Source organism: Blautia massiliensis (ex Durand et al. 2017) (assembly GCF_001487165.1).
Classification (GTDB): domain Bacteria; phylum Bacillota; class Clostridia; order Lachnospirales; family Lachnospiraceae; genus Blautia_A; species Blautia_A fusiformis.
This window is the reverse complement of sequence record NZ_LN913006.1, coordinates 2,334,125-2,385,595: the sequence shown is the minus strand read 5'-3', so window position 1 is coordinate 2,385,595 and position 51,471 is coordinate 2,334,125. Positions and strand designations below refer to the sequence as shown.

The following is a 51,471-nucleotide window of genomic DNA, read 5'->3' as shown; positions in this document are numbered from 1 at the left end:
ACATAAAAAATTGCACAAATCAAGTGATCATAAAAGCCTGAAAGCCGGCATTTATCTGGAAGAGAGGCAAGTATTAAATATGAATATTCTATTTTTATTTGATTCAGATATGCGAGGAGACGGGAAATATCCATATTGCTGATATATTGGAGAGAGCTGTTGTGATCAATGTAATAAAAATTGGAAGATATGATGCAGGACAGAGATGACGGCGAAAGAAGGTGGCAACATAACGCGATGGGTATTTTACTCTGGAGAAAGAATTTAACGGAATTGCATATAATTTCTGAAACAATTTAACATACAATTCACAAATCTTTATCTCAATCACGATATCTGAACAGCCGGAAAAATCCTATACTACAAACTATGTGAGCGAGAGAAGAGAAAGGAGATAAGTAATGTCAGAAATTGCACTTAGAAATGTATGTAAGCAATTTGATTCGGAGCATTACGGTGTGAAGGATTTTAATCTTGATATACATGATAAAGAGTTTGTGATCTTTGTAGGTCCGTCCGGATGTGGAAAATCCACCACTTTGCGTATCATCGCAGGCTTGGAGGAGATTACAGACGGCGAGCTGTGGATCGACGGTGAGCTTTCCAATTATCTGGAACCGAAGGAGAGGGGAATGTCCATGGTGTTCCAGAACTATGCCTTATATCCGAACATGACAGTTTATGGAAATATGGCATACGCCCTGAAGATCCGTAAGCTTCCGAAGGATGAGATCGACAGAAAGGTCCATGAGGTGGCAAAGATCCTGGAGATCGACCAGCTTCTTGACCGGAGGCCGGCGGCTCTTTCCGGCGGTCAGAAACAGCGAGTTGCCATTGGAAGTGCAATTATCCGGAAGCCGAAAGCCTTTCTCATGGATGAGCCCCTTTCCAATCTGGATGCAAAGCTTCGTGCTCAGATGCGTGTGGAGCTTGTGAAATTACATAAACAGCTGGACACCACCATTATTTATGTAACGCACGACCAAACAGAGGCCATGACTCTTGGGACTAAGATCGTGGTCATGAAGGATGGCTTGATCCAGCAGGTGGGAGCGCCGCAGAGTATTTATGACAATCCGGTAAATCTTTTCGTAGCAGGCTTCCTTGGTTCTCCGTCCATGAACTTTTTCCGGTGTACAGTAAAAGCAGAAGAAAATAATCGCACGGCCCTTCTTCTGGATGATGCCAAAACTGTGAAAAAGGTTTATCTGGATGGAACCAGAGGAAAACAGATCGCAGACAGATATAACGGCAGACACGTGATCCTTGGAATCCGTCCGGAGGATATCTACGAGCTGGACGAGGCGAAAAAGCTTGGTATTGAAAATGAAAGCGTAGATGTAGATGAGCCTGTAGTAAACCGGGAGATGCTGGGAGCGGAAGTGATCCTCTATTTTGATGAGCAGGGCAAAACCCTGGCAGTCCGCTTAAGTCCGGAAAATCAGACACAGGTAGGGGAGAAGGTTTCTCTGTATTTTGATATGGAGAAGGCCCATGTGTTTGATCCGGAGACAGAAGAAAATATTTTTGTGTCATGAATTTATGTCACGAAAAAGCTTGAGTGCAGGCAGATCAGCCTGTAGATAGAATCTGATTATGCAAGGAGGAGAAATAGTTATGGAAAATAACAGCAAAAGCAAGATCACACCGTACTTATATCTGGTGCCTTGTATGCTTATTTTTGGAATTTTTCTGTTTTATCCGTTTGTGAAAACAATTTATTTAAGTCTTTACAAGACCAACAAGATGGGACAGGCAAAGCTGTACGTTGGTCTGGGCAATTATAAAGAGCTGCTTCAGTCAGCATCCTTTATCAACAGTCTGAAGGTGACGCTGATCTTTGTGCTGATCGTTGTGGTCGGCGGCATGCTTCTTGGTCTGATCGCAGCAGTGCTTTGTAACAAGGCGTTTCCGGGAATCCGGGTGTTCAGCACATCCTATGCTCTGCCAATGGCTATTGCATCCAGTTCTGCGGCGATGATCTTCCAGATCATGCTCCACCCGGCAGTAGGTATTGTGAATAAGCTTACCGGCCTGGATATCAACTGGCTGAACGATCCGAACACGGCTCTGATCTGCGTAGCCATTCTTACTGCGTGGCTGAACAGCGGGATCAATTTTCTGTATTTTTCCGCAGGACTCGGAAATATTGATGAGACCATTTATGAGAGAGCTTCTGTGGATGGAGCCAGCAGTGTGCAGCAGTTTTTCAGCCTGACGCTTCCGGGACTTTCCCCGATCATGTTTTATACACTGGTGGTAAATATCATACAGGCATTTCAGTCCTTTGGACAGATTAAGATCCTGACAGAGGGCGGTCCTAATGAGTCTACCAATGTTATTGTTTATTCCATTTACAGGGATGCGTTTTTTAACTACCGCTTCGGAAGTGCGGCAGCCCAGTCTGTTATCCTGTTTGTGATCATCATGATCATCACACTGATCATGTTCCGTATTGAGAAGAAGGGAGTGAATTACTGATGAGCCAGATGGAAAATATGGCAGTCCCGGCAGTGGGAAATATGTCAAAAGAGGAGCTTCTGGAGCTGAAAAAAGCTATGAATGCAAAAGCTCTTGCAAAGAGAAGGACAAGAACAGCACTCCGTGTTACGGCAAATGTGGTGTTTGCAGTTCTGATCCTGCTTCCATTGCTTTATGCCATCAGTATTGCACTGATGCCTTCCAGTGAACTGTTTACTACAGAGTTGAATCTCTTTCCCAAGAATCCGACCTTTTCCAACTTTATCAATGCATTCCGCACCGTTCCACTTCTCCGATTCATATTGAATTCCTTTATCATGGCGGGATGCATTACCATCGGACAGATCATTACCTGTTCTCTTGCTGCTTTTGCGTTTTCTTTCCTGGAATTCAAAGGAAAAGGTATTCTCTTCATGGTTGTGATGGCAACCATGATGGTTCCAGGAGAGGCAACGATCATTTCCAACTACCTGACGGTATCAAGCTGGGGAATGCTGGATACTTATCAGGTACTGATCGTGCCTTACCTTACATCCGCAATGGGAATTTTCCTGTTCCGTCAGTTTTACATGACTTTCCCGATCTCACTGTATGAATCGGCAAAGCTTGACGGCTGCAGCAATCTGAAATTTATCGTAAGGATCCTGCTTCCGCTGACAAAATCCGCTATTGGCGCTATGGCAGTGTATACCTTTATCAACGCATGGAATATGTACATGTGGCCGCTGCTTGTAACGGGCTCCAACAATATGCGAACCGTTCAGATCGGTATCAGTATGCTGGATAGTGTGGATTCACAGTCCATCACCCTGATGATCGCAGGCGTTGTTATGATCATTATTCCGTCCATTTCCATTTTTATCGTTGGACAGAAGCAGCTGATCAGAGGAATGTTCTCGGGTGCAGTCAAGGGCTGATATCGGAGCAGGCAGCAACCCTGCAGCATCCTGCTGTAAGGGGAAAATATTGCAAAAAGATACTGCAAAGTCGTAAGACGGGCAGTTCATCTTATATAAAAAATGAAAAAAGAGAAAATTTTTCAAGAGGAGAAAAAAGTTATGAAGAAAAAAATCATCGCAGCTTTCCTTACCACAGCAATGACTATCGGTTCTCTTTCCGGAGTAACTGTATTCGCCGCAGATGCCGGCACAGATGAAAAAGTGGAAATGGCAGATGCTTCCGATGTAGACGGAACTACCATTACCTTCTGGCATTCCATGGGTGGTGTCAATGGTGAGGCGATCGATACACTGGTAAAAAAATTTAACGATGAGAATGAATACGGAATTACGGTAGATGCTCAGTATCAGGGGGAATATGATGATTCCCTGAACAAGCTGAAAAGTGCACAGATCGGAAACATGGGTGCGGATCTTGTACAGGTATATGAGATCGGAACAAGATTCATGATCGATTCCGGATGGATCGTGCCTATGCAGCAGATGATCGACGCAGACAGCTACGATGTATCTGAGATCGAGCCGAACCTGGCTGCATACTACACCATCGACAATGAGCTGTACTCCATGCCGTTCAACTCTTCCACACCGATCATGTATTACAACAAGGACATGTTTGATAAAGCAGGCATCACAGAAATTCCGGACAGCCTGGAGGGCATCGGTGAGATCGGACAGGATCTTCTGGACAAAGGCGGCGCAGGCGAGGTAATGTCTCTTGGAATCTACGGATGGTTCTTCGAGCAGTTTATCGGAAAGCAGGGCCTTGAGTATGCAAACAACGGAAACGGACGTAAAGAGGCTGCTACAGCTGTTGCTTTTGACGAGAATGATGCTGCAAAGAATATCCTTACAGCATGGAAGGATCTTAACGACAAGGGCTTCGCACCGGTCGTAGGAAAAGGCGGCGATGCTGGTCTGGCAGATTTCTCAGCAGGAAAATCTGCGATCACTCTTGGCTCCACAGCTTCCCTGAAACAGATCCTTCAGGATGTAAACGGAAAATTTGAGGTTGGTACTGCATACTTCCCGAAGATCAAATCCAGTGACGAGGGCGGTGTTTCCATCGGTGGTGCATCTCTTTGGGCACTGAACAACAATGATCCGAAAAAGCTTCGTGCAACATGGGAGTTCGTAAAATTCCTGATCTCTCCGGAGTCTCAGGCTTACTGGAACGCACAGACCGGATATTTCCCTGTAACTGTAAAGTCTCAGGAAGAGCAGGTATTTAAGGATAATGTTGCAAAATATCCGCAGTTCCAGACAGCGATCGACCAGCTTCATGATTCTTCCGCCGACTATGTAGGCGCTCTGTTAAGTGTATTCCCGGAGGCAAGAGCTACCGTGGAATCCGAGATTGAGAGCATGCTCAACGGAAAAGAGGATGTGGATACGGCTGTGAAAAACATGGCAGATTCCATCAACAAATCCATCGAAGAGTATAACCTGGTGAATGAATAATTCGAAAAGGCGTGGAAACTGAAAAAGAAAAATAAATATATACAGCCAAAAATCCCCGGGTAAGCTCCTGGGGATTTTTGCTATAGTCACGGAAAAAAACATCCTGACAGGAAAATATCAGGAGAAAAATCAGAGGAATCTCTGGACGTAAGAGTATATATTGGCTATAATGATGAAGTTAATATCTACTCCTCAGGAAGGAAGAAAAATCTGTGAATAGAAGTAAAAGAGAAGATTATAAGAGATTTGTGGTATTTTGTCTGGCAAGTCTGATCGTAATCGCACAGGCAGCGATCTTTGCTTATGTATGGTATGATTTTTACAGTGACCTGATCCTGAAGCCATTCTGGAGAAAAGGTAACTGGGTAATGATCCTGATCTATGCGCTGATCTATCTGATGTTTGCCAAGCTTTACGGAGGTCTGAAGGTAGGCTATCTGAAGCGTATCGATGTATTTTATTCATTGACGCTGGCAACGATCTGTACCAATGTTGTGACGTATTTTCAGATCACACTGATCAACAGATGGTTTATGTCGGCCAGACCGGTGATCGAAATGACCGGAGTCCAGCTTGTTGTGACGGTACTGTGGATCTGGGGCTCCAGGTATATTTACTCCAGACTGTACGGAGCCAGAAGGCTGCTGGTGATCTACGGAGACCGTGATCCCGGTGATGTGATCCACAAGATGAACACCCGAAAGGATAAATACGATATCAGCGGTAAGGTTCATATCCGTGAGGGCGAAGAGAAGATCCATGCCATGATGGAAGATTATGAAGGCGTGATCATCTGGGATCTTCCGTCCCAGATCCGAAACAGGTATCTGAAATACTGTTTTTCTCATTCCATCCGTTGCTATATGAGCCCGAAGATTTCCGATATCATCCTGCTTGGAACAGACAGGATCCATCTGTTTGATACGCCGCTTCTGATGTGCAGGAATCAGGGACTTTCCATGGAGCAGCGTGCAGCCAAGAGAGTTCTGGATATCATTGTTTCCGGACTTGGGATCATCGTATCCTCACCCATCATGCTGATCATTGCCATTGCGGTGAAGGCTTATGACGGCGGTCCGGTATTTTATCTCCAGGATCGTCTTACCTATCAGGGAAAGGAATTCCGCATCCGGAAATTCCGAAGCATGTGTGTGGATTCCGAGAAGAACGGGGCGCGTCTTGCATCCAAGCACGATTCCCGTATCACACCGGTAGGACATGTTCTGCGTAACCTGCATCTGGATGAGCTTCCCCAGCTGTTTAACGTGTTTATGGGTGATATGTCTCTGGTAGGTCCACGTCCGGAACGAGATGTGATCATGCAGGAATATGAGCAGGAAATCCCGGAATTCCACTATCGTCTTAAGGTAAAAGCCGGACTGACCGGTTATGCTCAGGTATATGGCAAATATAACACCACACCGTATGATAAGCTGAAGCTGGATCTGTTTTATATTGAAAATTATTCATTCCTTCTGGATATCAAGCTTCTGTTTATGACTGTAAAGATCTTTTTCCAGAAAGAAGTTTCCGAGGGCGTGGATGATAATCAGAAGAACGCTCTTAAGGATTCCGAAGACAAAAAATAAGTAACGAAACGAAATGCGTGTCAGGCTGCGGCAGATCATCCTGACGCGCATTTTGTGGATAGAGAGGACGGAGGTTGTTTTTATGGAAAAGCCGTTGGTTTCCGTAGTGATGCCCGTATATAACGGGGAAAGATATATTGGAAAAGCGATCGAATCAGCACTGGGACAGGAGGTTCCGGTAGAAGTGCTGGTCATTGATGACTGTTCTGCAGACGGCACAGAACTTGCTGTAATGAAATATATGGACAGCGGAAAGATCCGTTATATCCAAAATGAACAGAATATGGGGGCTGCCCGTTCCAGAAACCGGGGCGTAAAGGAAGCCCGGGGAAAATATATCGCATTTCTGGATGCGGATGACTGGTGGGAAAAGGGCAAGCTGAAAGCCCAGACAGAGGTTATGGAACAGACCGGCTGTGCGATCTGCTCCACCGGAAGAGAGCTGATGACGCCGGATGGGCGCACTACCGGCAAATATATTCCGGTAAAGGAACGGATCACATACAGGGAGCTTCTGAAGCATAACAGCATCAACTGTTCTTCCGTATTGCTGCGCAGAGAAGATGCACTTGCGTTTCCAATGGAGCATGATGACAGCCATGAAGATTACATTACCTGGCTCCGGATCCTGAGAAAGGGAGGATTTGCAGCAGGGATCAACAGACCTTACCTGAAATACCGGCTCAGTGAAGGGGGAAAATCCAGAAATAAGCTGAAGTCTGCGGCAATGACTTATCAGGTGTATCGGTATGTGGGATATGGTCCGCTGAAGAGTCTGTTTTTCTTTGTTTCCTATGCGCTCCACGGGATATGGAAATACCGTTGAAAAATTCTGGAAGAGGTGAATAATTCTGACATATATTAATTCTTTATTTCCAAATTCATAAATATATGTTATTATTTATTCATACTTTTATCAAATATTACAAGGTGGAAACAAATGAAACAGAGAACGGATAGCCAGGGAGTTCCGTATTCTTACCTGGTCGATAACATTAAAGTAGTACTGATCTTTCTTGTCGTATTTAATCATCTGATCGCATTTCAGCTGGTCAAGGTGGACATGGTGGTGCGTTATGTATGGTATGGGATCACCATTTTTCACATGCCTGCTTTTATTTTTATATCTGGATATCTTTCCAAGAAGCCACAGGATGTACTGAAGAATGTGAAGAATCTGCTGATCCCTTATATTCTTGGATACAGTCTGACCTGGTATGCTTATATCTGGACCGGCAGAAGCATGGATTATGAGCTGCTCCGTCCGTCCGGAACAGTTATGTGGTATGTGCTGGCATTGTTTATCTACAGGCTGACTATCGAAGCACTTGGCAAGATACGTTTTATCGTGCCTCTGAGCATTATTTTTGCATTGTGGGCAGGAACAAGACCGGAATTTACAACCTATCTTTCAAGCTCCAGGATTGTTGTATTTTTTCCGTTTTTTGTGGCAGGCTATCTGTGGAAGAGTGATTACACAGACGTGGTCCGTAAATTCAAGGGTAAATGGATCCTGCTCCTGGTTTCAGCCCTGCTTTTGTATGCAGTTCCGAATTTTATGATCGCCAATGAGATCCCGGTAGATATTTTCCGTGGGAATCATACGTATCAGTTATCGGGAATGGATGATATCACAGGAATGCTGATCCGCCTTCTGATGTATCTGGTATCTTTTGTGCTGGTGCTGACGTTTCTGGCATTGATCCCGGATGTGAAGCTGCCGGTTACCTTTGTTGGAAGAAATACCATGGGGATTTATTTTTTCCATTATCCGATCATGATCGTACTCAACGGCCTGCTTCTTCTCAGCATCCCGCAGATGCTGAATGTCTGGGTGCTTTTCGGAGTATCCTGGGTGCTTGTGCTGATCCTTGGAAGCAAGCCGGTATCTTTCCTCTACGGAGGGGTACTGAACCTGCTTACATTTATTCTGTTCAAACGTGAGAGGCAGGTGCAGGATGAAGGACTTGAGGATGAATATGATGAAGATGACCGTTATGAGATCATACTGAAAAGAAAGAAAGCCATTGAGGAGCTTGCGGCAACTCTGGACGAGGAGGATGCACGTAAGGTGAAGGACGATGTGGCGGCTGTACTGGAACATGAGACAGAAGAGACGGAAGAAATCCGTGGCGAGGATTTCTTTGTAGATGAGGATCTTGAGATGGAGGAAGGCATGGATGATGCCGGAGCTCCACAGGAATTTGAGCAGCTCCAGGACCTGGATGATATATTAGAGATCACAGAACCGCAGGGGGAAATGGAAGTGCTTTTGAAAAATAAAGAAGAGAAAGCGCAGGATTAAATTAATAATGAAAAAAGTCATTACTTACGGTACCTTTGATCTGTTCCACCAGGGACATTACAATATTCTGAAAAGAGCCAGGGAGCTGGGGGATTATCTTGTTGTGGGTGTCACCAGTGAAAGCTATGATATCGAACGCGGCAAGCTGAATGTACAGGACAGCCTTCTGAAGCGTATCGAAAATGTCCGCAAGACTGGTTTTGCGGATGAGATCATTGTAGAGGAATATCAGGGGCAGAAGCTAAATGACATTACAAAATACAATATCGACCTTCTGGTAGTCGGTTCGGACTGGCGTGGCAAATTTGATTATCTGAAGAATTACTGTGAGGTCGTTTATCTGGAACGTACCAAAAATATTTCCAGTACCAAGCTCAGAAGTGAGGGTATGATCTACAGCATGGGCATTGTTACGGATGATACAGAGGACAACGAAATGGTGATGGAGTCCAAGTATGTCAGCGGACTGCATGTAGAAAGTGTGTATTCCGAGGACGTTTTTGTTGCGAGAGAATTCTGTGACAGATACGAACTTGACTCTTATGGTACAGATTACGGGCAGTTTCTGGAAGGATTGGATATCATTTATATCCGATCCGGTCTGAAAAACAGGGCAGATTATATCCGAAAGGCACTGGAATGTGATAAATATGTGATCAGTGATACGCCTATGGCTCTGGAGCCGGAAGAGATAAGAGAGCTGTTTGCACTGGCAAAGGCACATCAGGTTGTTCTGGTAGAGAGGCTTACCATGGTCTATCTGCGCGCGTTTACGCAGCTCGTCTGGCTGACACATGGAGCACTTGTGGGAGATGTGGTAGCTGTAAAATGCGCGATTTCACAGGATGATTTTGAGGGCGGAAAAAATTTCAGTGAAACAGTCAGCCAGGCGCTGTGTGCATGCATCAAGCTTCTCGGTAAGGATTACCTGGAGGTGAAGACCAATGCGGTGAAAAGCAGTGACGGCTGCTTTATTTATGATATGATCACGATGAAGTATCTCCGGGCACTGGCGACCATTGAGATCGGAACAACGGTGGATGTGGAAAACGAGCTTGCGATCATCGGAACCAGGGGGCGTATCACCGTACCCGGTGACTGGTGGAATACCGGATATTTTGAAGCCAAAATAGAAGGTCAGGAATTCCTGAAACGCTACAGCTTTAATTTTGAGGGAAATGGTCTTCGCTATCTGCTTCAGGAGCTGGTCATCATGATCCGTGACAGACGGACAGAATGTACGAGATTTTTTTATGAAGAATCAGAAACTCTGGCTGAGCTTTTGAAAATAATTAATCAAAGAGGTTGACAGATGACAGAAAAACAGAAGCTTCTTTTGCAGCTCTTCCGGGAGGTTGACGCGATCTGCAAAAAGCATGATCTTAGATATGTAATGGCCGGAGGTACTCTGATCGGTGTTCTTCGAAATGAAGGCTTTATCCCATGGGACGATGATGTGGACATTTACATGCCCAAAAGTGACTGGGATAAATTTGTAGAAATATGTCAGAACGAGATGCCGCCGAACCGGGCGGTTTATTGTGCAGAAGTGGACCGTAATTATACCAACGGTTTTCCACGCTACGGAAGTACGGATACCTGTGCGATCCACAAGCATCAGATCATAGGAGACGACAAGGCTGGTGAGATCATTGACGTACTGACTCTGGATCCCATTCCGGATGATGACCGTGAGTATGAGAAATACCGGGAACATATGATGATCTATACGGAACTTCTGAATATCAGCATGGTCGTGGGAGTCAGATGGGAAATTTCTCCCTGGCGGTATCTGTACTGGCTTTTCCGCTATACCTTCTGCGGAAAGGACAGAACCTTAAAGAAATTGGAGAAGATCATGTTTTCTTATAAAGAAGAGGAGTGCAGCCGCTATGCCATGCGATGGGGAGGCTGCCCGTTTCTTTTTGACAAGGATATGATGTTCCCTGTAAAATATATGGACTTCGAGGGCGAAAAGGTTATGATCCCTCACAGGACCAGCGATTATCTGATCTGGCATTACGGGGACGAATGGTCCTATATACCGCCTCATGGGGAAAGAGAATCTCATGAGTCTGTTGATGTTCCGGGCGCCAGCTATCAGGAGGTGCGGGATGAATATATGCCAAGGATCGACAAAAAACGTATCCGCAGACAGATGCTTTTCCGCAAATTCTACTGCCTTCTTATGGCAAAGGGAGACCATAAACAGGATGACAGACGAAGAAGGATCAAAGCCGGTGTTGTAGCCCGGGATGTGTCTGCCCGACTGATGAGATCCGAAAAAACAGCGGAGACCCTGCTGAAAGAGAGAAGATATGATGTGCTTGGTGAGATCTTTGAGGAGTATTACCGTGTACAGCTCAGCATGGAGTTTATCGGGCGTGAGGATTTTAAGGGGATCCGTCCGTTCTATCATCCGGTCCTGATCCCGCTGGAGGATGAGGCTTTTCAGGCGGCCATGCTGACACTGATTTATCAGGAGCGTGTTTCCAAGGCATACCGTATGTACGAGGTACGTAAGAAAATGGATCATCTTACTCCGGAAATGGAGCAGACAGTGGAGGATATCCGACGTTTCCGAAAAGCAGCCAGCCACTATGAATTTAAAGAAATGCAGGAAGCAGAGGCGATTGTGGATGATCTTCTCAGAAAATATCCGGATGCTCCGGGATTCCTGAAATTTAAATGCCGGTTTGTGATGGAGCGCCTGGAAGGACCGCAGAATGCGTCAGAAGCGGAGAAATTTCTGTCTTACTGCCTGAGAGTATTTCCCCAGGATGGATATTTTATGAAATATAAGGGGGATCTTCTCTGGAAAAAGGGCCTCCGGAACGAAGCAATGGCAGAGTATCTGAAAGCCAGAGAATGCACCAATAATGGCATTGTGCAGCTGGAACTGGATAAATTCCTGAAAAAACAGAAGTCCCAGGCGATCCGGGACTGTCGGGATCTGCTTGTAAGCCAGAGAAGATCAGAAGCACTCTCTCTGATGGAATTTTGGAGCAGACTGATGCCGGAGGATGAGGAGATCAGAGGCGCTCTTTATCTTGCGAAGGTATATTCCGTCCGTACAAAAGGGGAGCTGGAAGAGCTGGTGAGAGAGCTTTGCAAAGAACTGGGGATCACCGGTAATTCTCCAAGGGAGGGAACCCTTGAGGAGCCGGTGTACAAAGAGGCACTTACCTGTGCATGGCAGAGATTCGGCTATCCCAAAGCACTGGCAGAGGGCCGTACCAGGATCCTGTGCAGTGAGGAAGAGGGCGAGATGGAATATCTGGCAGAGGAGATCCGCAGCTTTCTGGTCCATAAGGAATGGCAGGGAGAGGTATACAAGCTTCTGGGAGATATCCGGAAGAAACAGGGGCGTACCCGGGAAGCCTTCGAAAATTATTTCCTGGCATTGGATCATGAGCCGCATCCCTATATAAAAAATGAGCTTTCCAGGATCTTCCTGGAGGATCTTTACGATGGAAGCCGGCGTACCGGATTTTTCGCAAAGAAGGCAGACGTGACAGAATTTCTGAACAGCTGGCTGGATAAGTATAAAAGTCAGGAGGAGCTTCAGGAGCTTCTGAAGCGGATCCTGTAATGACAGATCAACAGAAACGAGGCAGAGTGTATTGAACAGAGAACAGCAGAAAGTACTGGAACTTCTAAAAGAAATAGATACCATATGCAGAAAAAATAAGATCACATATTATCTTTCTCCGTATCTTACCCTCTGTGCGGTAACGGAGCGCCCTTTTCCCATGAATCCGGCAAGCAATGATATTTATATGAAGACCGGTGATATGGCCCGGTTTAAAAATATCTTTGATGAAGAACCGGAGCTGCGCAGAACTCTGGAATCTATGGAGAATAACAGCCGTTTCCCCGGATTTTTTCTGCGTTATACAGATAAAGATACATTGTTTTATAAGCTGGACGAGTACGGAAAATACAAACATCCCGGACTGGGGATCAATATCCTTCCGCTGCAGTGTGAATATGGCCCAAAGGGAAAATATCTCTGGAACCGTATGCGCGAAGAGGGATGGAAAAGGATCTACGGAAAAAAAGGCAAGTGGCGAAACCGGCGTGAGCTGGGATGTATCTGGATGGTGCGAGTCCTTTCCCTTTGCGGACGAGGCTGGCTGGCAAAGAGCATATTCCGGGATCTGCTCCGGCAGCCGCAGGATGGCGCAAAAACATATGTACTCCGATATTTTGACCAGAATCTTTATTTTCCTGCGCATATTTTTGAAAATCCCGGGGAGGCAATGCTTGGAGGAGAATCCTTTATGGTCCCGGGAAACACAGACAGCTATCTCACCCGGGCCTACGGCAAAAATTATCGAAATAAGTCAATGGAAAACTATGTTCCCGGCTCGCTGGTGGTGTGCAGCACACTGATCCCATGCGAGGAATTTCTGCAGCAGTCAAAGGAACTGAAGAAATTTGCTTCTGTCAGGAAGAAAAGGGAAAAGCGCAGGCAGTTTGGAATGAATTACCGGGAATATCTTGCACAGTGCTGGGATTATGCAAAATTCTGCGGGGAAAAATATACCTGTGCACTGGCTTATCGCAAAAAGCTCAGCTATATCCGGAATCTCTTCAAAAATGAAGATTATGTGGAACTGGAAAAAGCATTTGCAGGATATACCAGGATGAATGATCGCTGCCTGAAATATGAAGAAGCATTTGAAACAGATCCGGAGGTTTTTGACCTGTATCTTAAGTATCTGGAAAAAACAGGAAGGATCTCGTATATGGAGAAGGTAAAAAAATATGTCTAAGGTCAAGCTTACAGATTATGTTGTGGAATTTTTGCAGAAAAAAGGGATCCATGATTTCTTTGGATACCAGGGAACCATGATCGCACATCTGGTAGATTCCATTGAGAAGAATCCCCATGCAAGAAGTCATTCCAGCTATCATGAGCAGGGAGCTGCTTTTGCCGCCTGTGGTTATGCTCAGGCAAAGAATGCCTGCGGCTGTGCCTATGCCACCAGTGGTCCGGGAGCTGCCAATCTGCTTTCCGGTGTGGCAGATGCGTATTTCGATTCTCTTCCGGTGATCTTTATCACCGGACAGCTGAATACCTATGAATATTCCGGTATTACAGGCCTTCGTCAGCAAGGCTTTCAGGAGATCGATATGGTTTCCATGGCAAAGCCGGTAACCAAGTATGCGGTGCAGGTCCGTGATCCGAAAAATATCGTTCGTGAACTGAATCTTGCATGGCAGATCGCCAATACAGGACGGAAGGGGCCGGTTCTTATCGATCTTCCCATGAACGTGCAGAGAGGCGAGGTGGAAGATCCGGCTTATGATATGGAATTTTCCGAGGAAGAGATCGAGACAGCTGTATATGGAAAAAATGATCCGGAAAACGGGGCAGCCTTTTATAGGGATGCAGTTGCAAAGGCGGATTCTTCTGATGGAGCAGAGGCGGCAGAATATATTCTGAATAAGATCAGGACTGCAAAACGGCCGGTATTTATGATCGGTCACGGAGCTTCCGGAGAAGCAGAAAAAATGCTCACAGATCTGGCGCGTGCCCATCACATTCCGGTGATCACAAGTGTACTTGCACGTTCCGCACTGAGCTTTGATGATCCTCTGAACTTCGGGTGCATCGGAGGTGCCTACGGACACCGGTATGCAAATATGATCGCCAATGCAAAAAGCGACCTTCTGCTCTGCTTTGGAATTTCCCTGTGTACCCGTCAGATTGGTACTAAGGTTCATGAGTTTGCGAAGAATGCCGAAATCATCCGTGTGGATATTGATCCTTATAATCTTCAAAGAGAGATCCATGCGGGAAGAGAAGGTGAGAAATGCTTTTGCGTCAGCGCAGAGACTGTGGTGCGTAAGCTGACAGAGCAGCAGGCACAGATCGGTTCCTATGAGGAATGGCTTGCTGTCTGCCAGAAGATCCGTAAGGAACTCTGGAAAGTGGACGATGAGACACCGCAGCGTTATCCGAACCGCATGATCGCATACTTGAGTGATCAGCTTTCCGATACCGGAGCGGTTGCTGTGGATGTGGGACAGCATATGGTATGGAGCTATCAGTCCTTCCACAATCAGCAGGGGCAGAAGACACTTTTTTCCGGCGGACATGGTGCTATGGGATATGCACTTCCGGCGGCTATCGGAGCTTATTATGCTACCGGCAAGCCGGTGGCATGTATCTGTGGAGACGGAGCCTTCCAGATGAATATCCAGGAGCTGCAGTGGGTGAAGCGCGAGAATATCCCGGTGAAGATGATCGTAATGAATAATGAGGCGCTGGGAATGATCCGTCATCTTCAGAGAGATTATTTTGACTGTGTATATGCGGATACCTCCGATGGCAGCGGATTCTCATCCTGCGATTTTACAGATGTGGCGCAGGCCTACGGAATTCCTGCAAAGCGCATCCAGGGAGAAGACGTAGAAAAATATGCCGGTGGATTCCTGGAGCAGAACGGGCCGGAGCTTCTGGAGATCATGCTGGAGCATGGAACCTACGCATACCCGAAGACCTGTCTGGGTGAGCCGATCCACAATCAGCAGCCTTATATACCGAAACCGATATTTGATGAACTGATGGAGCTGTAAAATGGGAAAAATAACTGTGATCACAGGCGGTACCTCCGGAATCGGAAGAGGAATCGCCGAAAAGATCCTGGCAGAGTCGGCAAAAACTGACAGGATCTTCGTAACATATGGACATGATGAGAAGAAGGCACTGTCGTTTCAGGAGAGCCTTCCTGAGGAAAAAAGATCTCAGGTGACTTTGATAAAGGCAGATATGTCTTCCTATGAAGAGATGATGGTTTTTGTGGAGAAGCTGAAAAAGCAGACAGACCATATTGACTGGCTTGTAAGCAATGCCGGCATCAGTACCTACGCAAAATATGAAGACTACAGCTTTGAGGAGTGGACACGGATCGTAAACACCAATCTTTCCGTACCTGTATTTATGGTCAAAGAGCTGAGATCCATGATGGTAGAGGGCGGCAGTGTGCTCTTTACCGGTTCCTATGCAGGACAGCAGGCGTATTCTTCCTCCCTTGTATATGGAGTCACCAAGGCAGCCATCCATTTCCTGACAAGATCCCTGGTAAAGGAATTTGAGCCAAAGGGCATCACAGTCAACGCTATTGCACCTGGCTTCATCGAAACTCCGTGGCACAGCGCCCGCACCCAGGAGAGCTATGACCGTATCAACCGGAAGATCGCACTCCACAGGTTTGGAACTGTGGAGGAAGTGGCGGATATGGCTTATGCAGTACTGTCTAACGGATATATGAACGGCAGTGTGGTGGATATTCACGGTGGTTATGACTACTTTTAACCGCTTGCCTATCAGTTGAAAGTGCGCAGGAAGACAGAAGAAGACATGTTGTGCCTGCACATAAGGGTCTTCTTCTGTCTTCCTGTACAGGGGCGACGTCCCGAAAACGAAATGCAGCGAAGCAGAATCGGGTTTGCGCACTTGAGACGTCCGTACGGAATCTGTGAAATTCTTTATATTTAAGCGAAAAAGGCTTGACTTGCACACCTGCTCTGTGATAAAATTGACGAGCGACATGGAAGTTAGGTCTTTTTTTTATGCCCGAAAATGACGACGGATATACGTTCCGGGCGGCATAGAAGACCATGCAAATGAAAACACTGGAGGTGGAAGTTGTGCGCGTTAAGATTACATTAGCATGCACCGAGTGCAAGCAGCGTAACTACAATATGACGAAGGAGAAAAAGAACCATCCTGAGAGAATGGAGACCAAGAAATATTGTAAGTTCTGTCATACACACACTCTGCACAAGGAAACAAAGTAATCACAGAGATTTGTGAGGTTATGCTATGGAAAAACAGAAATCTGAGGATAAGCCGCAGAAGAAAAGTTGGTTTCAGGGACTTCAGTCAGAATTTGAGAAGATTGTCTGGACAGACCGTCCCACACTGGCAAAGCAGACTGTTGTGGTCGTGATCATCACGATCATCCTGGCAGTGGTTATCAGTGTAATGGATTCCGGAATTCTGGAATGCATTAATTTCTTAATGAAGTAAGGACAAGGTGATTATATGTCAGAAGCAGCAAAATGGTACGTTGTCCATACCTATTCCGGGTATGAGAACAAGGTAAAAGCCAACATTGAAAAGACGATCGAGAACAGACACCTGGAAGACCAGATCCTGGAGGTACGTGTTCCGCTGCAGGATGTAGTGGAGATGAAGAACGGAACCTCAAGACAGGTTCAGAAAAAGATGTTTCCAGGCTATGTGCTTCTCAATATGGTGATGAATGACGATACCTGGTACGTTGTCCGTAATACCCGCGGTGTTACAGGATTCGTAGGACCGGGATCAAAGCCTGTGCCTCTTACAGAAGAGGAAATGATGCCGCTTGGTATCCAGAAACCGGATATCGAAGTGGACTTCGCAGAGGGCGACATGGTAGTCGTTACCGGTGGTGCATGGAAAGATACCGCAGGTGTGATCACAGGTATCAACATGCAGAAACAGACGGTAACGATCAATGTTGAGCTTTTCGGTCGTGAAACACCGGTAGAAATAAGTTTCACAGAAATCAAAAAAGCTGAGTAATTCAAAAACAAGGTAACAGCAAGTGGGAGGGACACACCCCCGCCAATACCACATAGGAGGTGCCGAAAATGGCAAAGAAAGTAACAGGATATATCAAATTACAGATTCCGGCTGGTAAAGCAACTCCAGCACCACCTGTAGGTCCGGCTCTTGGACAGCATGGTGTAAACATCGTACAGTTTACTAAGGAGTTCAACGCAAGAACAGCTGATCAGGGAGATCTTATCATCCCGGTTGTCATCACTGTTTACGCTGACAGAAGTTTCAGCTTCATAACCAAGACTCCGCCGGCAGCAGTTCTTCTTAAGAAAGCTGCAAACATCAAATCTGGTTCCGGTACACCGAACAAGACCAAAGTAGCTAAAGTTACTAAGGCACAGGTTCAGGAGATCGCTGAGCTGAAGATGAAAGACCTCAACGCAGCATCCATCGAGGCTGCTATGAGCATGATCGCCGGTACAGCAAGAAGTATGGGAATCGAAGTCGTAGACTAATAAATACCGAAGCTTAAGTTCGGGGTTCCCGTAGAAAAAGTGAAATTTTCAAGTGGGAGGGCTTTTCCCCGCAAATACCACAGGAGGTTATAGAAATGAAACGAGGAAAGAAATATGTGGAAGCTGCGAAAGCAGTAGACCGCGCAACATTATATGATGCACCAGAGGCTATCAGCCTTGTTAAAAAAGCAGCTGTAGCTAAGTTCGACGAGACCATCGAAGTTCACATCCGTACAGGCTGCGATGGACGTCACGCAGATCAGCAGATCCGTGGAGCAGTTGTTCTGCCACACGGAACAGGTAAAAAAGTTCGTGTACTTGTATTTGCTAAAGATGCTAAGGCAGAAGAGGCAAAGGCAGCAGGAGCAGACTTCGTAGGAGCTGAGGACCTCATTCCGAAGATCCAGAACGAGGGATGGCTTGACTTTGACGTTGTAGTTGCAACACCGGATATGATGGGCGTTGTAGGTCGTCTTGGTCGTGTACTTGGACCGAAAGGTTTAATGCCAAACCCGAAAGCTGGTACTGTAACAATGGACGTAACAAAAGCTGTTAACGACATTAAAGCAGGTAAGATCGAGTATCGTCTTGACAAATCCAACATCATCCATGTTCCGATCGGAAAGGCTTCCTTTACCGAGGAGCAGTTAAGCGACAACTTCCAGACGCTTATGGGAGCTATCACAAAGGCTAGACCTAGCACACTGAAAGGTCAGTATCTGAAGAGCGTTACAATCGCTCCGACAATGGGACCTGGTGTTAAGCTTAACCCGATTAAATTAGCTCAGTAATAAATTTTAAATACCCTGTACAGAGGAAACTTTGTATGGGGTATTTTTTTATACATTTATACACCTTGATTTTTGGGGGCAAAAATCCTACAATAAGGCACAAACAGAGTTGTAACAGACCGAAAGCTCATCAGAGCTTTTTCATATAGATTTTACAGAAGAAAATAATAATCATGTTAATATAAAAAAGATGGGGAAAACGTTTCTGTAAGTAAAACTTACAGATGAATTTGTCGGAACAGGGAGTATAAATTGAGATCAAAAAAGCGTAAAGCGAAGAAAATAAAAAAACAGGTAAACAAAATAAAAATGATACTCTGCCTGGTGGTAGAGGCTATCGTGATCCTGACACTTGTAGTGATCATCGGCTGGAATAAAGGGGTAGGTGACTGGATGGAGTCTCTGCAGAGACCGGTTGTCCGTAAGCTTGAGATGAGCGGTATCAACAGTCCCTACGCAGTGCTGATGCAGGTAAAAGGCGGAAAGATCATCGGAAATATGAAGGGCGATGAGAAGATCTATCCGGCTTCCATGACGAAGATCATGACGGTGATCGTGGCTATTGAGAACCTGGATGATCTGGATCAGGAGATCACTCTGACCCAGGAAATGTTCCAGGGGCTTTATGAGCAGGATGCCACCCAGGCAGGCTTTCAGCCCGGTGAGACCGTGCGGGCCATCGACCTTCTTTATGGTGCCATGCTGCCATCCGGTGCGGAGTGTTGTATCGCACTGGCGGATACCGTAGGCGGTTCCAGGGATGGATTTGTGGAGCTGATGAATAAGAAGGCACAGAGGATTGGAATGAATGATACACATTTCTGTGATACGACAGGGCTTCATGATCCGGATCATTACAGTACAGTGAGAGATATTGCGGTGCTGCTCAGGTATGCGCTTCGGAACGATACGTTCAGAGAGATCATTGAGAGTCCGCGGCATTCTACAGGAGTGACGAATATCCATCCCAGCGGGATCACATATTACAGTACCATGTTCAAAAATCTTTCTGACCCTTCCGTTACCGGCGGCAAGATCCTGGGCGGCAAGACAGGATATACCAGCGAGGCGGGTCTGTGTCTTGCAAGCTTTGCAGAGGTCTACGACAGGGAATACATACTGGTAACGGCAGGCGCATCGGGAAATACCGGAAGCCCACTCCATGTGGAGGATGCGGTGACGATCTATAACCGCCTTGGAAAGGCCATTGAGGCACAGATGACAGGCAGTGATGGATCGGAGTCTTGAAAAGATAAAGGATAAATTTTGTGTATCGCGAAGCGTGTTGCAGAGAACGGAGTGAACAGTAATATTTTTGGATAAATAAACACTGGCACAGAGGTGTATGCTGCTGTATTGGTAGCATAACACTTCTGTGCCGTTTTTTTGATTCTTCAAAATGAAATCGTATAGCGGGAACCTGCAATGTATTCACGGCTGATGTAAAGCGGTTTTCCATCAGGAGCTTCCATATAGGAATCCAGGATCAGCACGGGATCGCCGGAAGACAGACGCAAAGTTTTTGCCATATCCGGGGAGGCTGCAGTAACAGAAATAGTGCTGCGGCTGGATTCTGCGATCGTACAGCGGTAGGTGTTTTTGATATATTCAAAAAAAGAACCGTTTTCTACAGCGTTCGGATCAAAATCCGGGAAAAGCCGTGGGGGGAGCCAGGTGTGAACATCAATAACCGGAATACTGTCAGCCAGAAGAAGACGTTCCAGGAAAAAAACTTCCTCATCCGAAGTAAGCTGCAGAAAATCAGAGGTTACGCTGTTCGCAGGTTTTTTGCAGAAGGACAGTACGTGAGATTCCGGAATACGGTTATTCTGACGGCAGGATTCGGAAAAGCTCATATTTTTCTGGGATTCAAATTTCCGGAAGATCATGGGGGATTTTACAAAGGTTCCTTTTCCCTGATGCTTGATAAGATAGCCCTGCGTGCAAAGCTCCTCCACGGTACGTCGGACAGTGATCCGGCTGACATGGTAAAGATCGGCAAGCTCCGGCTCAGTGGGGATTTTTTCTCCGGGCTTATAAGTACCGTTTTTGATCTGCTGGGTGATGATATCCATAAGCTGCTTGTAAAGCGGCTGGATCGAATTTTTATTTAACATGAAAATATCCTTTCTGAGGTTGTTCATAAAAGATATTTTACTATAGTGCGGATGTATTTGTCCAGTAATGGACAAACCTCTGCAGTGCGTCAGAAAGTATATTGGATGAATAATTAATCATAAATCATGAATATACTCTTTACTATAACGTTATAATATGTTATATTCTTCAAAAAGGTAAAATGCAAAAGTACAAGAAGGAGAAATTCATCTGAAAATCCGAAAAAACCTGTATTTTCAATGGATTCAGAGGATTCTCAGACGAATTTCCACGAAAACCGGAGGATGAAAATGGACGCAGTAAAAATCGTAAATAAGATCAACAAAGAGCATGGAACAATCAAAAATGTGTATTTTCTTGCATGCGGAGGATCTCTTGTGGATCTGTATCCGGGATATTATTTTGTCCGTGCGGAATCCGCAGTGATGGATGCACAGTGGATCCCTGCAAGAGAGTTTGCACTGACACCGCCGAAGAAGCTGGGAAAAGACAGTCTTCTGATCATCTGCTCCCACAGTGGCAAGACAAAGGAGTGTCTGGAGGCAGCAAAAACAGGAATGGATGCAGGTGCGGCTGTTGTTACAATGACACATGCGCCAGGTTCCCCATGTGATACCGATAAATGGATCTCCGTTGTATACGACTGGGCACCGGGGGTAAAGGAAGCAGAGAAGCCTCAGGGAATCGTACTTCGTATTCTTAATGAGCTGATGAAGGTACAGGAGCCGGAATATAAGCTTTACGATAAGATCGTGGAAGGCTTTGAAAAGATCGATGATGTTATTGCAGCTGCAGTGAAGGATCAGCAGAATGCAGCATGGCTTTTTGCAGAAAAATATTCAGAGGAACCGAACCTTTATATCATGGCATCGGGAGCTTCCTATTCTCAGGCATATGGCTTTGCGATCTGCTCACTTCAGGAAATGCAGTGGATGGACTGCGGTTATCTGAACAGTGCGGAATATTTCCATGGACCGTTTGAGGTAACGGATGAGGATCATCTTTATATCCTTATGATGAGCCGGGGCAGAAACCGTATGATGGATGCGCGTGTGCTGACTTTCCTTGAAAAATACGGAAAGAAATACGAAGTGATTGATGCAGATAAGCTTGGTATGGAAGCAATTGATGACAGCTGTGTGGAATATTTTACCCCGATGCTGTTCTACACTATGACGACCGTTTACCGTACCGCTCTCCAGGATAAACGCCGTCATCCGCTGGATATGAGAAGATATATGGGCGTTGTAGAGTACTAAAGGTGCTGCTGTGCCTGTGCACAGAGAAAGGGAAAATATGAGTAAATACAGTACAAAGCTTCTTGGCTTCGGAGACAATGTAGTGGATATCTATGATCATCTGAAAACCATGTATCCAGGCGGAAACTGCGTAAACGTCAGTGTTTACGGAAAGATGGCCGGATGTGAAAAAACAGCGTATATGGGATATTTCGGAGATGACGACAGAGCAGAACTGATCATGGATACACTGGAAAAAATCGGCGTGGAAACCGTAAAGTGCAGACAGATGCACGGCGAGAACGGTTATTCCAGGATCACATTAAAAGACGGAGACCGTGAGTTCCTGGATTTTAATGATGGTGGTATCCGTGGAAAAACACCGTATATCCTTGATCGTTTTGATCTGGAATATATGAAAGGCTTTGATGTGGTACATAGCGGAAATTACTCTTTTACGGAGGAAGAGCTGCATAAGATCAAAGAGGCGGGAATTCCGGTTTCTTTTGACTTTTCTGATGATTCCACAGAGGAATATTATGAAAAAACAGCACCGGAGGTTACTTACGCATTTTGCTCCTTTGACGGAACCGACCAGGAGGCAGAAGAGCATCTGAAAAAGATCATCTCCATGGGGCCGAAGCTTGCCATGGCCTCCAGAGGAGCCAGGGGCTGCATTCTTTATGACGGAAGGAATTTTTACCGACAGCCGGCAGCGCCGCTTACGGAAGTAAAAGATACTCTTGGCGCCGGGGATTCACTGATCGCATCTTTCCTTACCGGGTATATCGGAAGAATGAAAAACGGCATGGCGGAGGAAACCGCGATCTGTGAAAGTCTTGAAGAGGCAGCTGCTTTTGCAGCGGGCATCTGTGGCATGGAAGGTGCTTTTGGCTACGGAAAAAAATATGAATAGCAGGAGGGGAAAATAATGGGACGCAATGGAAAAAGCAGAGCTCTTATCTGTTTTGTACTGTGTATGATCATGGCTTTGCCGGTGTATTTCAGCAGTGCAGTGGCAGTAAAAGCGGCAGAACAGCAGACCATCGTCATAGGAACGAACGCAGAGTATTCACCGTTTGAATACCTGGATGATAATGGAAATATTACAGGTTTTGATTACGATCTTCTGGAGGCAATCGCCAAGGAAGAAAACGTAAAGCTGGTATGGAAGGATATGCCCTTTGATTCCCTGATGGGTTCCATGGAGGCTGGTGATGTACAGGTGATCGCAGCCGGGATCGGACCTACGGAGGATCGTAAAAAAAGCGTTGATTTTTCCGATGTTTATTACACCGGTACACAGTGCATCATCAGCCGTAAGGATAATCCGATCAAGGATTTTGAGGAGATGTCCGGAAAAACCGTTGCAGTTCTGGAGGGTGCACAGAGTGATATGATCGCATCCGGCGAGACTACTGATTACGGTGAAGTTAAGGATGCCAAAGTAAAAAGATTTAAAAACGCTTCCAGTGCAGTCATGGAGCTGAAAAACGGTGGAGCAGATGCAGTTCTGATCGACAATATCATGGCTGAGATCTACTGCAAACAGAACTCAGACCTGCAGTATGAGTCCGTGCCAAGTACAGCAGAGGATACGGTTTTCTGCATTGAAAAAGGAAACACAGAGCTTGTCCAGATCATCAATGACGGGCTTGCAAAAGTAAAAAAATCCGGGGAATATGATGATCTTTATCAGAAGTATTTTGTGGACACACTTGAAAACAGCGAGGATGTGACAGATGTAGCAGCAACTGATGGTTTTCTGGGACTTTTAAGCTTTATTTTCCTTCAGGATAATCGTTGGAAGTTTTATATTAACGGTCTTGGGATTACGCTGATCGTTTCCCTTTTGTCAGTGATCGTAGGTATCCTGATCGGTCTTGTAGTGGCATTGGTACGTCTTGGAGCTGCGAAAAAAGGCAGAAGAACCATTCTTTCCACGATCGCGGATATTTATGTTGATGTGATCCGTGGAACACCGTCAGTCCTTCAGCTGATGATCATCTATTTTGCAGTGTTCCACAGCAGGCTGGGATATGTGGCAGCAGTGGTCAGCTTCGGTATCAACAGCGGTGCATATGTTTCCGAGGTTATCCGCGGAGGTATTTTATCTGTAGACAAGGGGCAGAGCGAGGCTGGTCGTTCTCTGGGCCTTGGGTATAAGGATACCATGCGTTTCATTATCATTCCGCAGGCTGTAAAAACCATCCTTCCGGCAATGGGTAATGAGTTTATCCAGCTGATCAAGGAGACTTCTATTTTGGGCTATGTGGGTATCATGGATCTGACAAAAGCGGCAAGCTATGTTTCTTCCCGTACTTATCAGATGTTCATACCGCTGATCGTTGCAGGTATCATGTATTATCTGATCGTGAAGTGCCTGAGCCTTCTGCTGAAGAGATTTGAAAGGAGACTGAGAGAAAGTGATTGATGTTAAAAATCTGAAAAAGTCCTTCGGGGACGTACACGTATTAAAGGGAATCACAACTCACGTAAACAAGGGTGAGTGTATCTGCATCATCGGTCCGTCCGGCTCCGGAAAATCTACATTTCTGCGCTGTCTGAACCTTCTGGAAAAACCGGAGGAAGGCGAGATCACCGTAAACGGACAGCAGCTTCTGGATCCGAAGCTGGATGTAGATAAATTCAGGGAAAATGTGGGAATGGTTTTTCAGCATTTTAATCTGTTTCCAAATATGACAGTATTGAAAAATATCACCCTTGCGCCGGTGCGCCTTGGCAAATGGAATGTAGCGGAAGCTGATCAGAAGGCGAGGGCTCTTTTGAAAAGAGTCGGACTTGAAGAAAAAGCTGATGTCTATCCAGGAAAGCTTTCAGGCGGACAGAAGCAGAGGGTTGCCATTGCCAGAGCCCTTGCAATGAATCCCCAGGTGCTTCTGTTCGACGAGCCGACATCAGCTCTTGATCCGGAGATGGTCGGAGAGGTTCTTGAGGTTATGAAGGAGCTTGCAAAAGAAGGCATGACCATGCTGGTGGTTACCCATGAGATGGGATTTGCAAGGGAGGTCAGCGACAGAGTGCTCTTTATGGATGATGGGGTGATTCTTGAGGATAGAAATCNACTGCAGTATGACAGAACTGTGGGGACACGTAAGGAGAGCGGGAGCCGGGAATGGAAAGCCCGGTACAAGCGAGGTACCAGTCACATAGGAAAATCCGTGTGGCAATGGGAAGACGTGATGTGGAGCGAAGATTAGTAGCGAAGCCCGTGAGCCATGCGTCAAGAAAAGCCGCTATTGTTTNACTGCAGTATGACAGAACTGTGGGGACACGTAAGGAGAGCGGGAGCCGGGAATGGAAAGCCCGGTACAAGCGAGGTACCAGTATGGTAGGAAAATCCGCCATGCAATGGGAAGACGTGATGTGGAGCGAAGATTAGTAGCGAAGCCCGTGAGCCATGCGTCAAGAAAAGCCGCTATCGTTCATATTGTACCCGTACCGTAAACCGACACAGGTGGATGAGGAGAGAATCCTAAGGCCGGCGGAAGAAGTATTGCCAAGGAACTCGGCAAAATGGCCCCGTAACTTAGGGAGAAGGGGTGCCTGCGAGAGCAGGCCGCAGAGAATAGGCTCAAGCAACTGTTTAGCAAAAACACAGGTCTATGCGAAACCGAAAGGTGAGGTATATGGGCTGACGCCTGCCCGGTGCTGGAAGGTTAAGAGGAGAGGTTAGCGGTAACGCGAAGCTTTGAATTTAAGCCCCAGTAAACGGCGGCCGTAACTATAACGGTCCTAAGGTAGCGAAATTCCTTGTCGGGTAAGTTCCGACCCGCACGAAAGGCGTAATGATTTGAGCGCTGTCTCGGCAATACATCCGGTGAAATTGAAGTGCCAGTGAAGATGCTGGCTACCCGCGCCAGGACGGAAAGACCCCATGGAGCTTTACTCCAGTTTGGCACTGGGGTCCGGTGTTGCATGTACAGGATAGGTGGGAGGCTGAGAAACGGTAGCGTCAGTTGCCGCGGAGCCGCTGTTGGGATACCACCCTTGTGATATTGGGCTTCTAACCAGCCGCCGTAATCCGGCGGTGGGACAATGCCAGGCGGGGAGTTTGACTGGGGCGGTCGCCTCCGAAAGGGTATCGGAGGCGCCCAAAGGTTCCCTCAGAATGGACGGAAACCATTCGAAGAGTGCAAAGGCAGAAGGGAGCTTGACTGCGACACCGACGGGTGGAGCAGGTACGAAAGTAGGGCTTAGTGATCCGGTGGTATTAAGTGGGAATGCCATCGCTCAACGGATAAAAGCTACCCTGGGGATAACAGGCTTATCACTCCCAAGAGTTCACATCGACGGAGTGGTTTGGCACCTCGATGTCGGCTCATCGCATCCTGGGGCTGTAGTAGGTCCCAAGGGTTGGGCTGTTCGCCCATTAAAGCGGTACGCGAGCTGGGTTCAGAACGTCGTGAGACAGTTCGGTCCCTATCCGGCGTGGGCGTAGGATATCTGAGAGGAGCTGTCCTTAGTACGAGAGGACCGGGATGGACGGACCGCTGGTGGACCGGTTGGCTTGCCAAAGCCATGGCCGGGTAGCCAAGTCCGGAAGGGATAAACGCTGAAGGCATCTAAGCGTGAAGCCCCCCTCAAGATGAGATATCCCATTCTTATGAAGTAAACCCCCTTGAAGACGACGAGGTAGATAGGGCAGAGGTGGAAGTGTGGTAACACATGGAGCTGACTGTTACTAATCGGGTGAGGGCTTGACCAAGAAACGCAGGTTAAGAATTGATTCAAAAAAGATTAACGATCATCAACAGAACATGTATGTAGTTTTGAATATACAATCGTAAAAAGTGGCTTAAACAGCCACTTTTTTTGTGCTATAATAAAGAAATATTTTATCATCAATTTCCCTGTCAACTGAAAAAAGTTTCCCTATCTACAGCCCATAGTAAAACGAAAGGATTTATTTATGAAAACACTATACGTATCAGATCTCGACGGAACTCTTTTGCGAAAAAATGAAACTCTATCTTCATATACAATAAAAACAATCAATGCTTTAACTTCTTCAGGCATGTTATTTTCCTATGCAACAGCTCGTTCCTTAAATACGGCAAAAAAAGTAACAGAAGGCCTTAACACACACTTACCTCTTATTATATACAATGGGGCATTTGTGAAAGATAATATAACAGAGGAAATCCTTATTGCCAATTATTTTGAAGAGGATATATATGAGGTATTGAGGGATCTTTTTGCACACGAAATATATCCGATCATATATTCATATCAGGATAATGTTGAAAAGTTTTCTTATATAGCGGCAAAGGCAACAAGTGGAATGCAGGCATTTTTAAACAGCAGGAAAGGTGACAAACGTACGAATATTGTAACTACAGAGTCTGAATTGATGTATGGAGATCTTTTTTATATCACCTGCATTGATAAGCCGGAGAAGCTGGAACCATTTTATCATAAATATAAAAATAAATATCATGTTGTTTATCAGCAAGATATCTATACAGGAGAGCAGTGGCTGGAGATCATGCCGCAAAAAGCATCCAAAGCGCAGGCTGCTTTGCAGCTAAAACAAAAACTGGAATGTGACAGATTAGTTGTTTTTGGTGATGGAAAAAATGATATTGATATGTTTAAAATAGCGGATGAAGCCTATGCAGTGGAAAATGCAGTGAGTGAACTGAAAGCTGTGGCAACCGGGATCATCGGTTCCAATGAAAACGACGGAGTAGCGAAATATCTCCAGAAAATATCTATTTCCAAATCAACTGTTTTATGATATCATATAGCTTAACCTGCGGAAAATGGAGGTTATAAGACATGAATCATATTGAAGAAAAGATCATTCAGACTATAGATGAACACAGAGATGAGATCATAGCCTTTGCGAAGGATATCCAGAGCCATCCGGAACCAGGGTTTTATGAGGAGAGAACAGCCGCACACGTAGCGGCTTTTTTGCGTGGCCTGGGACTTCGTGTGCATGGAGGACTTGCACGCACAGGGGTTCGCGCTGAGTGGATGGAACAGGACGGACCGAACATTACGATTATCGGAGAACTTGACGCCATCGGATGTAAGTCGCATCCGATGGCTGATCCCGCCAACGGGACAGCACATGCATGCGGACACCACGCACAGATTGCAGCCATGATCGGCGCAGCATTGGCACTGACCAATGAGGAGGTTCAAGCCTCTCTGTCTGGGTCCGTATCTTTTTTTGCCGTTCCGGCGGAAGAATACATTGATGCAGATAAACGTGCACGGCTTCGTAAAGAAGGAATCGGCTTTCCTGCATCCGGAAAAAGCGAGCTGATCCGTCTTGGAGAATTTGACTATTCTAATATTATTATGACAACACATGTGCACATGATGCCGGTGGAGGAAGACTTCTACCTGGGAAATGCAGCTTGTAACGGATTTTCCGCAGAACGAGTGACAGTAAGAGGAAAAGCCGCACATGCAGCCATTGATCCATGGGATGGTGTCAATGCATTAAGTATTACTTCCAGTGCCATTCAGATGATGGGACTGATGAGGGAAACGTTCCGGGAGGAAGACCATGTGCGTCTTCACAACGTGATCCGAAAAGCCGGGGATGTGATCAATGCAGTTCCGGACGAAGCGGTGATCGAAACAAAAGTCCGTGCAGCGTCTCTGGATGCGATCCGGGCAACACAGGAAAAAATGGACCGTGCCTATGACGGAGCTGCCTATGCATTCGGTGGTACGATCGAAAGAGAACCGCTTCAGGGATATATGCCGATCCTGCACAGAGGTGCGGATAAAGTGATGGAAGAATCTGTAAAGCTTCTGGACGCTACGTACCGGTGCTCAAAGCCGGCAGATTTTAACAACGCCTGTACCGACGTAGGAGACCTGACCCATCTGTTTCCAGTGCTGAATTTTACATTCGGAGGATTTGCGGGAAAACTCCACGGAGCAGATTTTAAGATCATGGATGAAGAACTGGCATATATCAAACCAGCCAAGCTTCTGGCACTGACTACGTATCGTCTTCTTTGTGATCAGGCAAAAGAAGCAAAAAAAATCTGTCGGGAATTTAAACCTGTATTTAATAAAGAAACTTATTGTCAGTATATACAAGATAATTTTCGTGAAAATGAGTAGTTAACCGAATCAGGAGAATCCCCTGCGAGAGTACAATAAGCAATCTTATATCAGGAAAGTCCCATGCAGGGGGCGGATATCATAGCAAACAGAAGGAGAACTAAATGTCCGAAATTTCATTAGAATTGAAAAATATAAAAAAGAGCTTCCAGGAAGGTGAGGACGTCTTGGAAAGTATCTGTCTCACAGCAAAAAAAGGAGAATTTGTCACTCTGCTGGGGTCTTCCGGCTGTGGAAAAACCACCACACTGCGGATCATTGCAGGCCTGGAACAGCCAGATTCCGGCCAGGTTTTTCTGGATGGAAAGGATGTGACATCCCTGGAACCGAATCAGCGCAATGTGAACACAGTGTTCCAGAATTATGCACTTTTTCCCCATATGAATGTAGCAGATAACATTGGATATGGGCTGAAATTGAAAAAAACATCGAAAGCGGAGATCAGCAGAAGAGTCAAAGAAATGCTGGAGCTTGTTCAGCTTCCGGGCTTTGAGAGGCGTAAGCCGTCAGAGCTTTCCGGCGGTCAGCGCCAGCGTGTGGCCATAGCCAGAGCACTTGTGAACAATCCGGAGGTACTTCTTCTGGATGAACCCCTTGGTGCACTGGATCTGCAGCTGAGGCGTGCCATGCAGCACGAGCTGAAGCGCCTGCAGAAGAAGCTGGGGATCACCTTTATCTATATCACTCACGATCAGGAAGAAGCCATCAACATGTCTGATACGATCGCTGTGATGAACCACGGACGCTTTGAGCAGATCGGGACGCCGGATGAGATCTATAATCATCCGAAGACCAGCTATGTGGCAACCTTTGTTGGAAATGCCAATATCCTGACCGGTATTGTGGAAAGCATTGCGGAAGAGGAGATTGACGGTACTTCCGCTCAGATCACCATAAGAACTGATGCCGGAAAAGTAAAAGTATCAATGGACACCGCAGCTACATCTGACAGAGGATATTTCCCACAAAAAGGAGAAAAGGTTACCATCGCAGTAAGAAGCGAAAATATCCGGTTTGAGGAAAATAAAAAAAATGCACAACAAAGCACGCCGAATTGCACATCAGAAAACACACAAAAGAGTGTACAGGAGCCCGCAGAAAAAAACACAGATGACAGCTGCGATGGCTTAACCGCCGAAGTCATTGAAAAAACCTTCGCCGGCGGCCAGCTCCGTGTTGTTTTGAAAACTTCGGAAGGTCAGGAAATCGTGGCAAGCCGTTACGGCATTGATACAAATGTCAGTGTAGGAGAAAAGGTGCGCTGCTGTTTTCTTCCTACAGATGCAGTGCTGGTAGATCGGGAAGAAAGAGCAGAAGAAGTATTGCCGGATCTGTCAGGTCCCTGTGCAGGAGGTACCCATGCGTAAGCACAGAGCAGGCTCCGTATGGATGATCCTGCCGTTGTATCTTTTTACACTGATCTTCGTCGCACTGCCGCTTCTGTATGTAGCTGCACTGAGCTTTTCCACAGCAGACGGCGGCTACGGCGTGAACTGGGAATTTACTCTGGATAATTACAAGCAGATCCTGGAGCCTGTATACCTGCAGACCTTTACAGGATCTTTTCGCCTTGCGCTCACCAGCACTTTGATCATCTGTCTGGTGGGCTACCCCTTCGGATACTTTATGGCAAAGCTTTCTGAGGGCAAAAAGAAGCTGGCCATGCTTTTCCTGATGCTGCCTTTCTGGGTGAATTCCCTGATCCGTCTTTATGGCTGGATCATCATTCTCCAGAAAAAGGGCCTTCTGAATTATCTGCTGATGAAGCTTGGCATCATCCAGGAGCCCTTAAAAATCCTGTACAGTTATCCTGCAATCGTGATCGGTATGATCTATGTATTGCTGCCGTTTATGGCACTGTCCGTATATTCCAGTGCGGAAAAGCTGGACTGGTCCCTTGTGGAAGCTGCCAGAGATCTCGGAGCCAGCAGATGGAAGGCCTTCTGGAGCATCACCTTTAAGCTGACTTTGCCGGGACTTCTTTCCGGAGTGATACTTACCTTTATTCCGTCTATGGGTCTGTTTTTTATTGCGGATATCCTGGGCGGAAACAAGATCGTACTTGTGGGAAGTCTGATCCAGGAGCAGATGACAAGAGGCAATAACTGGCCCTTTGCCGCAGCACTGGCTGTGGTACTGATGATACTGACAACTCTGATGATCGTATTATATCGGAAGCTTACCAATGTGAAGGAACTGGAGGGAATCGGATGAAAAAGAACTCAAAGCTTTCAGGACTGTACCTGGGAATCCTGTTTTTCCTTATGTATCTGCCCATTGGTGTGGTAGTGGTATTTTCGTTTAATGAAGCAAGACTTCCGGTGCGCTTTACCGGATTTTCCCTGAAATGGTATCAGGAACTGTTTCAGGACAGGGATCTGATCCAGGCATTGAAAAACAGTTTGATCCTGGCGGTGTCCAGCTGTGGGGTATCTGCAGTGATCGGAACACTGGGGGCTGTAGGACTTTCCAGGATCCACTGGAAAACAAAAGGGGTGATGGAGTATATTTCCATCCTGCCTCTGATGATCCCGGAAATCATTCTGGGAATGGTACTGATGGCATTTTTCTATATGCTGAACCTGCCATTTGGAATGCTGACACTTCTGATCGGACACACGGTTTTCTGCGTGCCCTATATTTTGATGGAGGTAAAAGCAAGGCTTGTGGGAATGGATCCGTCCCTGGAAGAGGCAGCCAGAGATCTTGGTGCCGGTTCCTTTCGGGCCTTCTGGGACATTACCCTGCCGCTGATCATGCCGGCTGTTATATCCGGCTCTTTGCTGGCCTTTGCCATGTCCATGGACGATGTGGTGATCAGTATTTTTGTAACCGGGCCACGTGTATCCACGCTGCCGATAAAAGTTTACACACAGATGAAAACAGGCGTTACGCCGGAGATCAATGCACTTTGTACCATAATGCTGGGAGTGATCCTTCTGGTACTGGCAGTATATCTGATCGCAGGAAAACGCGGGAAGGGGAATATAAAAGATGAGCAATAAACTGATCGAGTTAAAAAATCTCACAAAAAACTTTGATGACCAGCAGGTGCTCCGGGGCATTAATCTGGACATTCACGAAAACGAATTCCTTACGCTTCTGGGACCCAGCGGCTGTGGAAAGACAACAACCTTAAGGATCATTGCCGGCTTTGAGGAGCCAAGCGGCGGAGAGGTACTGTTTAACGGAATTGAGATCTCCAAGCTGCCTCCATATAAAAGAGAGATCAACACGGTATTCCAGAAATATGCATTGTTTCCGCATCTCAATGTTATGGACAATATCGGTTTCGGCCTGAATCTGAAAAAGGTAGATAAATCTGTTATTGAGCAGAAGGTAAAAAGAATGCTGAAAATGGTAGGGCTGGAAGGCTTCGAAAAAAGAGATGTTACACTTCTTTCCGGTGGACAGCAGCAGCGAGTTGCCATTGCCAGAGCTCTTGTCAATGAGCCGAAGGTTCTTCTGCTGGATGAGCCACTCGGCGCACTGGATGCCAAGATCCGTAAGCAGATGCAGATCGAGCTGAAAAAGATCCAGAGAGAGGTAGGGATCACCTTTATCTATGTCACCCATGACCAGGAGGAGGCACTTTCCATGTCTGATACGGTAGTAGTCATGAACAACGGTGAGATCCAGCAGATCGGCAGCCCGACAGATATCTATAATGAGCCGGAGAACCGTTTTGTTGCCGGCTTTATCGGAGAGTCCAATATTATAGAAGGAACGATGATCAGGGATTTCCTTGTGGAGTTTGATGGCTTCCGTTTTGAATGTGTAGACAAGGGATTTGAGGACAACGAAGCCATTGAGGTTGTTCTCCGCCCGGAGGATCTGGATATTGTGGAACCGGATCAGGCCAAGATCAGAGGAACTGTACGGAACATTACGTTCAAGGGCGTGCATTATGAGATCCTGGTCGAGACGGAGCTTCGCACATACATGGTGCATACTACCGATTATGCAGAAGTGGGACGTGAAGTGGGACTGAAGTTTGGTCCTGAGGATATCCATGTTATGTGCAGAATGGGAGGATACTAATGAAACAGTTCAAGCATCTGATCAAGCCGTATATCATCTGGGCTTCGATCCTGATCGTGGTACCATTGATCCTGATCGTGCTTTATGCATTTACCTCAGATGGAAATGAAGTTCTGACCCTGCATTTTACATGGGCGAATTTTGCAAAATTTCTGGAAGCTACATATTTAAGTGTTATCCTGAAATCCTTCCGCCTGGGTATCCTGACCACACTGATCTGCCTGGTCTGCGGATATCCGCTGGCATACATTATCTCCAAATATTCCGAAAAGGTGCAGAGCTTTCTGATCCTTATGGTCACCATTCCCATGTGGATCAACATGCTTCTCCGTACCTATGCATGGATGAACATTCTTTCTGACAATGGTCTGGTGAACAACCTTCTGAAAATGCTGGGAATCTCACCGATCACCATGATGTATACAGATTTTTCCGTTATCGTGGGCCTTGTTTGTAACTTTATGCCCTTTATGATCATTCCAATCCATACATCCTTAAGTAAAATGGACAAGTCACTGATCGAAGCGGCCAACGACCTTGGTGCCAATCCCTTCCAGACCTTCTGGAGGATCACCTGGAAGCTTTCCATGCCAGGTGTGGTCAATGGTATCATGATGGTATTCCTTCTGTCCATATCAACCTTCGTTATTCCGAAGCTTCTCGGCGGCGGCCAGTACATGCTGATCGGTAATCTCATCGAGTCACAGTTTATTTCTGTAGGTGACTGGAACTTCGGAAGTGCCATCTCTCTGATCCTGGCAGTGATCATCCTGATCTTTATGAGCCTGATGAAGAAGATGGATACCCAGGACGATTAAAGGAGGCAGGAGATGAAAAGAAAAAATACCATATTTTCAAAATTATATGTAGTGCTGTGTCTGGCATTTTTTTACCTGCCGATCCTTGTGACCATGATCTTTTCCTTTAACTCATCCAAGTCCCTGACCAGATTTACAGGATTTTCCCTGCGCTGGTACGGAGAGCTGATAAACAACATGGAGATCAGTAAGGCAGTTTATGTTTCGGTCACAGTGGCAATTCTGGCAACTGTTATTTCTACAGTGCTGGGAACCATCACAGCCATCGGACTTTCAAAATCCAGAAAGGTGCTGAAGGAGATGGTCCTTACCATCAATAACTTTCCAATTCTGAATCCGGAGATCGTAACCGCGATTGGTCTGATGCTGCTGTTTTCTTCGCTGGGAATGACGAAAGGCTATCTGACCATGCTGCTGGCACATATCGCATTCTGTACGCCCTATGTGATCACCAGTGTATATCCGAAGGTACGAAGCCTGGATCCGAACCTTGCCAATGCAGCCATGGATCTTGGTGCAACGCCATATCAGGCACTTACCAAGGTTATCGTGCCCATGATCAAAGAAGGGATTTTTGCGGGAGCGCTCCTGGCCTTTACTATGTCCTTTGACGATTTCGTAATTTCCTACTTTGTTTCCGGAAACGGAGTAAAAAATATATCCATTGTTGTATATAATATGACAAAGCGCATCAATCCCACCATCAACGCCCTTTCTACCATTGTGATCGTGGTCATTGTACTGGTGCTTCTTTTTGCAAATCTGATCATGCCGAAGCTTCAGGCCTCCACCGTGAAAAAAATGGATCCGAAAAAAAGAAGGATCGTTGCGGTTATCACAGCTGCTGCGGTTGTTCTGGTATTGGGAAAGTGGACGCTCGTAAGTCAGGGAAACCACGTGCTTCGTGTATATAATGCCGGAGAATATATGGACCTGAGTCTTCTGGACAAATTTGAGAAGCAGTATAACTGTACTGTTGTATATGAAACCTTCGAGTCCAATGAGATGATGTACACCAAGCTGGCCAGTGGTGAAACCTACGATGTTTTGGTTCCGTCAGATTATATGATTGAAAGACTGATCAAGGAGGAATATCTTCAGGCCCTTGACTGGAAAAAAATTCCAAACAGCAAAAATCTTCTTCCCGAGGTACAGAATAAGGACTATGATCCGGGAAATCGTTATTCCTGTCCGTATTTCTGGGGAACTGTAGGCATCCTTTATAATAAGAATGTAGTCTCTCAGGAGGATCTTGACAAAGAGGGCTGGAATATTCTCTGCGATGAAAAATATAAGGGAGATCTTTATATGTATGATTCCGAAAGGGATTCCTTTATGATCGCCTTGAAAGCGCTGGGGTATTCCATGAACACCAAAAATCTTGATGAGATCCAGCAGGCTTATGAGTGGCTGATCCGGCAGAGAGATACCATGGATCCGATCTATGCAGGTGATGATGTGATCGACAACATGATCTCAGGAAACAAGGCAATGGCGGTTGTTTATTCCGGAGATGCTTCCTATATTATCAGCGAAAATCCGGAGCTTGGCTATTATACCCCGCAGCAGGGAACCAATACCTGGTATGATGCCATGGTCATCACCAAAGACTGTAATGAAGTAGATCTGGCTCATGAGTTCATCAATTTTATGCTGGATGATGAAAATGCTCTTTCCAATACCGAAGAAGTAGGATATACTTCTACTGTAAAGAGTGCATTCGAGGAGATGAAGAACGGAACTTATGAGGGAATTTCTTCCTATATTCCGCAGATCGACAATCCAAAGAATGAGATCTTCGGATACCAGAAGCCAAAGATCAAGCAGAAATTCGCAGAGCTTTGGACAAAGGTAAAAGCAAAATAACAAGACGTCAGAGAGAGACATGAAGGAGGTTCTATGAAATCAAAAAAAGCAGCAGCGATCATGTTATGTGCGGTACTTGGAACATCTATGATAACAGGTGTCAGTGTCAGTGCAAAGGATAAGGATGAACTGGTACTTTATACATGGGACGGAATGTTTCCGCAGGAAGTGCTGGATGATTTTGAAAAAGAAACAGGGACCAAGGTGGTATATTCCAACTTTGATACCGATGAGACCATGCTTGAGAAGCTTTCCCAGGCAAAGGGCGGCGATTACGATGTGGTAATTGCAGATGATTACATTATCGACAGCGCGGTAAAAGAGGGACTTGTCCAGAAGATCGACAAGGATACCGTTTCCAATTTTAAGAACATCAACCCCCTTTATCAGGGACAGTTTTATGATCCGGATGACGAATATACAGTACCTTACGGAGCAGGAATCCCACTGATCGTTTATGATCCGGAGCAGGTAGATATCGACATTAAAGGATACAAGGATCTCTGGGATAAATCTCTGGAGGACAGCATTGCCATCGTAGGTAATTACCGCGTGATCTGTGGCATCACACAGCTTTCCATGGGAGAGAGCATGAACGAAGAAGATGTAGCCGTGATCGACAAGACCGGTGAGAAGCTGAAAGAGCTGGCACCGAACATTCGTATGATCCAGGATGACAATACACAGAATGCACTTCTCAACGGAGAGGCAAGTGTGGCATTTCTTTATACATCACAGGTAACACAGGCGCTGAAGGATAATCCGGATCTTAAGGTGGTTTATCCGGAGGAAGGTCTTGGATTTGGTATTATGGGAATGTTTGTGCCAAGTGAAGCACCGAATGCGAAGGCTGCCAATGAATTTATCAATTATATCCTAGAGCCGGAAGTATCTGCACAGTGCATCAACTATATCGGATACTACAATACAAACAAGGCAGCAGATGATCTGGTAGACGAGAGCCTGGTTGTTCCGGACAGCGTGACAAAGGGTGAGATCGTACAGAATGTAAGCCAGGAAGCAGAGCAGGAATACAATAAGATCTGGACAGAGTTTAAAGCTGCCTGCGATTAAGCAGACGGACCAGTAAGGGGGTTTTTCAGGTGGAGATATACAAAGGCACATCCGCTTTTTCCGGAATAGCCATTGGAAAAATACTGTATTACCACAGAGGCGAATATCAGATCCGTCAGTCCATGGTAGACAATGTAAAAAAGGAGCTGGATCGTCTGGATAATGCAAGAACAGCGGTAAAGAACCAGATCCAGCATATGTATAAAAACGGAGCACCCCTCCCCAAAGAGCAGGAGCTGACCTTGAAACGTCAGCTGAAGCTCTTAAGTGGCGGAAGCTTCCAGCGGGCCGTGGAAAGCATGATCACGACAGAAAAGGTCAGTGCAGCTTACGCAGTCCAGACAACCAGGGATGAGCTTGCAAATGTGTTCCGCAAGCTGGAGGACGAGGCTGTCAAAGAACAGATCGAAAATATCAGGGAGATTTCCGAGCTGCTGATCGGCGCCATGGGTGGCTCCCATGCACGGATCAATCTGGGAGATGAGCCGGTGATCCTTGCAGCAGAGCAGCTTTCCCCCAATGAACTTCTGGAGATGAACAAAGCCAGTCTTCTGGCGGTAGTCATGCATCAGGGGTCTGTTATTTCCCATGTATCGATCATGGCAAAATCCATGGAAGTCCCCACCCTGGTCGAGGTGGAGATACAGAAAGAATGGGATGGCCATATGGCTATTGTAGATGGGTATACAGGAACACTGTATATCGATCCGGAGCCGGAGCTTCTTAAGGAATATGAGATCCGTCATGCAGCAGATAAGGAAGAGCGGGAAGAACTTTTGAGACTTCGGAACCAGAAGGATATCACAGCCGATGGCAAGGAGATCAAGCTTCTGGCAAACATCGGAAATCTGGATGATCTGAATACGGTTCTTTATTACGGAGCAGCAGGTATCGGCCTTCTTCGAAGTGAATTCCAGTATCTCGGAAGAGAGAATTATCCAAGAGAGAATGAGCTGTTCCGTGCCTATAAAAAAGTAGCCGAGGATATGGATGAACGTCCGGCAGTGATCCGTACCGTGGACCTGGGGGCAGACCGTCAGGCAGAATATATGGCAATTCCTGATGAGGTCAATCCTATGATGGGAAACCGCGGCATCCGCCTCTGCCTTGATCGCAAAAAAATGTTTAAAGCGCAGCTTCGGGCTATTTACCGTGCAAGTGCCTATGGAAATATCAACCTGATGTATCCGATGATCACGTCCGAGGATGAACTGGATGAGATCGAGAAGCTGATCCGTGAGGTAAAAAAGGGCCTGGATGAGAAGAACATTCCTTACAAAAACATCCGTACCGGAATTATGATCGAAACACCGGCAGCGGTCATGATCAGTGAAGAACTTGGAAAACGTGTGGATTTTCTGAGCCTTGGAACCAATGACCTGACCCAGTATACCCTGGCTATGGACCGGCAGAATCTTCTTTTGAAGGATAAATACAACGATCATCATCCAGCGCTTGTAAAGATGATCCGCATGGTAACAGAGGCAGGACATAAGTCAGGATGTGAAGTTTACATATGCGGAGAGCTGGCAGCAGATTCCAATCTTACAGAAGCTTTTATCCAGATGGGAGTGGACGGCCTTTCCGTTGTTCCTGCCTGTGTACTTCCAGTGCGAAAAGCGATCCGCAGCTCCTATGCGGATGAGGCAAACCGGCCGGAAGAAGCAGTAAAAGAGAAATAATATCCGGAAAAATAAAAATCCTGAGAATTTCTATGTTGCTATCTGTTGATATCTCACATAGGATCCTCAGGATTTTTTTGACGGAATCTTTCACTCACGGCTTATTGCTGTTCTAAATTGAAGCAGTGCGTGGAAGCATATCTGTTCCGGTTAAAGTTATCGAAGTCCAAGCACCTGGGCGGTTTCCGAAATAAACTCCGGTGTGGTACCACAGCATCCGCCGATCACGGAAGCACCGTTGTCCACCAGCACCTTCATATAACCTGCAAAATCCGCAGGGGTCATGCTGTAAACTGCATTTCCAAGATCATCGATCTGGGGCATTCCCGCATTGGGTTTGGCAATGACCGGAATGGAAACGTTTTCTTTGATATTGCGGATAACCGATACCAGCTGGTCCGGGCCAACCGAGCAGTTGATGCCGACAGCGTCTGCACCTGCAGCTTCCAGGGACATGGCAGCCTCTATGGCATTTCCGCCGCTGAAGATACTTCCGTCTGCTTCTACAGTCACGGTACAGATGATAGGAAGCTCGCAGACACTCTGGCAGGCGTCTACAGCAGCCAGTGTCTCCTCGATATTGATCATGGTTTCCGCTACGATCAGGTCCACACCTGCATCACGGAGATAGCCGATCTGTTCCTGATAGACTTCGAAGGCTTTTTCGTAAGTCATGTCACCGGCCGGTGCCATCATCTTGCCTGTGGTGGTGATATCACCTGCTACGAAAACACCCTCCGGTGCGATCTCCTTTGAATAGCCTGCCAGGGTATGATTGATCTGTTCAATCTGATCCTCCAGTCCGTGCATAGTGAGGTTAATGCGGTTTCCTCCGAAGGTAGGCGCATAGATGATATGGCTTCCCGCCTCGATGTATGCCTTCTGCAGAGACTGGATCACATCCTTGTGCTCAAGCACCCAGCTCTCTGTGCAGACACCACGCGGCATGCCGGCCTTCATCAGGTTGGAGCCGGTAGCACCATCCAGCAGCAGGACATGATCTTCGGTCAGTTTCTGAAATTCCTGTTTTGTCATATGTTTATATCCTCCTTATGGCAGCCAATCACGGTTGGCAAAAAATAGGGCTCCTCCTGTAACCGCTGCACTCATTGCCGTGGGTTTATTTTAACACAGGGAATAAAAATAATCTATCCTGTTTCTGGGCCGGGGAATAAAAAATAATAAAAATTAGGCAAATTGTACATATTTAACGGCTTTTCTGTCGAATAAAGAACTTGCGTATTAGAAAATGGGATTGTATAATAACCTATAGACATGCCCAAAGGGCAAGACTGTCATCAGATAGAACATAAAGGTAAAGGTGAAAAGGAATTATGATTAAAGTTAAACTGAGCAACTGGAAGTCTGATCACCAGATGGATGAGGCTTATAAAGCTCTGCGAACAAATATCCAGTTCTGCGGAGCAGATAAGAAAGTGATCGCACTTACCAGCTGTACTCCTAATGAGGGAAAGAGCAGTGTGGCATTTAATCTTGCTGCCTCTCTTGCTGAGAGCGGCAAATCAGTGCTTCTGATCGATGCCGATCTGCGTAAATCCGTTTTGATGGGACGTGTGACAGTAGACCAGGAGGTAATGGGACTTGCTCATTATCTTTCCAAGCAGGCCAAGCTTTCTGACGTGATCTGTGCCACTACACTTCCGAAGTTCCATATTATCTTCTCCGGTATCGTACCTCCGAACCCGGCAGAGCTTCTCGGAAACAGACTCTTCAAGGATATGATCCGCGTGGTAAGAGATGTTTATGATTACGTTATTGTAGATACACCGCCGCTTGGACTGATCATCGACAGTGCTATCATAGCAGATTCCTGCGACGGATCTGTAATCGTCGTTGAATCCGGTACCATCAGCTACCGTTTTGTACAGGAAGTAAGAGATCAGCTTGCCAAGAGCAACTGCCCGATCCTGGGAACCATCCTGAACAAGGTGGACTACAGCAAGGCCGGCAATTACGGTCACTATGGCAAGTATGGTAAATACGGCAAGTACGGTAAGTATGGTTCCTACGGAGATTATGGTGAGAGCAGCAGTAAATAAAAAAACATTGACAACAGAAATGAGTGGGTTATTTTAATGAAGGGACTTTATGATATTCATTGTCATATCCTCCCCGGGGTGGATGACGGTGCAAGAAACATGGAAGAATCACTCTGGATGCTCAACAAGGAGTATCAGGAGGGCGTACGTCATGTGATCCTGACACCACATTTCCGGTACGATATGTTTGAGCCGCATATGAACATTGTGACAAGACAGTTCATGCAGCTGCGTAGAGCAGCCATGAATATTGGTGATGAAGGCATGAGACTTTATCTGGGCTGTGAACTCCATTCCAGTATGGATATGGTGGAATGCCTTAAGAAGGGACGGCGGCTTACCCTTGCAGGTTCCAGATATGTGCTTGTGGAATTCAGCAACGGAGATGAGAAAAATTATATTGAAGAACGGGTCAGAAGTCTTCTGATGAATGGTTTTATCCCGATCATCGCTCATGTGGAACGTTATAAGGCTACCCGGAACGATATTGGATTTTTGACAGAGCTGAAGGATATGGGAGCACATATCCAGGTCAACGCAGATACCATCAGCGGTCAGGACGGATTCGGAGCAAAAACCTTTGCACGGAAAGTCATGAAGCATGGGCTTCTGGATTTTGTCGGTTCTGACGGACACCGTAAGACGGAGCGTATCCCGGAGATCGGCAAATGTGTCGCCAAAATGGAAAAAACAATGGGGAGCGAATATGTAAAGAAGATCTTTATCAAAAATCCCCGGAAAATCACAGGGTAATGGAGAAAAGAAATGGAAAATCAGACTGTTAACAACAACGACGAAGTAGAGATCGATCTTGGTGAGGTATTTCACCTGTTACTGAGCAAGCTGGGTGTTATCATTTTATCCGGTATTGTTTTCTGCCTGGCAGCTGTTATGGGAACCATGCTTCTGATCACACCGAAGTATGAATCCACAACCAAGATCGTGGTACTGTCCAAGCAGGACAGCAGCACACTGACCAATCAGGATATCCAGACAAGTACATCACTGACCAAGGACTATGCGGAGCTGATCAAGAGCCGTACAGTTACTGAGGGTGTGATCGCACAGCTGAAACTGGATATGACACATGAGAAGCTTCTTAAGAAGCTTTCCGTAGATACACCAACGGATACACGAGTAGTATCCATCACAGTTACAGATACCGATCCTTATACAGCGGCAGAGATCGCAAACGCAGTAAGAGATATTGCTTCCAAGCATATCCAGCAGGTTATGGATATCAAGGCAGTAAATGTGGTAGAGACAGCAAACATCCCGGATGAGCCATCAAGCCCAAGCGTACCGAAAAACGGTGTGATCGGCGGACTTCTGGGTATCCTTCTGGCAGCAGCTGTTGTGATCATCGTATATCTGACAAACGATACTGTAAAGACACCGGAAGACGTAGAGAAATATCTTGGATTAAGCGTACTTGGTACAATCCCATACTCTTCCAAAATGGGCAAGAAATCCAAAAAGAAAAAGAAACGTCACGCATAAAAATAACAACAACGGATCAAAGTGTTGGGAAAGGCCGGGAGCAGCAAAAATATGAAGAAATTTTTTGTGTTTTTATTAGTGGTCATCTGCCTTGGTATGGGAGCCGGTGTAGTATACATGAAGAGCTCCGAGGATAATGAAGGACCGAAGATCACATTTGAAGAGGGAAAAGATACGAATTATACATCCGATATGACAGAAGAGGATCTTCTGAAGGATGTAAAGGCACAGGATGACAGAGATGGAGATGTTACAGAGTCTCTTACCGTAGAAACCATATATCCGAAGAATGACGGAAAACAGGTTTCTGTTATCTTTGTTGCAAAGGACAAAAACAACAATGTAACAAAAAAAGAATTTACCATGGAAGCTCAGGACGGCAGTGCCGAAAATCCGCAGCTGGGACTGATCGATAATGACGGTCTCACAGAGGACGGAGATTCCACAGATACCACAGAGCCTGCAGAAGAGACAGATATGCAGGATGGGACAGAAGCAGACAGCACAGATGCTGAAAGCGGAGATTCCGCAGAAGGAGAACTGACTCCGGAGGAACAGGCGCAGAAGACACAGGAAGACAAGATCGAGCAGCTTTCTCCGCAGGATCCAAAGATGTATCTGACTACATATTACGTAGAGGTACCGGTAGGAACTACGCTGGATAAATTAAGCTATGTAAAGGATATCCAGGATGATACAGAGTCAACCAGTGATCTTTTCAAAAGGATTCAGATCACCGGTGATGTAAATACAGCTGCACCGGGAACTTACGAGCTTACATATTATGTAGTAGACAACAGTGGAAACAGCTCCAACGGAGCCGTACTTACCATTGTTGTGAAATAAATATCATCCCCTCTCCAGGTGCCTGAGATACCGGAGAGGGGATAAAAGCAACAAAAAATGTAAGCGAGGGAAGGCGTAGAAAAGAATATGTATCAAAAAGAAAACAGCAGTTGGGTAAAACATGCCGATTTTACGATTTGCGATATGTTGTGTCTGCAGCTTGCGTTTGTACTTGCATACTGGATCCGAAACGGGATCGATCAGCCATACGAGACAGAGCTGTATCGAAATGTGGCAGTGGTGATGTTTCTTATCCAGCTGATGGTCACATTTTTTAATGAAAGCTTCAGTGGAGTTCTGCGAAGAGGAATGCTGGTGGAACTGAAGAAAACCTTTGAACAGTGTACACTGGTCTGTCTTCTGGTCCTGGCATATATGTTTCTTTTAAGAATTGGAAACAATTATTCCAGAATGATCCTGCTGATCACCTATGTACTTTATATCTGCTTCAGCTACTGCGGCAGACAGGCATTGAAGAAATTCCTGAAGGATCACAGATACGAAGAAAGCGAGAAGCGATCCCTGCTGATCGTTACAGTCAGTGAAAATGCAGACAATGTGGTGGAAACCATCCGCAAGAATAATTACGGAACCTATCATCTGGCAGGAATTGCTTTTATGGATTGTGACAAGAAGGGAGCATCCGTCTGTGGAGTGCCGGTAGTAGCCGGAAAGGAGGATATGATCTCCTATATCCATAAGAACTGGATCGATGAAGTATTTTTTGCAGTGCCTAAGGAAATCCCGATCCCGGAGCAGATGATCAAGGATTGCTCTGCAATGGGAGTTGTCATCCATATGAGACTGGCAACTATGAAATCCCTTGGCAAGAACCAGGTGGTGGAGGAACTTGGCGGATACACTGTGCTTTCCAGCAGTATCCACATTGTGACACCGCGCCAGATGTTTGTGAAACGAGCTATGGATATCGCAGGCGGTCTGGTAGGTTGTCTTTTTACAGGAATCGCAGCAATCTTTCTGGTTCCGGCCATTAAGATCAAATCTCCGGGTCCTGCATTTTTCTCACAGGTCCGCATGGGAAAGAACGGTCGTCCGTTCAAGATCTATAAATTCCGCTCCATGTATATGGATGCAGAAGAACGCAAAAAAGAACTGATGAAACAGAATAACGTAAAAGATGGAATGATGTTCAAAATGGATGATGATCCACGAATCATCAAAGGAGTAGGACATTTTATCCGAAAGACATCCCTGGATGAATTTCCACAGTTCTGGAATATTCTGAAAGGAGATATGAGTCTTGTAGGAACCAGACCGCCGACAATGGATGAGTGGGAGAAGTATGAGCTTCACCATCGCAAACGTCTGGCCATCAAGCCGGGACTTACCGGTATGTGGCAGGTAAGCGGTCGAAGTGATATTACGGATTTCGAGGAAGTCGTAGAGCTTGACACAAAGTACATTGCCGAATGGTGTCTGAAGCTGGATATAGAGATCCTGGTTAAGACAGTTATGGTCGTTTTCCGCGGAAGCGGCGCCAAATGATCCATACATATTGAGATTCGAATATAATGACCCGGGCTGCGGAGACGCAGTTCGGGGATAAAAATAAATTAGATAAGTTATAAATATAAAAGAGGAAGTAAAAAATGCAGATTTTATTGATCATGCTGATCGTAGTACTTCTTGCGTTCTCGGTTCTGCTTCGGGCGCTGGCAAAACAAAGTCCCAGGGAAAAGCAGACAGAAGACAAAGAGCAGGAAGAATACGTCAGGGATTATGCAGAAACAGTAAGACAGACCGGAGGAAGTATGAAGAAGTTAGAACATTGGAAAGTAATTGCGATATATCTGATCATCTATGACATGATAGCTGTTAATTTTTCTTATTTTATGGCGCTGCTGGTGAGATTCGATTTTCGGTATTCCTCGATCCCCACAGACTATTTTGCCGCATGGAGGAGTTTTGCACCAATCTATACCATTATCATCCTGGCAGTGTTCGGATGCATGCATCTGTATAACAGTGTATGGCGTTTCGCAAGCTTCCATGAGCTGATCAAGATCACGGTAGCAACTGTGATCACTGGCGTTCTGCATATTGTGGGTATCACGATCTTCTGGGAACGGATGCCGGCTTCCTATTATCTGATCGGTATCATGCTGCAGTTTTTCCTGACTGTAGGCGTACGTTTCTCCTATCGTTTTGTACTTCTTGAGCGGAACCGCAGAGAAAAGAGCGAGCGTGAGGAGCGGAGCAAAAACGTGATGATCATCGGTGCAGGAGAAGCGGGCAGGACCATTGTCCGGGAGCTTCAGAATGCAAAGGAAACCAATTCCAGAGTACGCTGCCTGATCGATGACAATCCGAATAAATGGGGAAGATACATGGAAGGCGTTCCGGTGGTAGGTGGAAGAGACGATATTTTTCTCAATGTGGACAAGTATCATATCAATCAGATCCTTCTTGCGATCCCGACGGCAACACCGCATCAAAAGCGGGATATCCTGAACATCTGCAAGGAAACCGGCTGCGAGCTGAAGCAGCTTCCTGGTGTATATCAGCTTGTAAACGGAGAAGTATCCCTGAGCAAGATGAAAAAAGTAGCAGTGGAGGATCTTCTTGGACGAGACACCATCAAAGTCAACATGTCCGAGATCTTTCAGTATCTGAAGGGCAAAAGGATCCTGGTAACAGGAGGCGGCGGTTCTATCGGAAGCGAGCTCTGCCGTCAGATCGCAGGTCATGAGCCGGAGCTTCTGGTGATCTTCGATATTTATGAAAATAACGCATATGACATTGAGCAGGAACTGAAGGCCAGTTATCCGAACCTGAACCTGAAGGTACTGATCGGCTCCGTCCGCGACAGCAAAAGGATCAACTGGGTATTTGAAACCTACAAGCCGGAGATCGTATATCATGCAGCCGCACATAAGCACGTACCGCTGATGGAGAACAGCCCCTGTGAGGCGATCAAGAACAATGTGGTAGGAACCTATAAGACTGCATATGCGGCAATGATGAACGGCTGCCAGCGATTTGTGCTGATCAGTACCGATAAGGCCGTAAACCCGACCAACATCATGGGCGCCAGCAAACGACTCTGCGAAATGGTAGTCCAGAGCATGAACATGGTCAGCCACAACGGACACACCGACTGGCTGCCACGACTTGGCGGACACAGAAAGGATACCCTGGATGCACTTCACGACAACGAAGGTCAGGCATATGTAAGTGCAAACCATACATCGAAAACAGGAACCGGCACAGAATTCGTAGCTGTACGATTCGGAAACGTTCTCGGCAGCAACGGAAGTGTGATCCCGCTGTTCAAGCGCCAGATTGAAAAAGGCGGCCCTGTCACCGTCACACATCCGGACATCATCCGCTACTTTATGACTATCCCGGAGGCCGTAAGCCTTGTCCTCCAGGCAGGAACCTACGCCAAAGGCGGAGAGATCTTCGTCCTGGACATGGGAGCCCCGGTAAAGATCGACACCCTTGCCCGAAACCTGATTAAGCTTTCCGGCTACACCCCGGATGTAGACATCAAAGTCACCTACACCGGTCTCCGCCCAGGCGAAAAGCTCTACGAAGAAAAGCTGATGGCCGAGGAAGGCATGGAGAAAACTCCAAACGACCTCATCCACATCGGCAAACCCATCGAAATGGACGTACAGGAATTCTTCAAACAGCTGGAAGTCCTGGCAGCATACGGCTACGCCAACAGCGAAAAGATCCGGGACATTGTAGCCGCGATCGTACCGACCTATCACTCTGCGGATTCCGACCTGAAGCTGCATAAGAAGGTGTATGAGGAGCTGATGAGCGAGGTGGCTGTGGCTGCGGAGAAGTGACCAAGCACAAATTGAAAGTACATAAAAAGAGGTAGAGAGCCATGTTCAAAGAAAGTAACAAGTTTGAAAAATTTGAATCTAAAGTCTGGTTAAGCAGTCCAACAATGCATGGACCGGAAATTGAATATGTAAAAGAAGCATATGAAACAAACTGGATGTCTACAGTAGGAAAAAACATTAATGAAGTAGAAAAACTTGCCTGTGAATATATTGGCTGCAAATATGCAGTAGCTTTATCAGCAGGAACAGCTTCTTTACATCTGGCTATGAAACTGGCTGGAATCGAAGCATATGGTATGCCAAAAGTTGGTCATGGAGCATTGGAAGGAAAGAAAGTTTTCTGCTCCGATATGACTTTTGATGCAACAGTAAATCCAGTTGTATACGAAGGCGGAGAACCGGTATTTATAGATACAGAGTATGATACCTGGAACATGGATCCGGAAGCATTGGAAAAAGCCTTTGAAATCTATCCTGATACGAAGGTTGTGGTTATTGCACATCTTTACGGAACTCCGGGAAAAATAGAAGAATTAAATGCTGTGATCAGAAAGCATGGAGCTATTTTGATCGAGGATGCGGCAGAATCTATGGGAGCCACATATAAAGGTGTTCAGACAGGTACGTTTGGAAAGTATAATACGATTTCTTTTAATGGAAACAAGATCATTACAGGAAGTTCAGGAGGCTGCTTCCTGACAGATGATGAAGAAGCTGCAAATAAAGTACGTAAATGGTCAACGCAGGCTAGAGAGAATGCGGCTTGGTACCAGCATGAAGAACTGGGCTATAACTATCGAATGAGCAATGTGGTTGCTGGCGTTGTACGTGGGCAGTTTCCATATTTAAATGAACACATCGCACAGAAAAAAGCAATCTATGAGAGATATAAAGAGGGATTAAAAGGATTACCAGTATCCATGAATCCAATGGATCTGGAAAATTCTGAGCCAAATTACTGGCTGTCTTGTCTAATTATTGATAAGAAAGCGATGTGCAAGCAGGTTCGTGGCGAGCAGGATGTCTGCTACATAAAAGAAACAGGAAAAACCTGTCCGACAGAGATTCTGGAAGCAATTGCATCTATTAATGCAGAAGGACGCCCAGTCTGGAAACCGATGCATATGCAGCCGATTTATCGCCTGAATCCATTTGTTGTAAAAGACGGAAATGGAAGAGCCAGATCGAATGCATATATTGCAGGCAGCGTGTCTGATGTTGGAATGGATATTTTCAACCGAGGTCTGTGTCTGCCTAGTGATAATAAGATGACAGTGGAGCAGCAGGAGAGGATCATTGAGGTTATTCGGGCTTGTTTTGAATAGTATTCAAGGGGAATGAGATTGTGTCTAAAAAGAAAAAATTAGGTCTTCTGGCAGGAAGTACAGCAGTAACGACTGCGACAACAGCACATGCAATGAAAAAGGAAGCAGATAAGACTACATATACTGCTGAATTAATGAGTGCGATTAAACCCCGTAAGATGGGATTTTATGAGAAGTATATAAAACGAGGGATGGATGTAATATGTGCATCTGCGGCAATTTTATGTTTTAGTCCGATTTATGCAGGAGTTGCTCTTTTAGTAAAAATAAAACTGGGATCACCAGTTATTTTTACGCAGGATCGTCCAGGTTTGGTAGATAAGAACGGAAGAGAAACGATTTTCAAAATGTATAAATTTCGTACGATGACAGATGAGCGAGACGAAGAAGGAAATCTGCTTCCTGATGAAATAAGACTGACGAAGTTTGGCGCATGGTTAAGAAAGACAAGCCTAGATGAGCTGCCGGAAGCTTTTAACATCCTGAACGGAACGATGTCAGTAATTGGTCCAAGACCTCAGCTGGTAAGGGATATGGTATTTATGACGGATGAACAAAGAATGCGTCATACTGCAAAACCCGGATTATCAGGCCTGGCACAGGTTAATGGGCGAAATGCGATTACCTGGGAAGATAAATTGGAGTGGGATCAGAAATATATCAAAAAAGTTGGGCTGATAGAAGATATTAACATTATTTTAGAAACAGTCAAAAAGGCATTTATCAAGCAGGAAGGCATTTCACAGGATGATATGGCTACGGCGGAGGATTTTGGAGATTATCTGTTGAGAACAGGTAAGATTAGCTTGGAAGAATATCTGGAAAAACAAGAAATGGCAAAAGAAATTTTAATAAAGAGTGGGAAATAACATGAGTGATTTAGTGTCAATTATAATGCCGTCTTATAATACAGCACAATATATAACTGAAACAATACAATCAGTAATTGATCAGACATACCACAATTGGGAATTGATTATTGTGGATGATTGTTCAACAGATAATACTGACATAGTGATTGGAAAAATAAAGGATCCAAGAATTAGATATATAAAAAATGAAAAAAATTCAGGAGCAGCGGTTAGTCGGAATAGGGCGTTAAGGGAAGCTAATGGAAGATGGGTTGCGTTTTTGGATTCGGATGATTTGTGGAAACCAGAAAAACTGGAAAAGCAAATTTGTTTTATGATGAAAAATAGATATTATTTTTCATATACCAATTATGAAGAAATAGATGCTGATGGAAATAAAACAAATGTAATTATTACAGGACCAAAAGTGATATCTAAAACAGGAATGTTTAATTACTGTTGGCCGGGATGTCTGACAGTTATGTATGATCGAAAAAAAATCGGTCTGATTCAGATTGCAGATATAAAGAAGAATAACGATTATGCGATGTGGTTAAAAGTGTGTAAGAAAACCAGGTGCTATTTACTTGATGAAGTGTTAGCTGAATATAGACGTGGAAGAAGTGGAAGTATTAGTACACATGGGTATAAAGAATTGATTAAATGGCATTATAGATTGTTTCGAGTTGCTGAAAAGGAAAATGCAATGCTCAGTTTAGTAAATACTATAAGAAATATGATGTTTGGTTTATATAAAAAGAAGCGATATGTAAAGGAAAGTAGAAAATGAACGCTTATGAAAAATATTATATTGGAAAGAATATTATTAAAATTTTCTGAGTGTTCCTAAAACTATATTTTATTATAGAAAAGAAGAATTTAACAATAGCATCGATGGGAATCGGATTTAGAGATTTTGAAAATGGACGCAGAGAAAGTAAAAAAAGTCTGATTTGCTATGGCATATAGTATTGCATTAAAAGGTGTTGATGTTGATGATTAGTATACAGTTACATATGGTAGTTTGATTACTAAAACAGAACCGAAGAAACATATATTATATGCTGGTATCCTGGTACAACCGATAAGAAAATAAATTAATTGGAAATAATAAAAAGGATGTTTTTACAATGAAAAAGATTTTGGTACTTGTTCAGAATTATCCCGATAATGATGGCGGGGTAGCGTTAATGTATGTACATGTAAGAAATAAGTATTATATTCAACATGACATAGATGTAACGGTTCTTAATTTTTCGTCACATGACGATTATAATATTGACAATATTAAAGTTATTACTGAGGATACATATAAAAAAGAAAATAAAAAATATGATGTAGTGGTTTCTCATGCAGCTAATATAAAAAATCACTACCGATTTTTAAAAAAATATGATGATAGATTTGAACATATGATTTTTTTCTTTCATGGTCATGAAGTTGTAATGATTAATGATGTATATCCTAAACCATATGATTATATGAAAAAAGATAGTTGGTTCAGAGTTCAGATGCAAAATTGTTATGATCAGTTTAAGTTATCATTATGGCATAAGTATTACAAGAAAATTGCAAATAAAGCAGAGTTTATTTTTGTTAGCAATTGTCTCCATAATGAATTTCAGAAATATGTTAGACTTTCTGATGACGATTTAAAGGGACATGTTCATATTATTAATAATAGTGTTGGCAAGGTATTTGAAGATAATTCATATAAATGTGAAGGGAATAAAAAATATGATTTTATAACTATTCGCAACAATATGGATTCTTCTACATATTGTATTGATTTAGTCTGTAAGTTGGCTGAAAAAAATCCAAACTTTTCTTTTTTAGTTATTGGAAAAGGAAATTTCTTTAAAAATAAAAGTAAACCGGATAATATTACATGGATAGATGAATATTTGAATCATGAAGATATATTGAATTGTGTAAACCATGCTAGATGTGCTTTGATGCTGACTAGACGAGATACACAAGGAGTGATGAGTTGTGAACTGGTCACATATGGAATACCTCTTATTACATCAGATTTACCCGTATGCAGAGAAATTTTTGAAAAAATACCGTCTGTCGCATTCATGAACAATGAGATTGAAAATGAGAATTTTTCACAAATCTATGTAAACATATTGAAAGAATATAGAACAAAAATTGATACGTTTGGATATGGAAATACTGTAGAAAGAGAAGAGAATATAATTAAAATGGAGTATTAAGTATACTGTATTGCAACCTTCGGTTGAAATTACAGTAAAAAATTGGAGGTACAGTGTGGATTTATTTTTATTTGATATACTGACAATATTGTTAATTATTATTGACATGCATAATTATAGGAAACAGATAACGCCATTAACAATTTTTGGAGGAGTTTACACTTGTCTTATTAATTTGAATAATCTTGTTATTAGTAAGATATACTCGTTTATACCAATAAATGCGCATGCTTTATGGATT

44 protein-coding genes, 1 pseudogene and 1 other annotated feature (1 of these 46 running past the window's edge) are annotated in these 51,471 nt (G+C 45.1%); of the genes and pseudogenes, 43 read left to right on the top strand and 2 right to left on the bottom strand.

The genetic code is table 11. From position 1 onward, the window contains the following. Window positions 1-401 precede the first annotated feature (401 nt). The 18 genes from BN3261_RS11925 to BN3261_RS11840 all read left to right on the top strand — a co-directional run bounded on the left by BN3261_RS11925 (window position 402) and on the right by BN3261_RS11840 (window position 19,909). On the top strand, window positions 402-1,538 hold the full coding sequence (locus tag BN3261_RS11925; RefSeq protein ID WP_059086348.1) for an ABC transporter ATP-binding protein: 1,137 nt from the start codon (window positions 402-404) through the stop codon (window positions 1,536-1,538). Between the two features lie 79 nt (window positions 1,539-1,617). Further along, window positions 1,618-2,481 (top strand): carbohydrate ABC transporter permease, encoded by an 864-nt coding sequence (locus BN3261_RS11920; RefSeq protein WP_015525321.1) that lies wholly within the window; start codon window positions 1,618-1,620, stop codon window positions 2,479-2,481. Next, window positions 2,481-3,398: a carbohydrate ABC transporter permease gene (locus BN3261_RS11915; RefSeq protein ID WP_022427089.1), complete on the top strand. Its 918-nt coding sequence runs from the start codon at window positions 2,481-2,483 to the stop codon at window positions 3,396-3,398. The genes BN3261_RS11920 and BN3261_RS11915 overlap by 1 nt, the downstream gene beginning before the upstream one ends. 141 nt (window positions 3,399-3,539) lie before the next feature. After that, window positions 3,540-4,901: an ABC transporter substrate-binding protein gene (locus tag BN3261_RS11910; protein WP_022427090.1), complete on the top strand. Its 1,362-nt coding sequence runs from the start codon at window positions 3,540-3,542 to the stop codon at window positions 4,899-4,901. 212 nt (window positions 4,902-5,113) lie between these two features. Further along, a complete protein-coding gene (locus BN3261_RS11905) occupies window positions 5,114-6,490 on the top strand; it encodes a sugar transferase (protein ID WP_022427091.1) in 1,377 nt (458 codons plus the stop codon). An 82-nt stretch (window positions 6,491-6,572) separates the two neighbouring features. Further along, window positions 6,573-7,316 carry a glycosyltransferase family 2 protein gene (locus tag BN3261_RS11900; protein WP_059086347.1) on the top strand — a complete coding sequence of 248 codons (744 nt, stop codon included), beginning with the start codon at window positions 6,573-6,575 and terminating at the stop codon, window positions 7,314-7,316. A gap of 114 nt (window positions 7,317-7,430) precedes the next feature. Further along, window positions 7,431-8,795 carry an acyltransferase family protein gene (locus BN3261_RS11895; RefSeq protein WP_059086346.1) on the top strand — a complete coding sequence of 455 codons (1,365 nt, stop codon included), beginning with the start codon at window positions 7,431-7,433 and terminating at the stop codon, window positions 8,793-8,795. Window positions 8,796-8,802: 7 nt separating this feature from the next. Then, the gene (locus BN3261_RS11890) at window positions 8,803-10,104 is read left to right on the top strand and encodes an adenylyltransferase/cytidyltransferase family protein (protein ID WP_059086345.1); all 1,302 of its coding nucleotides are present in this window, start codon (window positions 8,803-8,805) and stop codon (window positions 10,102-10,104) included. A gap of 3 nt (window positions 10,105-10,107) precedes the next feature. Next, entirely contained in the window at window positions 10,108-12,387 is a 2,280-nt protein-coding gene (locus tag BN3261_RS11885) for a LicD family protein (protein ID WP_059086344.1), read from the top strand. Between the two features lie 31 nt (window positions 12,388-12,418). After that, window positions 12,419-13,573 carry a LicD family protein gene (locus BN3261_RS11880; protein ID WP_059086343.1) on the top strand — a complete coding sequence of 385 codons (1,155 nt, stop codon included), beginning with the start codon at window positions 12,419-12,421 and terminating at the stop codon, window positions 13,571-13,573. After that, window positions 13,566-15,383, top strand: coding sequence for a thiamine pyrophosphate-binding protein (locus BN3261_RS11875; protein ID WP_059086342.1), 1,818 nt, complete (start codon window positions 13,566-13,568; stop codon window positions 15,381-15,383). Before BN3261_RS11880 ends, BN3261_RS11875 begins: the two co-directional genes overlap by 8 nt. A gap of 1 nt (window position 15,384) precedes the next feature. Further along, window positions 15,385-16,122, top strand: a complete 738-nt coding sequence (locus tag BN3261_RS11870) for an SDR family NAD(P)-dependent oxidoreductase (protein WP_059086341.1) — start codon at window positions 15,385-15,387, stop codon at window positions 16,120-16,122. Window positions 16,123-16,457: 335 nt separating this feature from the next. Then, a complete protein-coding gene (gene rpmG / locus BN3261_RS11865; protein WP_044961412.1) occupies window positions 16,458-16,607 on the top strand; it encodes a 50S ribosomal protein L33 in 150 nt (49 codons plus the stop codon). A 25-nt stretch (window positions 16,608-16,632) separates the two neighbouring features. Then, window positions 16,633-16,839 (top strand): preprotein translocase subunit SecE, encoded by a 207-nt coding sequence (gene secE / locus BN3261_RS11860; RefSeq protein ID WP_021651261.1) that lies wholly within the window; start codon window positions 16,633-16,635, stop codon window positions 16,837-16,839. Between the two features lie 15 nt (window positions 16,840-16,854). Continuing rightward, the gene (gene nusG / locus BN3261_RS11855; RefSeq protein WP_015525332.1) at window positions 16,855-17,376 is read left to right on the top strand and encodes a transcription termination/antitermination protein NusG; all 522 of its coding nucleotides are present in this window, start codon (window positions 16,855-16,857) and stop codon (window positions 17,374-17,376) included. A gap of 68 nt (window positions 17,377-17,444) precedes the next feature. Next, window positions 17,445-17,870, top strand: coding sequence for a 50S ribosomal protein L11 (gene rplK / locus BN3261_RS11850; protein ID WP_015525333.1), 426 nt, complete (start codon window positions 17,445-17,447; stop codon window positions 17,868-17,870). Between the two features lie 95 nt (window positions 17,871-17,965). Beyond that, the gene (gene rplA / locus BN3261_RS11845) at window positions 17,966-18,661 is read left to right on the top strand and encodes a 50S ribosomal protein L1 (RefSeq protein ID WP_015525334.1); all 696 of its coding nucleotides are present in this window, start codon (window positions 17,966-17,968) and stop codon (window positions 18,659-18,661) included. A 252-nt stretch (window positions 18,662-18,913) separates the two neighbouring features. Then, window positions 18,914-19,909 carry a D-alanyl-D-alanine carboxypeptidase family protein gene (locus BN3261_RS11840; RefSeq protein ID WP_330383271.1) on the top strand — a complete coding sequence of 332 codons (996 nt, stop codon included), beginning with the start codon at window positions 18,914-18,916 and terminating at the stop codon, window positions 19,907-19,909. 146 nt (window positions 19,910-20,055) lie between these two features. Here the strand turns inward: BN3261_RS11840 and BN3261_RS11835 are convergent, their stop codons facing one another. Continuing rightward, window positions 20,056-20,778 carry a GntR family transcriptional regulator gene (locus BN3261_RS11835; RefSeq protein WP_059086340.1) on the bottom strand — a complete coding sequence of 241 codons (723 nt, stop codon included), beginning with the start codon at window positions 20,776-20,778 and terminating at the stop codon, window positions 20,056-20,058. Window positions 20,779-21,069: 291 nt separating this feature from the next. On the opposite strand from BN3261_RS11835, the gene BN3261_RS11830 reads away from it, so the two are divergent. The 14 genes and pseudogenes from BN3261_RS11830 (at window position 21,070) to ptsP (ending at window position 38,611) form a co-directional block, all read left to right on the top strand. After that, entirely contained in the window at window positions 21,070-22,038 is a 969-nt protein-coding gene (locus BN3261_RS11830) for a phosphoheptose isomerase family protein (protein WP_059086339.1), read from the top strand. A gap of 37 nt (window positions 22,039-22,075) precedes the next feature. Then, window positions 22,076-22,933, top strand: a complete 858-nt coding sequence (locus BN3261_RS11825; protein ID WP_059086338.1) for a PfkB family carbohydrate kinase — start codon at window positions 22,076-22,078, stop codon at window positions 22,931-22,933. Between the two features lie 15 nt (window positions 22,934-22,948). Then, entirely contained in the window at window positions 22,949-24,451 is a 1,503-nt protein-coding gene (locus BN3261_RS17350) for an ABC transporter permease subunit (protein WP_092073601.1), read from the top strand. Continuing rightward, window positions 24,444-25,019 (top strand): annotated as a pseudogene (locus BN3261_RS18410) (amino acid ABC transporter ATP-binding protein); the annotation flags it as partial. The gene BN3261_RS17350 and the pseudogene BN3261_RS18410, both read left to right, overlap by 8 nt. Before the next feature lie 26 nt (window positions 25,020-25,045). Then, window positions 25,046-26,746 (top strand) — a sequence feature (23S ribosomal RNA rRNA prediction is too short). Between the two features lie 204 nt (window positions 26,747-26,950). Beyond that, complete coding sequence (locus BN3261_RS11800; protein ID WP_059086335.1) at window positions 26,951-27,778, top strand: HAD family hydrolase; 828 nt, start codon at window positions 26,951-26,953, stop codon at window positions 27,776-27,778. Window positions 27,779-27,819: 41 nt separating this feature from the next. Beyond that, entirely contained in the window at window positions 27,820-29,130 is a 1,311-nt protein-coding gene (locus tag BN3261_RS11795; RefSeq protein WP_059086334.1) for a peptidase dimerization domain-containing protein, read from the top strand. A gap of 104 nt (window positions 29,131-29,234) precedes the next feature. Beyond that, on the top strand, window positions 29,235-30,497 hold the full coding sequence (locus BN3261_RS11790; protein ID WP_059086333.1) for an ABC transporter ATP-binding protein: 1,263 nt from the start codon (window positions 29,235-29,237) through the stop codon (window positions 30,495-30,497). Further along, window positions 30,490-31,344: an ABC transporter permease gene (locus tag BN3261_RS11785; RefSeq protein WP_059086332.1), complete on the top strand. Its 855-nt coding sequence runs from the start codon at window positions 30,490-30,492 to the stop codon at window positions 31,342-31,344. The genes BN3261_RS11790 and BN3261_RS11785 overlap by 8 nt, the downstream gene beginning before the upstream one ends. After that, complete coding sequence (locus BN3261_RS11780; protein WP_022426292.1) at window positions 31,341-32,135, top strand: ABC transporter permease; 795 nt, start codon at window positions 31,341-31,343, stop codon at window positions 32,133-32,135. Before BN3261_RS11785 ends, BN3261_RS11780 begins: the two co-directional genes overlap by 4 nt. Continuing rightward, window positions 32,125-33,171, top strand: a complete 1,047-nt coding sequence (potA, locus tag BN3261_RS11775; RefSeq protein WP_015525681.1) for a spermidine/putrescine ABC transporter ATP-binding protein — start codon at window positions 32,125-32,127, stop codon at window positions 33,169-33,171. The genes BN3261_RS11780 and potA overlap by 11 nt, the downstream gene beginning before the upstream one ends. Further along, window positions 33,171-33,989 (top strand): ABC transporter permease, encoded by an 819-nt coding sequence (locus BN3261_RS11770; RefSeq protein WP_015525682.1) that lies wholly within the window; start codon window positions 33,171-33,173, stop codon window positions 33,987-33,989. The genes potA and BN3261_RS11770 overlap by 1 nt, the downstream gene beginning before the upstream one ends. Before the next feature lie 12 nt (window positions 33,990-34,001). Next, window positions 34,002-35,855, top strand: a complete 1,854-nt coding sequence (locus tag BN3261_RS11765) for an extracellular solute-binding protein (protein WP_059086331.1) — start codon at window positions 34,002-34,004, stop codon at window positions 35,853-35,855. Window positions 35,856-35,888: 33 nt separating this feature from the next. Next, complete coding sequence (locus BN3261_RS11760; protein WP_015525684.1) at window positions 35,889-36,929, top strand: polyamine ABC transporter substrate-binding protein; 1,041 nt, start codon at window positions 35,889-35,891, stop codon at window positions 36,927-36,929. Between the two features lie 29 nt (window positions 36,930-36,958). After that, window positions 36,959-38,611 carry a phosphoenolpyruvate--protein phosphotransferase gene (ptsP, locus tag BN3261_RS11755; protein WP_022426290.1) on the top strand — a complete coding sequence of 551 codons (1,653 nt, stop codon included), beginning with the start codon at window positions 36,959-36,961 and terminating at the stop codon, window positions 38,609-38,611. Between the two features lie 156 nt (window positions 38,612-38,767). Here the strand turns inward: ptsP and BN3261_RS11750 are convergent, their stop codons facing one another. Continuing rightward, window positions 38,768-39,646 (bottom strand): homocysteine S-methyltransferase family protein, encoded by an 879-nt coding sequence (locus BN3261_RS11750; protein ID WP_022426289.1) that lies wholly within the window; start codon window positions 39,644-39,646, stop codon window positions 38,768-38,770. A 299-nt stretch (window positions 39,647-39,945) separates the two neighbouring features. Here BN3261_RS11750 and BN3261_RS11745 point away from each other — a divergent pair, with 299 nt between their 5' ends. From BN3261_RS11745 to BN3261_RS11695, 11 genes are all read left to right on the top strand, one after another. Next, entirely contained in the window at window positions 39,946-40,671 is a 726-nt protein-coding gene (locus tag BN3261_RS11745; protein ID WP_015525686.1) for a polysaccharide biosynthesis tyrosine autokinase, read from the top strand. A gap of 36 nt (window positions 40,672-40,707) precedes the next feature. Beyond that, on the top strand, window positions 40,708-41,424 hold the full coding sequence (locus tag BN3261_RS11740) for a CpsB/CapC family capsule biosynthesis tyrosine phosphatase (RefSeq protein WP_015525687.1): 717 nt from the start codon (window positions 40,708-40,710) through the stop codon (window positions 41,422-41,424). A gap of 12 nt (window positions 41,425-41,436) precedes the next feature. Further along, a complete protein-coding gene (locus BN3261_RS11735; protein ID WP_022426288.1) occupies window positions 41,437-42,171 on the top strand; it encodes a YveK family protein in 735 nt (244 codons plus the stop codon). A 51-nt stretch (window positions 42,172-42,222) separates the two neighbouring features. Then, entirely contained in the window at window positions 42,223-43,017 is a 795-nt protein-coding gene (locus tag BN3261_RS11730) for an immunoglobulin-like domain-containing protein (protein WP_022426287.1), read from the top strand. 87 nt (window positions 43,018-43,104) lie between these two features. Continuing rightward, complete coding sequence (locus BN3261_RS11725; protein WP_059086330.1) at window positions 43,105-44,523, top strand: sugar transferase; 1,419 nt, start codon at window positions 43,105-43,107, stop codon at window positions 44,521-44,523. A 266-nt stretch (window positions 44,524-44,789) separates the two neighbouring features. Beyond that, window positions 44,790-46,835 (top strand): polysaccharide biosynthesis protein, encoded by a 2,046-nt coding sequence (locus BN3261_RS11720; protein ID WP_059086937.1) that lies wholly within the window; start codon window positions 44,790-44,792, stop codon window positions 46,833-46,835. 41 nt (window positions 46,836-46,876) lie between these two features. Then, a complete protein-coding gene (locus BN3261_RS11715; protein WP_059086329.1) occupies window positions 46,877-48,160 on the top strand; it encodes a DegT/DnrJ/EryC1/StrS family aminotransferase in 1,284 nt (427 codons plus the stop codon). A 20-nt stretch (window positions 48,161-48,180) separates the two neighbouring features. Further along, window positions 48,181-49,029 carry a sugar transferase gene (locus BN3261_RS11710; RefSeq protein ID WP_320442621.1) on the top strand — a complete coding sequence of 283 codons (849 nt, stop codon included), beginning with the start codon at window positions 48,181-48,183 and terminating at the stop codon, window positions 49,027-49,029. 1 nt (window position 49,030) lies between these two features. Further along, window positions 49,031-49,801 carry a glycosyltransferase family 2 protein gene (locus BN3261_RS11705; protein ID WP_059086328.1) on the top strand — a complete coding sequence of 257 codons (771 nt, stop codon included), beginning with the start codon at window positions 49,031-49,033 and terminating at the stop codon, window positions 49,799-49,801. A gap of 340 nt (window positions 49,802-50,141) precedes the next feature. Next, window positions 50,142-51,230: a glycosyltransferase family protein gene (locus BN3261_RS11700; RefSeq protein ID WP_059086327.1), complete on the top strand. Its 1,089-nt coding sequence runs from the start codon at window positions 50,142-50,144 to the stop codon at window positions 51,228-51,230. A 55-nt stretch (window positions 51,231-51,285) separates the two neighbouring features. Then, window positions 51,286-51,471 carry the 5' end (the start) of an O-antigen polymerase gene (locus BN3261_RS11695; RefSeq protein ID WP_059086326.1) on the top strand. The gene runs 1,014 nt beyond the window's last position, so the window shows 186 of its 1,200 coding nt (coding positions 1-186); its start codon is at window positions 51,286-51,288; its stop codon lies off the right edge, out of view.

What these genes read in the sequence shown, in the direction of transcription:
- BN3261_RS11925 (WP_059086348.1), top strand. Translation starts at nt 402, where the DNA reads ATGTCAGAAATTGCACTTAGAAATGTATGTAAGCAATTTGATTCGGAG.
- BN3261_RS11920 (WP_015525321.1), top strand. Translation starts at nt 1,618, where the DNA reads ATGGAAAATAACAGCAAAAGCAAGATCACACCGTACTTATATCTGGTG.
- BN3261_RS11915 (WP_022427089.1), top strand. Translation starts at nt 2,481, where the DNA reads ATGAGCCAGATGGAAAATATGGCAGTCCCGGCAGTGGGAAATATGTCA.
- BN3261_RS11910 (WP_022427090.1), top strand. Translation starts at nt 3,540, where the DNA reads ATGAAGAAAAAAATCATCGCAGCTTTCCTTACCACAGCAATGACTATC.
- BN3261_RS11900 (WP_059086347.1), top strand. Translation starts at nt 6,573, where the DNA reads ATGGAAAAGCCGTTGGTTTCCGTAGTGATGCCCGTATATAACGGGGAA.
- BN3261_RS11895 (WP_059086346.1), top strand. Translation starts at nt 7,431, where the DNA reads ATGAAACAGAGAACGGATAGCCAGGGAGTTCCGTATTCTTACCTGGTC.
- BN3261_RS11890 (WP_059086345.1), top strand. Translation starts at nt 8,803, where the DNA reads ATGAAAAAAGTCATTACTTACGGTACCTTTGATCTGTTCCACCAGGGA.
- BN3261_RS11885 (WP_059086344.1), top strand. Translation starts at nt 10,108, where the DNA reads ATGACAGAAAAACAGAAGCTTCTTTTGCAGCTCTTCCGGGAGGTTGAC.
- BN3261_RS11875 (WP_059086342.1), top strand. Translation starts at nt 13,566, where the DNA reads ATGTCTAAGGTCAAGCTTACAGATTATGTTGTGGAATTTTTGCAGAAA.
- BN3261_RS11870 (WP_059086341.1), top strand. Translation starts at nt 15,385, where the DNA reads ATGGGAAAAATAACTGTGATCACAGGCGGTACCTCCGGAATCGGAAGA.
- secE (WP_021651261.1), top strand. Translation starts at nt 16,633, where the DNA reads ATGGAAAAACAGAAATCTGAGGATAAGCCGCAGAAGAAAAGTTGGTTT.
- nusG (WP_015525332.1), top strand. Translation starts at nt 16,855, where the DNA reads ATGTCAGAAGCAGCAAAATGGTACGTTGTCCATACCTATTCCGGGTAT.
- rplK (WP_015525333.1), top strand. Translation starts at nt 17,445, where the DNA reads ATGGCAAAGAAAGTAACAGGATATATCAAATTACAGATTCCGGCTGGT.
- rplA (WP_015525334.1), top strand. Translation starts at nt 17,966, where the DNA reads ATGAAACGAGGAAAGAAATATGTGGAAGCTGCGAAAGCAGTAGACCGC.
- BN3261_RS11835 (WP_059086340.1), bottom strand. Translation starts at nt 20,778, where the DNA reads ATGTTAAATAAAAATTCGATCCAGCCGCTTTACAAGCAGCTTATGGAT.
- BN3261_RS11830 (WP_059086339.1), top strand. Translation starts at nt 21,070, where the DNA reads ATGGACGCAGTAAAAATCGTAAATAAGATCAACAAAGAGCATGGAACA.
- BN3261_RS11825 (WP_059086338.1), top strand. Translation starts at nt 22,076, where the DNA reads ATGAGTAAATACAGTACAAAGCTTCTTGGCTTCGGAGACAATGTAGTG.
- BN3261_RS17350 (WP_092073601.1), top strand. Translation starts at nt 22,949, where the DNA reads ATGGGACGCAATGGAAAAAGCAGAGCTCTTATCTGTTTTGTACTGTGT.
- BN3261_RS11800 (WP_059086335.1), top strand. Translation starts at nt 26,951, where the DNA reads ATGAAAACACTATACGTATCAGATCTCGACGGAACTCTTTTGCGAAAA.
- BN3261_RS11795 (WP_059086334.1), top strand. Translation starts at nt 27,820, where the DNA reads ATGAATCATATTGAAGAAAAGATCATTCAGACTATAGATGAACACAGA.
- BN3261_RS11790 (WP_059086333.1), top strand. Translation starts at nt 29,235, where the DNA reads ATGTCCGAAATTTCATTAGAATTGAAAAATATAAAAAAGAGCTTCCAG.
- BN3261_RS11785 (WP_059086332.1), top strand. Translation starts at nt 30,490, where the DNA reads ATGCGTAAGCACAGAGCAGGCTCCGTATGGATGATCCTGCCGTTGTAT.
- BN3261_RS11780 (WP_022426292.1), top strand. Translation starts at nt 31,341, where the DNA reads ATGAAAAAGAACTCAAAGCTTTCAGGACTGTACCTGGGAATCCTGTTT.
- potA (WP_015525681.1), top strand. Translation starts at nt 32,125, where the DNA reads ATGAGCAATAAACTGATCGAGTTAAAAAATCTCACAAAAAACTTTGAT.
- BN3261_RS11770 (WP_015525682.1), top strand. Translation starts at nt 33,171, where the DNA reads ATGAAACAGTTCAAGCATCTGATCAAGCCGTATATCATCTGGGCTTCG.
- BN3261_RS11765 (WP_059086331.1), top strand. Translation starts at nt 34,002, where the DNA reads ATGAAAAGAAAAAATACCATATTTTCAAAATTATATGTAGTGCTGTGT.
- BN3261_RS11760 (WP_015525684.1), top strand. Translation starts at nt 35,889, where the DNA reads ATGAAATCAAAAAAAGCAGCAGCGATCATGTTATGTGCGGTACTTGGA.
- BN3261_RS11750 (WP_022426289.1), bottom strand. Translation starts at nt 39,646, where the DNA reads ATGACAAAACAGGAATTTCAGAAACTGACCGAAGATCATGTCCTGCTG.
- BN3261_RS11745 (WP_015525686.1), top strand. Translation starts at nt 39,946, where the DNA reads ATGATTAAAGTTAAACTGAGCAACTGGAAGTCTGATCACCAGATGGAT.
- BN3261_RS11740 (WP_015525687.1), top strand. Translation starts at nt 40,708, where the DNA reads ATGAAGGGACTTTATGATATTCATTGTCATATCCTCCCCGGGGTGGAT.
- BN3261_RS11735 (WP_022426288.1), top strand. Translation starts at nt 41,437, where the DNA reads ATGGAAAATCAGACTGTTAACAACAACGACGAAGTAGAGATCGATCTT.
- BN3261_RS11730 (WP_022426287.1), top strand. Translation starts at nt 42,223, where the DNA reads ATGAAGAAATTTTTTGTGTTTTTATTAGTGGTCATCTGCCTTGGTATG.
- BN3261_RS11725 (WP_059086330.1), top strand. Translation starts at nt 43,105, where the DNA reads ATGTATCAAAAAGAAAACAGCAGTTGGGTAAAACATGCCGATTTTACG.
- BN3261_RS11720 (WP_059086937.1), top strand. Translation starts at nt 44,790, where the DNA reads ATGAAGAAGTTAGAACATTGGAAAGTAATTGCGATATATCTGATCATC.
- BN3261_RS11715 (WP_059086329.1), top strand. Translation starts at nt 46,877, where the DNA reads ATGTTCAAAGAAAGTAACAAGTTTGAAAAATTTGAATCTAAAGTCTGG.
- BN3261_RS11705 (WP_059086328.1), top strand. Translation starts at nt 49,031, where the DNA reads ATGAGTGATTTAGTGTCAATTATAATGCCGTCTTATAATACAGCACAA.
- BN3261_RS11700 (WP_059086327.1), top strand. Translation starts at nt 50,142, where the DNA reads ATGAAAAAGATTTTGGTACTTGTTCAGAATTATCCCGATAATGATGGC.